Annotated in this window: 55 protein-coding genes (1 of these 55 cut by a window edge); 30 read left to right on the top strand and 25 right to left on the bottom strand. The window is 69.0% G+C overall.

Annotated features, from left to right (window positions below; translation table 11 throughout):
* A protein-coding gene (locus OZ671_RS16545) for an ABC transporter ATP-binding protein (protein WP_268861770.1) crosses the window boundary here: on the bottom strand, positions 1 to 128 show its 5' end (the start). The gene continues 949 nt to the left of window position 1, outside the view; 128 of the gene's 1077 nt are visible here — the first part of the coding sequence; the start codon lies at positions 126 to 128; its stop codon lies beyond the left edge, outside the window.
* Positions 129 to 306: 178 nt separating this feature from the next.
* Here OZ671_RS16545 and OZ671_RS16540 point away from each other — a divergent pair, with 178 nt between their 5' ends.
* On the top strand, positions 307 to 1194 hold the full coding sequence (locus tag OZ671_RS16540; RefSeq protein WP_268861769.1) for a LysR substrate-binding domain-containing protein: 888 nt from the start codon (positions 307 to 309) through the stop codon (positions 1192 to 1194).
* Between the two features lie 7 nt (positions 1195 to 1201).
* Here OZ671_RS16540 and OZ671_RS16535 read toward each other — a convergent pair whose 3' ends face one another.
* Entirely contained in the window at positions 1202 to 1369 is a 168-nt protein-coding gene (locus tag OZ671_RS16535; RefSeq protein WP_268861768.1) for a hypothetical protein, read from the bottom strand.
* Between the two features lie 25 nt (positions 1370 to 1394).
* A complete protein-coding gene (locus OZ671_RS16530) occupies positions 1395 to 2531 on the bottom strand; it encodes a M20/M25/M40 family metallo-hydrolase (protein WP_268861767.1) in 1137 nt (378 codons plus the stop codon).
* 140 nt (positions 2532 to 2671) lie between these two features.
* On the opposite strand from OZ671_RS16530, the gene OZ671_RS16525 reads away from it, so the two are divergent.
* A complete protein-coding gene (locus tag OZ671_RS16525; RefSeq protein WP_268861766.1) occupies positions 2672 to 3478 on the top strand; it encodes an IclR family transcriptional regulator in 807 nt (268 codons plus the stop codon).
* A 131-nt stretch (positions 3479 to 3609) separates the two neighbouring features.
* Positions 3610 to 4365, top strand: a complete 756-nt coding sequence (locus tag OZ671_RS16520; protein ID WP_268861765.1) for a class I SAM-dependent methyltransferase — start codon at positions 3610 to 3612, stop codon at positions 4363 to 4365.
* Between the two features lie 8 nt (positions 4366 to 4373).
* On the opposite strand, the gene OZ671_RS16515 is transcribed toward OZ671_RS16520, so the two are convergent.
* Positions 4374 to 6941 carry an EAL domain-containing protein gene (locus tag OZ671_RS16515; protein WP_268861764.1) on the bottom strand — a complete coding sequence of 856 codons (2568 nt, stop codon included), beginning with the start codon at positions 6939 to 6941 and terminating at the stop codon, positions 4374 to 4376.
* A gap of 324 nt (positions 6942 to 7265) precedes the next feature.
* On the opposite strand from OZ671_RS16515, the gene OZ671_RS16510 reads away from it, so the two are divergent.
* The 3 genes from OZ671_RS16510 to OZ671_RS16500 are packed head-to-tail and all read left to right on the top strand — an operon-like array spanning position 7266 to position 12827.
* On the top strand, positions 7266 to 8099 hold the full coding sequence (locus OZ671_RS16510; protein ID WP_268861763.1) for an ImuA family protein: 834 nt from the start codon (positions 7266 to 7268) through the stop codon (positions 8097 to 8099).
* Positions 7993 to 9549: a Y-family DNA polymerase gene (locus OZ671_RS16505; protein WP_268861762.1), complete on the top strand. Its 1557-nt coding sequence runs from the start codon at positions 7993 to 7995 to the stop codon at positions 9547 to 9549. Before OZ671_RS16510 ends, OZ671_RS16505 begins: the two co-directional genes overlap by 107 nt.
* Positions 9546 to 12827 (top strand): error-prone DNA polymerase, encoded by a 3282-nt coding sequence (locus OZ671_RS16500; RefSeq protein ID WP_268861761.1) that lies wholly within the window; start codon positions 9546 to 9548, stop codon positions 12825 to 12827. Before OZ671_RS16505 ends, OZ671_RS16500 begins: the two co-directional genes overlap by 4 nt.
* A 265-nt stretch (positions 12828 to 13092) precedes the next feature.
* On the opposite strand, the gene OZ671_RS16495 is transcribed toward OZ671_RS16500, so the two are convergent.
* Positions 13093 to 13938, bottom strand: a complete 846-nt coding sequence (locus OZ671_RS16495; protein ID WP_268861760.1) for an acyl-CoA thioesterase — start codon at positions 13936 to 13938, stop codon at positions 13093 to 13095.
* A gap of 197 nt (positions 13939 to 14135) precedes the next feature.
* Between OZ671_RS16495 and OZ671_RS16490 the strand changes: the two genes are divergently transcribed.
* Complete coding sequence (locus OZ671_RS16490) at positions 14136 to 15512, top strand: MFS transporter (RefSeq protein WP_268861759.1); 1377 nt, start codon at positions 14136 to 14138, stop codon at positions 15510 to 15512.
* Here the strand turns inward: OZ671_RS16490 and OZ671_RS16485 are convergent.
* Positions 15491 to 15856 carry an ArsR/SmtB family transcription factor gene (locus tag OZ671_RS16485; RefSeq protein ID WP_268861758.1) on the bottom strand — a complete coding sequence of 122 codons (366 nt, stop codon included), beginning with the start codon at positions 15854 to 15856 and terminating at the stop codon, positions 15491 to 15493. The two genes, OZ671_RS16490 and OZ671_RS16485, sit on opposite strands and share 22 nt — an antisense overlap.
* A 9-nt stretch (positions 15857 to 15865) precedes the next feature.
* The gene (locus OZ671_RS16480; protein WP_268861757.1) at positions 15866 to 16312 is read right to left on the bottom strand and encodes an SRPBCC family protein; all 447 of its coding nucleotides are present in this window, start codon (positions 16310 to 16312) and stop codon (positions 15866 to 15868) included.
* Between the two features lie 141 nt (positions 16313 to 16453).
* On the opposite strand from OZ671_RS16480, the gene OZ671_RS16475 reads away from it, so the two are divergent.
* The 3 genes from OZ671_RS16475 (at position 16454) to OZ671_RS16465 (ending at position 19077) form a co-directional block, all read left to right on the top strand.
* Positions 16454 to 17428: an alpha/beta fold hydrolase gene (locus tag OZ671_RS16475; RefSeq protein ID WP_268861756.1), complete on the top strand. Its 975-nt coding sequence runs from the start codon at positions 16454 to 16456 to the stop codon at positions 17426 to 17428.
* An 81-nt stretch (positions 17429 to 17509) separates the two neighbouring features.
* A complete protein-coding gene (locus OZ671_RS16470; RefSeq protein ID WP_268861755.1) occupies positions 17510 to 18244 on the top strand; it encodes a helix-turn-helix domain-containing protein in 735 nt (244 codons plus the stop codon).
* Positions 18245 to 18318: 74 nt separating this feature from the next.
* Positions 18319 to 19077, top strand: a complete 759-nt coding sequence (locus OZ671_RS16465; RefSeq protein WP_268861754.1) for a sulfite exporter TauE/SafE family protein — start codon at positions 18319 to 18321, stop codon at positions 19075 to 19077.
* A 6-nt stretch (positions 19078 to 19083) separates the two neighbouring features.
* On the opposite strand, the gene OZ671_RS16460 is transcribed toward OZ671_RS16465, so the two are convergent.
* Together OZ671_RS16460 and OZ671_RS16455 are read right to left on the bottom strand one after the other, a co-directional pair.
* Entirely contained in the window at positions 19084 to 20358 is a 1275-nt protein-coding gene (locus tag OZ671_RS16460) for an alpha-hydroxy-acid oxidizing protein (protein WP_268861753.1), read from the bottom strand.
* A gap of 55 nt (positions 20359 to 20413) precedes the next feature.
* Entirely contained in the window at positions 20414 to 20854 is a 441-nt protein-coding gene (locus OZ671_RS16455; RefSeq protein WP_268861752.1) for a hypothetical protein, read from the bottom strand.
* A 178-nt stretch (positions 20855 to 21032) separates the two neighbouring features.
* Between OZ671_RS16455 and ettA the strand changes: the two genes are divergently transcribed.
* Positions 21033 to 22685, top strand: a complete 1653-nt coding sequence (ettA, locus tag OZ671_RS16450) for an energy-dependent translational throttle protein EttA (protein WP_268861751.1) — start codon at positions 21033 to 21035, stop codon at positions 22683 to 22685.
* 12 nt (positions 22686 to 22697) lie between these two features.
* Entirely contained in the window at positions 22698 to 23201 is a 504-nt protein-coding gene (locus OZ671_RS16445) for a GNAT family N-acetyltransferase (protein ID WP_268861750.1), read from the top strand.
* A 242-nt stretch (positions 23202 to 23443) separates the two neighbouring features.
* Here the strand turns inward: OZ671_RS16445 and prmB are convergent, their stop codons facing one another.
* A complete protein-coding gene (gene prmB, locus OZ671_RS16440) occupies positions 23444 to 24370 on the bottom strand; it encodes a 50S ribosomal protein L3 N(5)-glutamine methyltransferase (protein ID WP_268861749.1) in 927 nt (308 codons plus the stop codon).
* 256 nt (positions 24371 to 24626) lie between these two features.
* Between prmB and OZ671_RS16435 the strand changes: the two genes are divergently transcribed.
* From OZ671_RS16435 to OZ671_RS16425, 3 genes are all read left to right on the top strand, one after another.
* Positions 24627 to 26420, top strand: a complete 1794-nt coding sequence (locus OZ671_RS16435; protein ID WP_268861748.1) for a tetratricopeptide repeat protein — start codon at positions 24627 to 24629, stop codon at positions 26418 to 26420.
* A 51-nt stretch (positions 26421 to 26471) separates the two neighbouring features.
* Positions 26472 to 27365 (top strand): 4-(cytidine 5'-diphospho)-2-C-methyl-D-erythritol kinase, encoded by an 894-nt coding sequence (locus OZ671_RS16430; protein WP_268861747.1) that lies wholly within the window; start codon positions 26472 to 26474, stop codon positions 27363 to 27365.
* Positions 27366 to 27588: 223 nt separating this feature from the next.
* The gene (locus OZ671_RS16425) at positions 27589 to 28764 is read left to right on the top strand and encodes a 4-hydroxybenzoate 3-monooxygenase (RefSeq protein WP_268861746.1); all 1176 of its coding nucleotides are present in this window, start codon (positions 27589 to 27591) and stop codon (positions 28762 to 28764) included.
* Positions 28765 to 28766: 2 nt separating this feature from the next.
* Here OZ671_RS16425 and OZ671_RS16420 read toward each other — a convergent pair whose 3' ends face one another.
* Entirely contained in the window at positions 28767 to 30020 is a 1254-nt protein-coding gene (locus OZ671_RS16420) for a LysR family transcriptional regulator (protein WP_268861745.1), read from the bottom strand.
* A gap of 122 nt (positions 30021 to 30142) precedes the next feature.
* Between OZ671_RS16420 and OZ671_RS16415 the strand changes: the two genes are divergently transcribed.
* From OZ671_RS16415 to OZ671_RS16375, 9 genes are all read left to right on the top strand, one after another.
* Positions 30143 to 30841 carry a cysteine hydrolase gene (locus OZ671_RS16415; protein WP_268861744.1) on the top strand — a complete coding sequence of 233 codons (699 nt, stop codon included), beginning with the start codon at positions 30143 to 30145 and terminating at the stop codon, positions 30839 to 30841.
* 10 nt (positions 30842 to 30851) lie between these two features.
* A complete protein-coding gene (locus OZ671_RS16410) occupies positions 30852 to 31277 on the top strand; it encodes a nuclear transport factor 2 family protein (RefSeq protein ID WP_268861743.1) in 426 nt (141 codons plus the stop codon).
* Positions 31278 to 31466: 189 nt separating this feature from the next.
* A complete protein-coding gene (locus OZ671_RS16405; protein WP_268861742.1) occupies positions 31467 to 32696 on the top strand; it encodes a gallate dioxygenase in 1230 nt (409 codons plus the stop codon).
* A gap of 78 nt (positions 32697 to 32774) precedes the next feature.
* On the top strand, positions 32775 to 33974 hold the full coding sequence (locus tag OZ671_RS16400) for an ABC transporter substrate-binding protein (protein WP_268861741.1): 1200 nt from the start codon (positions 32775 to 32777) through the stop codon (positions 33972 to 33974).
* A gap of 2 nt (positions 33975 to 33976) precedes the next feature.
* Complete coding sequence (locus OZ671_RS16395; RefSeq protein WP_268861816.1) at positions 33977 to 34837, top strand: branched-chain amino acid ABC transporter permease; 861 nt, start codon at positions 33977 to 33979, stop codon at positions 34835 to 34837.
* A complete protein-coding gene (locus OZ671_RS16390; protein WP_268861740.1) occupies positions 34834 to 35787 on the top strand; it encodes a branched-chain amino acid ABC transporter permease in 954 nt (317 codons plus the stop codon). The genes OZ671_RS16395 and OZ671_RS16390 overlap by 4 nt, the downstream gene beginning before the upstream one ends.
* Positions 35784 to 36545, top strand: coding sequence for an ABC transporter ATP-binding protein (locus tag OZ671_RS16385; RefSeq protein WP_268861739.1), 762 nt, complete (start codon positions 35784 to 35786; stop codon positions 36543 to 36545). The genes OZ671_RS16390 and OZ671_RS16385 overlap by 4 nt, the downstream gene beginning before the upstream one ends.
* On the top strand, positions 36532 to 37227 hold the full coding sequence (locus OZ671_RS16380; RefSeq protein ID WP_328286373.1) for an ABC transporter ATP-binding protein: 696 nt from the start codon (positions 36532 to 36534) through the stop codon (positions 37225 to 37227). The genes OZ671_RS16385 and OZ671_RS16380 overlap by 14 nt, the downstream gene beginning before the upstream one ends.
* Before the next feature lie 19 nt (positions 37228 to 37246).
* Entirely contained in the window at positions 37247 to 38086 is an 840-nt protein-coding gene (locus OZ671_RS16375) for a creatininase family protein (RefSeq protein ID WP_268861738.1), read from the top strand.
* A gap of 2 nt (positions 38087 to 38088) precedes the next feature.
* Here the strand turns inward: OZ671_RS16375 and queC are convergent, their stop codons facing one another.
* Positions 38089 to 38814: a 7-cyano-7-deazaguanine synthase QueC gene (gene queC, locus OZ671_RS16370; RefSeq protein WP_268861737.1), complete on the bottom strand. Its 726-nt coding sequence runs from the start codon at positions 38812 to 38814 to the stop codon at positions 38089 to 38091.
* Between the two features lies 1 nt (position 38815).
* On the bottom strand, positions 38816 to 39823 hold the full coding sequence (locus OZ671_RS16365; protein WP_268861736.1) for a polyprenyl synthetase family protein: 1008 nt from the start codon (positions 39821 to 39823) through the stop codon (positions 38816 to 38818).
* A 116-nt stretch (positions 39824 to 39939) separates the two neighbouring features.
* Here OZ671_RS16365 and OZ671_RS16360 point away from each other — a divergent pair, with 116 nt between their 5' ends.
* Positions 39940 to 40170 (top strand): putative signal transducing protein, encoded by a 231-nt coding sequence (locus OZ671_RS16360; RefSeq protein WP_268861735.1) that lies wholly within the window; start codon positions 39940 to 39942, stop codon positions 40168 to 40170.
* A gap of 115 nt (positions 40171 to 40285) precedes the next feature.
* On the top strand, positions 40286 to 41056 hold the full coding sequence (locus OZ671_RS16355; protein ID WP_268861734.1) for a tRNA1(Val) (adenine(37)-N6)-methyltransferase: 771 nt from the start codon (positions 40286 to 40288) through the stop codon (positions 41054 to 41056).
* Between the two features lie 65 nt (positions 41057 to 41121).
* On the opposite strand, the gene OZ671_RS16350 is transcribed toward OZ671_RS16355, so the two are convergent.
* The 10 genes from OZ671_RS16350 to OZ671_RS16305 form a co-directional block, all read right to left on the bottom strand.
* The gene (locus tag OZ671_RS16350; RefSeq protein ID WP_268861733.1) at positions 41122 to 41445 is read right to left on the bottom strand and encodes a hypothetical protein; all 324 of its coding nucleotides are present in this window, start codon (positions 41443 to 41445) and stop codon (positions 41122 to 41124) included.
* Between the two features lie 17 nt (positions 41446 to 41462).
* Positions 41463 to 41807 carry a hypothetical protein gene (locus tag OZ671_RS16345; RefSeq protein WP_038306745.1) on the bottom strand — a complete coding sequence of 115 codons (345 nt, stop codon included), beginning with the start codon at positions 41805 to 41807 and terminating at the stop codon, positions 41463 to 41465.
* Between the two features lie 140 nt (positions 41808 to 41947).
* Positions 41948 to 42667: an IclR family transcriptional regulator gene (locus OZ671_RS16340; protein WP_268861732.1), complete on the bottom strand. Its 720-nt coding sequence runs from the start codon at positions 42665 to 42667 to the stop codon at positions 41948 to 41950.
* Between the two features lie 31 nt (positions 42668 to 42698).
* The gene (gene glyS / locus OZ671_RS16335) at positions 42699 to 44801 is read right to left on the bottom strand and encodes a glycine--tRNA ligase subunit beta (protein ID WP_268861731.1); all 2103 of its coding nucleotides are present in this window, start codon (positions 44799 to 44801) and stop codon (positions 42699 to 42701) included.
* 175 nt (positions 44802 to 44976) lie between these two features.
* Positions 44977 to 45459, bottom strand: coding sequence for a DUF3828 domain-containing protein (locus OZ671_RS16330; protein ID WP_268861730.1), 483 nt, complete (start codon positions 45457 to 45459; stop codon positions 44977 to 44979).
* A complete protein-coding gene (locus OZ671_RS16325; protein ID WP_038306740.1) occupies positions 45456 to 46403 on the bottom strand; it encodes a glycine--tRNA ligase subunit alpha in 948 nt (315 codons plus the stop codon). Before OZ671_RS16325 ends, OZ671_RS16330 begins: the two co-directional genes overlap by 4 nt.
* Positions 46404 to 46512: 109 nt before the next feature.
* Complete coding sequence (locus OZ671_RS16320) at positions 46513 to 46677, bottom strand: hypothetical protein (protein WP_268861729.1); 165 nt, start codon at positions 46675 to 46677, stop codon at positions 46513 to 46515.
* A 63-nt stretch (positions 46678 to 46740) separates the two neighbouring features.
* Positions 46741 to 47493 (bottom strand): hypothetical protein, encoded by a 753-nt coding sequence (locus OZ671_RS16315; protein WP_268861728.1) that lies wholly within the window; start codon positions 47491 to 47493, stop codon positions 46741 to 46743.
* Positions 47494 to 47621: 128 nt separating this feature from the next.
* Entirely contained in the window at positions 47622 to 48047 is a 426-nt protein-coding gene (locus tag OZ671_RS16310) for an OsmC family protein (protein WP_038306736.1), read from the bottom strand.
* 277 nt (positions 48048 to 48324) lie between these two features.
* Positions 48325 to 48750: a nuclear transport factor 2 family protein gene (locus OZ671_RS16305; protein ID WP_038306734.1), complete on the bottom strand. Its 426-nt coding sequence runs from the start codon at positions 48748 to 48750 to the stop codon at positions 48325 to 48327.
* Between the two features lie 134 nt (positions 48751 to 48884).
* On the opposite strand from OZ671_RS16305, the gene OZ671_RS16300 reads away from it, so the two are divergent.
* The gene (locus tag OZ671_RS16300; RefSeq protein ID WP_268861727.1) at positions 48885 to 49592 is read left to right on the top strand and encodes an ArsR/SmtB family transcription factor; all 708 of its coding nucleotides are present in this window, start codon (positions 48885 to 48887) and stop codon (positions 49590 to 49592) included.
* Between the two features lie 30 nt (positions 49593 to 49622).
* Here the strand turns inward: OZ671_RS16300 and OZ671_RS16295 are convergent, their stop codons facing one another.
* Entirely contained in the window at positions 49623 to 50348 is a 726-nt protein-coding gene (locus OZ671_RS16295; RefSeq protein WP_268861726.1) for a B3/B4 domain-containing protein, read from the bottom strand.
* Positions 50349 to 50494: 146 nt separating this feature from the next.
* Between OZ671_RS16295 and OZ671_RS16290 the strand changes: the two genes are divergently transcribed.
* Positions 50495 to 50887 carry a hypothetical protein gene (locus OZ671_RS16290; RefSeq protein WP_268861725.1) on the top strand — a complete coding sequence of 131 codons (393 nt, stop codon included), beginning with the start codon at positions 50495 to 50497 and terminating at the stop codon, positions 50885 to 50887.
* Between the two features lie 307 nt (positions 50888 to 51194).
* Here OZ671_RS16290 and OZ671_RS16285 read toward each other — a convergent pair whose 3' ends face one another.
* Complete coding sequence (locus OZ671_RS16285; protein ID WP_268861724.1) at positions 51195 to 52886, bottom strand: electron transfer flavoprotein-ubiquinone oxidoreductase; 1692 nt, start codon at positions 52884 to 52886, stop codon at positions 51195 to 51197.
* 333 nt (positions 52887 to 53219) lie between these two features.
* On the opposite strand from OZ671_RS16285, the gene OZ671_RS16280 reads away from it, so the two are divergent.
* Both OZ671_RS16280 and OZ671_RS16275 read left to right on the top strand, forming a co-directional pair.
* Positions 53220 to 53807, top strand: coding sequence for an HAD-IA family hydrolase (locus OZ671_RS16280; protein ID WP_268861723.1), 588 nt, complete (start codon positions 53220 to 53222; stop codon positions 53805 to 53807).
* Between the two features lie 385 nt (positions 53808 to 54192).
* The gene (locus OZ671_RS16275; protein ID WP_103168756.1) at positions 54193 to 54834 is read left to right on the top strand and encodes a transglutaminase-like cysteine peptidase; all 642 of its coding nucleotides are present in this window, start codon (positions 54193 to 54195) and stop codon (positions 54832 to 54834) included.
* The last annotated feature ends 226 nt before the right edge of the window (positions 54835 to 55060 follow it).

The following is a 55060-nucleotide window of genomic DNA, read 5'->3' as shown; positions in this document are numbered from 1 at the left end:
CTCATCAGGATCGTCGTCTTGCCGGACCCCGACGGGCCGAGCAGCGTGACGAACTCGCCGGCCTTGATGTCGAGATGGGTCTCGTGCAGCGCGACGAAGTCGCCATAGCGCTTGGCAAGACCGGACAAGACCAGATTGTTTTTCACCGCCTCGACGCCCCGTTCGTCCCAGCGCCCCCGGGCGCCCCAAAAACGACAAAAGTGTTGGTCCAGCCCGACTTGGAGGTCAAAACGAATTATGTGCAAAACATATAATCTCAAATTATAACCACCTGGCGACTATGCCGTCCCCGGGCGAGGAAACGCCATGGATACCCGTCATCTGGAAGCCTTTCGCGCGGTGATCGAAACCGGTTCGATGACGGCGGCCGCCGCGCTCACCGGCAAGTCGCAGCCGGCGGTGAGCAATCTCATCACCCGCCTCGAGGACGAGCTCGGGCTCGCCCTGTTCAAGCGGCGCAAGGGCAAGCTGGAAGCCACCCCCGAGGCGGCGCTGTTCTACGAGGAGGCGCGCCGCTCGCTCGGCGCGCTGGAGCGCACCATGGAGGTGGCGCGCGATCTGAAGCGCGTGAAATCGGGCACGCTGGCGCTGGCGAGCCAGCCGGGCCTTGCGACCTATGTGCTGCCGCCGATCATTGCCGAACTCCTGAAGCGCTGGCCCGACGGCACCGTGCGCTTCATCACCCGCTCGTCGCCGACGGTGCGCGATCTCGGCCGCATCGATGCCTTCGATATCGGCTTTGCTGAACTGCCGATCGACAGTCCGGCGGCCATCATCGAGGTCTTCCAGATCGGCTGCGTCGCGGTGCTGCCGGCCCGTCATCCGCTCGGCCGGCATCCGGTGATCACGCCGGCCCTGCTCGAAGGCGTGCCGGTCATCTCGCTCTATGCCGATCACTTCCTGCACGAGGCGATCGAGCGGGCCTTCGCCGAGGCCGGCGTGCCGCTGAAGATGGCGGCCCATGTCGAGTTCTTCGGCTCGGCCTGCGCGCTGGTCATGGAAAATCTCGGCGTCACCATCGTCGATGCCGCGACCGGCGCGCATTTCGACAAGCTCGGCCTGGTGATCCGGCCGTTCGAGCCGGAGCTCTTCTACAAATTCGCCATGTTCCGCCCGACCAACCGGCCGCTGTCGCGGATCGCCACCGACTTCGTCGCGGAGTTCCGCAGGATGTCGACGGCGCGGCCGGGCTGAGGCGGCATCAGGGCGCGACCGGTTCGAGCCCGCACCATTCGGTGATGGACGGTGCGATCGCGCCGGTGATCCGGCGGATCGCGCTGATCCGGACGCGCTCGTCGAAGCCATGGATGTTGTCGGCGAGCGGGCCGTAGGTCAGCAGCGAATGCGGGTCACGGCGACATCCGGACATCGGGGAGGAAGCTTCGGGCGGCGGATCAGTCGAGATCGCGCAGCAGGCCGGCGAGGATCGCGCAGCGGCGCGCCAGCGTGGAGCGGATCATGTATTCGCCCGGCGTGTGCAGGCCGGCGCCGTCGACGCCGAGGCCGTCGAGCGTCGGAATGCCGAGGGCGCCGGTAAAGTTGCCGTCGCTGCCGCCGCCGAACTGGCCGTGGCCGAGCTTGAGGCCGGCTTCGGCCGCGATCGCCCGGGCCCGCTCGAACAGGGCGAGCGTGCCGCGTCCGCACTGGAAGAGCGGGCGGACCGGGCCGGGCTCGACCTCCACGGTGATGCCCTGGCCGCGCGCGCCGGCAAGACCGAGCATGGCGGCGCGGACACGGGCGACGCTCGCTTCCGTCGGCGAGACGCAGAGCACCTCGGCCTCGCAGGCCGTCGGGATGACATTAACGAACTTGCCGCCCCTGACGACGCCGACGCTGAAGGTCTCGCCGGCGTCGAAATCAGACCGCGTCTCGATCTCGCCGATCAGCTCGGCCATGGCGGCGATGGCGCTCTTGCCGTGGCGGTTGTCGACGCCGGCATGGGCCGGTCGGCCGCGCGTCCGGATGACGAAGCGCTGGAAGGCATGCCGGCCGGTGACCAGCCGCCCGTCATGGGAAGGTTCCGGCACCAGCACGTAGCGCTGGCGCAGCGCCTCCCGTTCGATCAGGTCGCGGCTGGTCGGGCTGCCGATTTCTTCGTCGGGAATGAACAGGAAGGTGACGGGAAGCTTCGGTTTCAGGTTCAGCCGCCCGATGAGCTCCAGGGCGTGGAGCGCCATGCGCATGCCGCCCTTCATGTCATAGATGCCGGGGCCATAGATCCGGTCACCCTCGATCGAGACGGCGAGGTCGCGGCCGACGGAATCGGCGCCATGCACGGTGTCGAGATGGCCGAGTACCAGGATGCCGCCTTCGACCTCGCCGCCAGGGCCGGCGAGCCGCGCGATCACCGTGTCGCCATAGACCTCGCCAGGCTTGCGCTCGACCGCCAGGCCGAGGCGCGCCGTCTCGGCCGCCGCCAGATCCATCATCCTGTCGACGCCGGCCTTGTCGAAGGTCGGGCTGTGGATGCGCGCCCAGGCCATGATGGCCTCGGCAAGCTCGGTGTCATGGACAGCGGCGACGAGCGACATCAATGGGTTCCTCCCGGGGAGCAGTTTCGGCGCAGCCTTGTTTATAATGATACGAGTGTCAACAGATGATACTTTGCCTGCGAGGCTGAGCCATGCGTTGCCGACTCTGGCCGTCGGCTCTACCGGTGAGGAGGGATCATTTGCCGCCGAAAGCCGCGACCATGCCTGAGCCGCCGAGAAAGGTGCCGACCCGTGCCGGGGTGCCGATCGTGCGGGCGGTCGAGCGCTCGATCGCGCTATTGCGGGTGTTTCAGCCCGGCCGGCCGCGACAGACGCTGACCGAGCTGGCCGGCGCCACCGCGCTGGACAAGAACACCGCGCGGCGGCTGCTGCACACGCTGGAGGCAGGCGGGCTGGTCGATCACAAGGACGGGCTCTATGCGCTGAGCCACGGCCTGCTCGAACTGTTCGCCGCCGTCGATATCGGCGGGTCGCTGCGCGAGGTGGCGGCGCCGGTGCTGCGCGCGATCGCCGAGGAGACGTCGGCGACGGCCTTTCTCTGGGTGCACAGGGACGGCATGGCGGTCTGCATCGAGCGCGTGCGGCCGACCGCGCCACGCGTCGAGGTCACCTGGTCGGCGGTGGGAAGCCGCACCACGCTGAACAGCGGCGGCGGGCCGCTCGCGCTGCTCGGCCATCTCGCGCCGGTCGACCGCGCACGCGCCCTCGCCCAGGTCATGGTGCGGCGGACGCCGTTCAGCCTGGTCGACAGGGACGAGCTCATGGCCAAGGCTGCCGAGATCGCCCGCGACGGCGCGGTCCTGGCGGCGGACGATTATGTTGTCGGGCTGACGGCGCTCGGCGTGCCGGTTTTCGACCGGCACGGGCAATTGCTTGGCGCGCTCAGCATCTCGACGCTCGGCGATCACGCGCGCGAGCTGGTGGCAGCGGGCTATTTCGCGACATTGAAGGCCCATGCTGCCGCGCTCGGGCGGCGGGCGCTCTGACCGCCGGCATGCGGACGGCGCCTCGGGCGCGGCCGGCGCCGCATGGCTCGGTTGTGCCTGCGCCGCTTGCCGGTGAGGACCTGCCCATCTAAGCCGCCGCCGGATCGCGGCCGAGCAACAGGAGGCGGACAATGAGCCGCGACGTGCCTGCGGAGCCACAGAACATCTATGACGACCCGACCTTCTTCGCCGGTTACCGGGCCTTGCGCCAGAACGACAGCGGCCTCAACGGCGCGCTGGAGACCCCGGCGCTGCGCGCGCTCCTGCCGGCGCTTGCCGGTCTCCGGGTGCTCGATCTCGGTTGCGGTTTCGGCGATTTCGTGCGGTTCGCCCGGGGGCAGGGCGCCGTGGCGGTGACCGGGCTCGATATTTCCGAACGCATGCTGGAGGAGGCGGCACGGCTCACCGACGATCCGGCTGTCGGCTATGTCAGGGGCGCGATCGAGGATTTCGGGCCGATCTCGGGCGCCTTCGACCTCGCCGTCTCTTCGCTCGCCCTGCATTACGTCGCCGACTACCGGTCGGCCGTTTCGCGCATCTTCGACGCGCTAGCGCCCGCAGGCCGCTTCGTCTTCTCGGTGGAACATCCGATGTGCACGGCCGATCCCTCAGGCTGGACCTGCGATGCGGCGGGCCGGCCGCTGCATTGGCCGGTCGACCGCTATCGCGAGGAGGGCAGGCGCGACACCCGCTGGTTCGTCGACGGCGTCGTCAAATATCACCGCACCGTCGAGACCTATGTCACGGGACTGATCGCTGCCGGTTTCCGGATCGAGGCGCTGGGCGAGCCGGCGCCCACCGCCGCTGCGCTGGCGGCACGGCCGGAGCTGGCGCTGCATGCGCGGAGGCCGCCGTTCCTCCTGCTGTCGGCGCTGCGGCCAGCCTGACGCTCCGGTCAGGCCATCTGCGCGTCGAGATGGGCCGTGCCGCGCCGGCGGACCCAGGCTTCGAGGTCCCGGGGCGGCAGCGCCTTGGCATAAAGGAAGCCCTGCAGCACATGGCAGCGCAGCGCCTGCAGGAAGCGCCGCTGCGCCTCGCTCTCCACGCCCTCGGCGACGACGTTCAGCGCCAGGCTGTGGCCGATGCGGATGACCGCAGAGGCGACGGCGCGGGCGTTCTGGTCGGTTTCGAGATCGCGCATGAAGCTGCGGTCGATCTTCAACTCCTCGATCGGCAGGCGGGTGATCGACGACAGGCTGGAATAGCCGATGCCGAAATCATCGAGCGACAGGCGGACGCCGAGCGCGTGGACCGCCTGCACGGTGGCGGTGGTGTCCGCGCGCTGATCCATCATGACGCCCTCGGTGATTTCGAGGGTGAGCGCCCTGGCGTCGAGCCCGTGGCGTTGCAGCGCCGCGGCGACGATGTCAGGCAGGCGGCGGCTGCGGAAGTTGAGCGGCGACAGATTGACCGAGACGGTGGGGATGAGGATGCCGCGCTGGCGCCATTCCGCCATCTGGCGGCAGGCTTCGCCCAGCACCCATTCGCCGACCTGCTCGATCAGGCCGGTTTCCTCCGCAACGGCGATGAACTTGTCGGGCGGGATGTTGCCGAGCACCGGATGGTGCCAGCGGGCCAGCGCCTCGACGCCCTGCAGGGCGTCGTCCTCGGCACGCACCTGCGGCTGGTAGTGCAGTTGCAGGCCGCCCTGGCCGAGCGCGTCGCCGAGCGCCGCGCCCAGGACGAGCCGCTCCTGGGACAGCTGATTCATGTCCTGGCTGAAGAAACGATGCGTGCCGCGGCCGGAGGCCTTGGCCTCGTACATGGCGGTGTCGGCATGTTTCAGCAGGGCCTCCTTGTTCAGCCCGTCGCGCGGATAGAGGCTGATGCCGATGCTGGCGGAGACCGGCAGGGCCATGGTCTCGACCTGGACCGGATCGGCGAGCGCGCCGAGGATGCGGTCGGCCACCTGGGCGGCATCGCCGATGCCGCAGTCGTTCAGCATGACTACGAATTCGTCGCCGCCGAGCCGGCTGACGATGTCGCCGGCCCTCAGCTCGGCCTGCAGGCGGCGGGCGATCTCGACGAGCAGGGCGTCGCCGGCGGAATGGCCGAGCGAGTCGTTCACGTCCTTGAAATTGTCGATGTCGAGGAACAGCAGGGCGAGCTGCCTGCCGCCGGCAGCGGCCGTGGCGATCGTCTGGTCGATCCTGGCGCCGAGCATGAGACGGTTCGGCAGGCCGGTCAGCGTGTCGTAATAGGCGAGCTGGTCGATATAGGCCTTGGCATCGTGGCGCTCGATGGCGAGCGCGCAGAGATGCACGCAGGCCTCGACCAGACGCTCGTGCCAGGCACTCGGCCCGCGCTTCTCGCGGAAATAGAAGGCGAAGGTGCCGGCGACGCGGCCATCCTTGAGCTTGATCGGGCTCGACCAGCAGGCGAGCAGGCCGAGCGGCAGCGGCAGTTCCTTGTACGGCGCCCAGAGCGGGCTCGTGTCGATGTCGTCGACCAGGACGGGAATGCCGAGATAGGCGGCCGTGCCGCAGGAGCCGACATTGGGACCGATCGGCACGCCGTCGAGCGCCCGGCTGTAGTGGTCGGGCAGGCTGGGGCCGGCGAGCGGGCGGATGCAGCCGGCGCCGTCGATGCGCAGGATCGAGCAGACGACGCCGGGGGTGATCGCCTCGACCTGACGGCAGATGAGATCGGTCACCTCGCCCAGCGGCCGGTCGTTGGCAAGCGCCTCGAGCACGCGCTGCTGCAGCATCTGGGTCTGCTTGGCTTCGGTGATGTCGGCGATGACGGAGACGGCATGGCGGAACCGGCCGGCCTGGTCGCGGATCGGGTTGATCGAGGCCGAGAGCCAGATTTCACGACCGGATTTGGTATAGCCGAGGATCTCCTCGCGCAGCCCGCGCTCGCGGCCGGCAAGGCCGTTGAGATGGGCGAGGGTCTTCGGATCGGTGTGGCGGCCGCGCAGGAGCGCGGTGGGCGAGCGGCCCATCACCTCGGACCGTTCATAGCCGAACATGGCCGTGAAGGCCCGGTTGCAATAGACGATGCGGCGCCTGATGTCGGTGATGATCACGGCCCGGTCGGTCTCGTCGGCGACCAGCGAGGGAAGATAGATCTCCTCGCGCCGCTGCATGTCGGCGGTGATGTCCCTGGCGAAGGCCGCGCGGAAGCGGAACTCGCCGGAGCGGATGTCGGACAGCGAAAGCGTGATCCAGGCGATGCTGCCGTCCTTGCGTGCGACCGGCAGCTCCGTGCTGGTGCCGGGACGGGGCGGGGAGGCGCCCGCCTGTCTGATTGAGGGCGATCGCCTGGGCGTCGGCAGCGACAGAAGCAGGCTGCTCTCGCGGCCGATCACCTCGTCGCGGCTATAGCCCCACAGGCGCTCCGCCGCCTGGTTGAAGAATGTCACAGTATCGTCGGGGCCGAACATGACGACAGCGTCGATGGCCTGCTCCAGCACCGGGCCAAAGAGTGTAGTCGCACTATCGGCTTGCTGGCTTTCGCTCATTGCCTGACCCGCAGACCCTGCCTCCCGCAGCGAGGCGGATAGCATGCAGAAATGGGCGGCTCTGTCCAGCAAAGCTAAAAGAGGTGTCTCGTTCTTGGTGTATATGATCGATACGCGCCAGATTTTTTCCCGCGTGACTTCGCCTTATTGCGTGGGTTGCGGATTTTCCAGCGCGCGAAGCTGGCGGTGTCTGCGGTGGGCCCGGCCATTCCGTTCCGGAATGGAAGTGTATCGCCCCGGACGGGCGGGCGCAGCACTGGCGCCAGCGGAGCCTTGACTCCGGCCCGGCAAAGCTGTTTGATGAGAACAAAATAGGAACAAGACATGGGCGCGACACCGGATACCCTCCGCGCGCTGAAATTGCAGCTGGCGGCTCTGGAGCGGCCGGCGGCCTTTGATGCGTCGCAAATCTTCTCTTTCGGCCTGCCGATGGTGGATGATCCGCTGGGCGGCGGGCTCGATCGCGCGGCGCTGCACGAAGTGTTCGCGCGTGCGCCGGCCGATGCCGCGGCGGCGGCCGGTTTTGCCCTGGGCCTTGCGCTCAGGGCGGCGGGCGAGGGGCGGATCGTCTGGATCCGGCAGGACTTCGCCGATCTGGAAGCGGGCCGGCTCGATGCCCTCGGGCTGGCCGAGTTCGGCCTCGATCCCGGTCGCCTGGTGCTGGTCCGGGCCAAGGATGGCACCGACGTGCTCAAGGCCGGCGCGGAGGCCGCCCGCTGCACGGCGCTCGGCGCCGTGCTGATCGAGCCGTGGGGCGCTCCGAAAGTGCTGGATCTGAACGCGTCCCGCCGGCTGTCGCTGATCGCCGTCGCCTCGCGAGTGACCACCTTGATGGTGCGTGTCGCCGCCGCCCCCATGCCGAGCGCCGCCGCCTCCCGCTGGGCGGTCGCGGCGCTCGCCTCCCGGCCGCTGGAGGCCAATGCCCCCGGTTTTCCCGCCTTCGCCATCAGTTTGTTGCGTCACCGGGCCGGCGTGCCGCCCCGGCAATGGCGCGTGGAGTGGGATCGTGACGAAACTCGTTTCAAGGACGGAACCTTCCGAAACAGGGCCCTTGCCGGCGCATGGCAGCCTGTCGCCGCGCCGCTACCTGGCCGTCTGGCTGCCCTTCCTGCCGGCGGACCGGTGGAGGAGGCTTTGCCCCTCCGGCGGGCCGGATGACCCGCCGCTGGTCTTCACCGAGAAGGTCCGCAGCGCCCTGAGGCTTGTCGCCGTCGACCGGCGGGCGCTGGCGCTCGGGCTCAATCCCGGCCTGACTCTGGCCGATGCCCGGGCGCGGGTGCCCGATCTCCTGGCGGTGGATGCCGAGCCGGCCAGGGACGCGGCCCTGCTCATGCGGCTCGCCGAGGCCTGCGATCGCTATACGCCGCTGGTGGCCATGGACGGGACCGACGGGCTGGTGCTCGACATGACCGGCTGTTCCCACCTGTTTGGCGGCGAGGCCTCCCTGCGGGCCGATCTCATCGGGCGCTTCGCCGGCGCCGGGGTCGAAGCGCGCGCCACGATCGCCGGCACGCCGGAGGCCGCGCGGGCGCTTGCCCGCTTCGGCCGGCTCGCCGTCGTCGCTCCGGGCGGCGAGGCGCAGGCCGTGGCGCCGCTGCCGGTCCTGGCGCTCGGCCTCGACGCGGAAACCGTGCTGGCGCTGTCGCGGGCCGGCCTGAAGACCATCGGCGATCTCGCCGCGCGGCCGTCGACGCCGCTCGCCGCCCGTTTCGGTGCCCGGCTCGTCGCGCTGCTGCAGCGCGCGCTGGGGCGGGAGGACATCCGCATCACGCCGCGCCGGCCGGTTCCGGCCTGCATCGTCGAACGGCGGTTCGCCGAGCCGATCGGCCGGGCAGACGATATCGAGGCGGCGCTTGCCATGCTGATGCGGCGGGCGGCGGCACTGCTCGAACGGCGCGGCGAGGGCGGGCGGGCCTTCGAGGCAAGCTTCTTCCGGACCGACGGCGCCGTCAGGCGCATCATGGTGGAGACCGGCCGGCCGGTGCGTGACGCCGCCACCGTGATGCGGCTGATCAACGAGCGCATCGAGGCGCTCGCCGATCCGATCGACCCCGGTTTCGGCTTCGACCTGATCCGTCTCTCCGTGCCGGCGACCGAACCTTTCACGATCGCCCAGGCCAGCCTCGACGGCCGCCAGGTGGCAGCCGACGAACTGGCCGCGCTGGTCGACAGGCTGACCGCCCGTTTCGGCGCCGACCGCGTGCTGCGGTTTGCCGCGCGCGACAGCCACGATCCCGAACGGGCGGCCCGGCTGGTTCCGGCTGGACGGGCGGCAGAGGCAGGGGAGGCGGCCTGGCCGCAGGCCGAAGCCGAGGCGCCGCCTACCCGTCCGCTGCATGTCTTCGACCCGCCGCAGCCGGTCGAGGCCATTGCCGAGGTGCCCGACGGGCCGCCCCTGAGCTTCCTGTGGCGGCGCTGCCGGCACGATGTCGCAAGGTCCGAGGGACCGGAGCGGATCGCCGCGGAATGGTGGCGCGAGCCTGACCGGCCGGCGCGCGACTATTACCGGGTGGAGGATGCCGAAGGGCGCCGGTTCTGGCTGTTCCGCAGCGGCGCCTATGGCGCGGACACGCCACCGCGCTGGTTCCTGCACGGGCTGTTCGCATGAGCCAAGACCCCATCTATGCCGAGCTTGCGACCGCCACCAATTTTTCCTTCCTGCGCGGCGCCTCGCACGCCAGAGACCTGGTCCTGACGGCCTTCGGGCTCGGCCATGCCGGCATCGGCATCGCCGATCGCAACACCGTGGCCGGCGTGGTCAGGGCCTATGCGGCGCTGAACCAGATCCGCGAGCAGCTTGCCGCCGCGGGTGGACCGGCGGCCAAGGCGGCCGCCTGCTTCAAGCTTGCGGTCGGGGCACGCCTCGTCTTCACCGACGGCGCACCCGACATCATCGCCTATCCCGCGAACAGGGCCGGCTGGGGCCGGCTCTGCCGGCTGCTGACCATGGGCAACCGCAAGGCGAAAAAAGGCGAATGCCTGCTCACCCTGGACGATCTCCTCGCCGACACCGGCGGTCTCCTGCTCATCGTCATGCCCGGCCGATCCCTCGACGGCCTTGCCGGCGTGCTCGCGCGCGTCGCCGAGGCCGCGCCCGGTGCCACCTGGCTCGCCGCGGCCATGCATCGGCAGGGCGACGACCGCCGCCGGCTCGCCCGCCTGGCGCGGCTCGGCGCCACCGCCGGCGTTGCGCTCGTCGCCGTCAACGACGTGCTCTATCACGTGCCCGGCCAGCGCGACCTGCAGGATGTCATGACCTGCATCCGCGAGGGCACGACGATCGAGGCGGCCGGCCGTCTCCTGGAGATCAATGCCGACCGGCACCTGAAGGATCCGCGCGAGATGGCGCGGCTGTTCCGCGACTGTCCCCAGGCGCTCGACGAGATCCAGCACGTTCTGGCGCGGGTCGAATTTTCGCTTTCCCAGCTCGAATACGAATATCCCGAAGAGCCGGTGCCACCTGGCTGGAATGCTCAGAGTTGGCTTGAGGAGTTGACTTGGCTGAACGCTGCGATCCGCTACCCGGCAGGTGTTCCCGATAAGGTGATAAACCTTCTCAAAGAGGAACTGCAGCTCATCCGCGACCTCGACTATGCCCGTTATTTCCTGACCATTCGCGATATCGTCCGAGTCGCCGATGATAAGGGCATTCTCTGCCAGGGCCGGGGGTCGGCGGCGAATTCAGCCGTCTGCTACGTGCTTGGCATTACCGCAGTCGATCCGAACGACCATGACGTCCTGTTCGCCCGTTTCCTGTCGAGCGAACGGCGCGAACCGCCCGACATCGACGTCGATTTCGAGCATGAGCGGCGCGAGGAGGTGATCCAGCACATCTACGAGCGTTACGGCCGCGAGCGGGCCGGCATCGCCGCGACCGTCATCAGCTACCGCCCGCGCAGCGCCATCCGGGAGGTCGGCAAGGTGATGGGCCTCACCGAGGATGTCACCGCAAGGCTCGCCGGCATGGTCTGGGGCAGCTGGGGCGAGGGGATCAGCGACGAACAGATCCGCCAGGCCGGGCTCGATCCGGCCAATGCCACGGTGCGCCGGGCGGTCGACCTCGCCGTCCGCCTGCTCGGCTTTCCGCGCCACCTCTCCCAGCATGTCGGGGGCTTCGTGCTGACGCGCGACCGGCTCGACGAAATGGTGCCGATCGGCAATGCCGCCATGGATGATCGCACCTTCATCGAATGGGACAAGGACGATATCGACGAGCTGAGGCTGATGAAGGTCGACGTGCTGGCGCTCGGCATGCTCACCTGCATCCGCAAGGCTTTCGACCTTCTGCGGGAGCATAACGGCCTGGATTACGGGCTCGCCGATGTGCCGCCCGAAGATCCCGATGTCTACGCCATGCTGCAGAAGGGCGATTCCATCGGCGTGTTCCAGGTGGAGAGCCGGGCGCAGATCAACATGCTGCCGCGGTTGAAGCCGAAGAGCCTCTATGACCTCGTCATCCAGGTAGCCATCGTCCGGCCGGGCCCGATCCAGGGCAATATGGTCCATCCCTATCTGCGTCGCCGGAACGGCCAGGAACCGGTGACTTTTCCTGCACCTGCGCCGGACTATGGTCCGGCGGACGAACTGCACAAAGTCCTCGGCAAGACCATGGGCGTGCCGCTGTTCCAGGAACAGGCGATGCGGCTCGCCATGGAAGCGGCGAAATTTACCGCGGACGAGGCGAACGGCCTGCGCAAGGCGATGGCGACCTTCCGCAATGCCGGCACGATCGGGACCTTCGAGGAGATGATGGTCGGGCGCATGGTGGCGCGCGGCTATCCGCCCGATTTCGCCAGGAACTGCTTCGAGCAGATCAAGGGTTTCGGCAGCTACGGCTTTCCGGAAAGCCATGCCGCTTCCTTCGCCAAGCTCGTCTACATCTCCTCCTGGATCAAACGCCACCATCCGGCGGCCTTCGCCTGTGCCCTGCTCAACGCCCAGCCCATGGGCTTCTACGCACCGGCGCAGATCGTCCGTGACGCCCGCGAGCATGGCGTGGAGGTGCGGCCGGTCGATCTCAACGAAAGCCTCTGGGACAACCACCTGCAGCGCAACGCCGAGGGCGAGCTCGCGCTGAGGCTCGGTTTCCGCCAGGTCGACGGTTTCCAGAAAGCCTGGGCCGAGGTGCTGAAGGATAGGCGCGGCAAGGGGTTCGCCAGTATCGAGGAGCTTGCCGTCCGCACCGGCCTGCCGCACCGGGCGCTGCAGATCCTCGCCGATGCCGATGCCTGCCGCTCGATCGGGCTCGACCGGCGCGAGGCGCTCTGGGCGGTGCGCCGCCTGCCGGACGACCAGCCGCTGCCGCTCTTCGCCGCGGCCGCGGCGCGCGAGCTCGGTGCGGATGCGGATGCGCACCTGCCGGTCATGCCGCTCGCGGAACATGTGGCGGCCGACTACCAGACGGTCCGGCTGTCGCTGAAGGCCCATCCGATGGAGATCCTGCGCCCGCGTTTCGCCGGCGAGGGAGTGACCACCTGCCGCGGCACCAACGACAAGCCGGATGGCGCCTTCGCCAAGGTTGCCGGCGTCGTCCTGGTGCGCCAGCGGCCGGGCAACGGCACGGCGATCTTCATCACGCTGGAGGACGAGACCGGCATCACCAATGTCGTGCTCTGGGCCCGCAAGTTCGAGCGTTTCCGCCGCGAGGTGATGGGCGCGCGCCTGCTGCTGATCGAGGGCCTGATCCAGAAGAGCCCGGAAAATGTCGTGCACCTGATGGCCGAGCGGGTGATCGACCGCACGGCGGAGCTCGGCCATCTCTCGGACACGCACCGGACCGAGCCGCTCGTCGGCCGCGCCGACGAGGCCGCCCATCCGCAATATCCGCGCCAGTCCGGCCATCCGCGCAATGTCCGGATCCTGCCGAAATCACGCGACTTTCACTAATGAGGCGGCCGGCAAGTGGCTCCTTTGTATCTGCTGTTCTGCGCCCAGCCCGGCCATCCTTCGAGGTTCACTACGCTCGCACCTCAGGACGGGGCGTATAGAATGGCATATCGCGTGCTGGCTCAAGTCATGCTGCTCTACTGCAGCGGATAGGTACTGCTGCGATACTCTCCAGCCTTCATCCTGAGGCACCCGCACCACTAGGCGCGGGTCTCGAAGGACGGCTCACCCTCGTGCAAATCATTTTCCAGGGAATGACTAAACGTTAAGCCTTGAAATAGGTGATCTGCTGGCTGGTCGCGACGAGCCGTCCCGACGGCGTCCAGAGCTGAGCCGTCTGGTCGCCGTAGGAGCGGCTGAAGACCTGGGCGTCGGCGACCCCGAGCAGCTCGGTGGTGTTCTCTGCCGCCAGCTCGGCCGCGTCGATATGGAAATAGGTGGTCATCGACACCGTTCCGAACGGCACCATGCCGCCGCGGACATGGAAGATGCGGCCGAAAAAGGCATCCGCCATGGCGGCGAGCGACAGCATGTCGATCCGCCGCGGCCGATGGTCCGACAGCCACAGTTCCGAGCGGGGATCGGCGAGCGCGGCATCCGTCGGGTCGCGGAACCGGGGCAAGCCGGAGACGAAGCGGAAGTCATATTGCCGCGTCCAGCCCGAGAACCCGTCCATCACCAGCGGCTTCACCTCCGATGAGGGCACCACGTCCGGCATGGTCGCGACCTGATGCGCAAAGGAGGGCCGGCGCTCGGCGGTGATCGCGGTCGCGGTTGCGACCACCTCCTGACCCGACCCGTCCTCGGCCTCCTGGACGAGATCCACGGACCAGTGTTGCGAGGAACGGTTGGCGCGGACGAGACGCACGTCGATGCCAAAACGGCCGCGCCGCACGGGCGCGCAATAGTTGACGGTGAGTGCCAGCGCCTCGCCGCTGCGCTCGCCATGGGTCAGCACGGCCTGCAGGATGGTGGCGGCGGTCGCGCCGCCGAACGGGCCGACAAAGGCCCAGTAGTGGTCGCTGGTGGCGCCGAAACGGTTGCCGTTCTCGACGACGACCCGGGTTGCCTGGTCGAAGGGATGCAGGTCTTGGTCGGATGCGGACGGCACGGCAGGCTCCTGGTGATGGTCTCAAGGCGCCATGGTCGGCTGCCCGGCGCCCGGATTCAATGACATGGCAGGTCATCACGGCCGGCCGTTCGGCCGATGCCGCCGGCGGCACGGCGGCACGTTTCGACACTGCCCGAAACAACCGCTCGTCCCGGCGGTTAGGCTGAAGGTGTCCCTCAAGGAGGCACCCCGATCCCATGGTTGCGCCATCACAGGCCGCGCGGCCGGCCGTGCGCCCCGGCCTCTGCCTCGTCACGCTCTGCCTTGCGGTGCTGCTCGCCCAGCTCGACACGGCCGTGGTCAATCTCGCCACCCGGCCGATCGGCGATCATTTCGGAGCCGGCGTCGCGGCGCTGCAATGGGTGCTCGACAGCTACAATCTGACCTATGCCGTGCTGCTGATGACCGGCGGCCTCCTCGCCGACCTCTATGGCCGCCGGCGCGGCTTCATGACCGGCGTCGGCATTTTCACCGCCGCTTCGCTCATTTGCGCGCTCGCGCCGTCCGTGGCGCTGCTCATCGCCGGCCGGGCGCTGGCCGGCCTTGGCGCCGCGCTCATGCTGCCGGCTTCGCTGGCCATCGTCCGCGTCGTCTTCACCAACCCGGCTGAACGCGGCCGCGCGCTCGGCATCTGGGCTGCCTGCAACGGCCTCGCCCTCGCGCTGGGCCCGACCGTCGGGGGCCTGCTCGTCGACCGTCTCGGCTGGCGCAGCATCTTCCTCGTCGTGGTTCCCCTCGGCCTGGCCGCGCTCGCCGCGGCACCGGCCTATATTCCGGAAAGCGCCGATCCCGGCGGCCGCAGTTTCGATCTGACCGGGCAGGTGCTGGGCGCCGGCGCGCTCGGGCTGCTGGCCGGCGGAGCGATCGCGCTGCACGGCGCATCGCACCTCGCTCTCCTCCTGTTCGCCGCAAGCCTCGCCCTGTTCATCCTGTTCGCCATGGCCGAAGCCCGGCGCGGCGGCGCCGCCCTGGTGCCGGCGGACCTGTTCGCCGCGCCCCGCTTTTGCGGCGCGGTCATCGCGACGGCGGGCATGACCTTCGGCATGTATGGCGTGCTGTTCCTGCTGCCCTTTACCTGGCAGGCGACGGGCCGGTTCGAGGCGACTGGCGCCGGCCTCGCCCTGATGCCGATGGCGCTGATCTTCGTGCTGGTCTCGCCGTTTTCCGGTCGGGCCGAAGCGGCGGCCGGCACGCGCGCGGTGGTCGCCGGCGGCCTTGGCCTCATCAGCCTCGGCCTCGGCGTCATCGGCGCCGGTTCCGGCTGCCTCATCGCCGCGGAAGCCGGCCTCGGCCTCACCGGGCTCGGCATGGGCCTTGCCACCGGCCCGCTGATGGGAGCAGCGGTCGGCGCGGTCCCGGCGGCCCGTTCGGGGACGGCCAGCGCGCTGATCAATGTGGCGCGCATGGCCGGCGCCACGATCGGCGTCGCGCTGCTCGGCGCGCTGCACGTGGTCGCGGGGGAGGGCGCGGCCGGCCTCCGCCTCGCCATGGTGGCCGGCGGCGCGGTGCAGCTCGCCTGCGCCGCGCTCGCCTTCGTCCTGATGGCGGAGGATCAGTCTTCGACGAAGGCCTGAAGCCGGCCGATCGCATCGTCCCACTGGCGCGACACGTCGTCGAGATAGGCCCGCAAGGCGTCGATCGGCGCCGGCCGGAACTCGAACAGGCTCTCGCGGCCCGCGCGCGTGCTGGCGACCAGGCCGGCCTCCTCCAGCACGCGCAGGTGCTTGGTGACGGCCTGCCGGGTCAGGCTGGTGTGGGCCGACAGGGCCGCGATCGACTGCCGGCGGCCGCCGCTGAGGCGGGCCAGCAGCGACAGCCGCGTCGGATCGCCGAGCGCGGCAAAGATCGGCGCCGTGACGGCGGGCGCGGCGAGGGCCGGTGCAGCGCCGGTCCCGCCGGCCGAATTGAAGGCGGCCATCAGGGCGTCTCAGCTTTCGACATGCGCCTTGATGTTCCCGGTCTGCTCGGCCCAGCCGCCGTCGTTCATGCGCATGGCTTCGGCCCGGCGCTGCGCCGGCACCTTGTCGAAACCGGATTCGACGATGTCGAGCCGCGTGCCGCCGGCCTCGGGCACGAGGCGGAACTCGACGAGGGTCGGCGTCTCGCCGGAATAGTCGACGGCGGGATCGACGGCATAGGGATGCCAGGTGAAGGCGAACAGCCGCGGCTCGTCCATCGTCACGACCTTGGCCTGCCACTGCACATGTTCGTAGCCCGGATAGGTGATGTGTCCGGTCGAGGTCTCGCCGGTCACGAAGGGGCCATCCAGCTTCACCCGGAACCACGTCCCGAATTCATTGTGGTCGGTCAGTGCCCGCCAGACGCGCGCCACCGGCGCCTTCAGAAGCACGGATTTCTCGATGCGATCGGTCATATCTGCAACCTCCTGGTTGCCTGTTCATAATTCGCCTCGGGTCGACATGCAACCAGAAAGTTGCGTTTTATGCCCCTGCCGCTCTCGTGCGGTTCGTGCGAGTAATCGACCGCCCGGATGGCGGCGGCGCGAGGAGAGGCGATGACCAGTGAAGCGGCAGCGGCGATCACCCTTCGGACCGTCAAGGCGAATGGCATCGTCATGCGTTATGCCGAGGCGGGCGAGGGGCCGCTGGTGCTGTTCTGCCATGGCTGGCCCGAGGGCTGGGCGTCCTGGCGGCATCAGCTGGAGGCGCTCGCCGCGCGCGGCTACCGGGCCGTAGCGCCCGACATGCGCGGCTATGGCGGCACCGATGCGCCCGCCGAGATCGCCCGCTACACCATTCTCGATCTCGTCGCCGACCAGGTCGCTCTGGTGAAGGCGCTGGGGGCGAGCGAAGCGGTCATCGTCGGCCACGACTGGGGTGCGCCGGTCGCCTGGCATGCGGCGCTTCTGCGTCCCGACATCTTCCGCGCGGTCGTCGGCATGAGCGTGCCCTGGACGCCGCCAGGCCATACCGACCTCCTGTCGTCGCTCGAGAAGCTTGGCATTCACGACTTCTACATCCAGTATTTCCAGGCGCCGGGCATCGCCGAGGCCGAACTCGACCGCGACCCCGAGGCGAGCCTGCGCCGGATCTATTTCACCGCCTCGGGCAATCAGCGCGACCGCACCAAGGGCTTCACCCATCTCGGCCCCGGCGGCCTGCTCGCCAATACCGTCGATCCGGAGGAACTGCCGGACTGGCTGCCGGCCGAACATCTCGCCTGCATGGCCGCCGAGTTCCGCCGCGTCGGCTTCCGCGGCGGGCTCAACTGGTACCGCAACCTGACGCGCAACTTCCACATCATGGCGCCCTGGCGCGGCGAGCCGATCCGCCAGCCGGCCCTGTTCATCGTCGGCGCCAAGGACGGCGTGATGCGGTTTCCCGCCGCCAAGGCGCAGCTCGAAGCCTATCCGCAAACCCTGCCGGGCCTGCGCGGCCTGCATGTCATCGACATGGCCGGCCACTGGATCCAGCAGGAACGGCCCGAGGAGGTCAGCAGCCTGATCCTTGCGTTTCTCGACGGGCTATGAGCCCGGCGCAGGGCAGCCAAGGCTGGCCAAGCGGGCCGGCCGACGATAGGTGAGGGGCCAAAGCCAGCCTGCCACCCCACCATGTCCAACAATCTGCGCTACGACTATGCCGGTGACGACGCCCTGCTCGAAGGGGCCGACTGGCACGGCCGCAGGCCCGGCGGCCTCGATCTGCATTATCACGAGGAAGTGCAGGTCTCGGTCATCTGGAACGGCGCGCGCGACTATCTCATCGGCCGCCGGGCGGTGACGCTCCGGCCCGGCGAGATCCTGGTCGTGCCAGCCGGTCGGCCGCATCATGCGCAGCCGACGCTCGGCGAGCATATCCGTTCGGTCGAATTCTATCTGGCGCCTGCGGCGCTGCCCGCGGCCCTGCGGCTGCATCTCGCCGCATCCGACTATCTCTTCGCCGACGCGCCGGAATTGCGCGAGATGCGGCCGGCCGATGTTGCCGCCAGGCTCGTCGCCTTCCTCGCAAAGCCCAGTTGGCACCGGCAGCCGGCGCAGCCGGCAGCGGCCGGCCGGCTGATCGGCGCGGTCGCGGGCCACAGGCGGATCAGCGAGGCCGCGGAGACGGCGGGGCTCAGCCGCGAAGGGTTCATTCGGGCCTTTTCGCGCGAAATCGGCATGACGCCGCATGCCTGGCGCATCAACGACCGGCTCAATCTCGGGCGCCGGCTCCTGCGCGCGGGAGAGCCGGTCAGCGATGTCGCCTATGCCGCTGGCTTCAGCGACCAGAGCCATTTCGGCCGCAGCTTCCTGAAGCTGTTCGGCGCGACGCCCGGCCAGTTCCGCGCCGCGCATGGCGGCTTCTGACCAGTCCGCAAGAGGTCACTTTCGTTCTATCGGCCGAGCCGTCCGGGGTGGTTGATCGCCGCCCGGAGCCGACCATGACGCCTTTTGACATCACCCTTCTCGCCTTTGCCGGTTTTGCCGCCGGCACCCTCAACGCCATTGCCGGCGGCGGCACCATCTTCACCTTCTCGGCCCTGATGGCCGTGGGCGTGCCGCCGGTCGCGGCCAATGCGACCAGTGCCGCGGCGGTCGTTGTCGGCTCGGTCGCCTCGACGGTCGCCTATCGGCGCGAGGTCCTGGCTGCGCTGCGGCGGCTCCTGCCGCTCTGCGCCATTTCGGCGCTCGGCGGCGCGGCCGGCGCCTTCCTGCTGCTCCGCTCGGGCGACCAGGCGTTCCGCGCCCTGGTGCCCTGGCTGCTGCTTGCGGCCACCATGCTGTTCGCGGCCGCGCCCCTGATCCAGAAGGCCGTGCAGCGCATGGCCGCGGCGGGCCAGCGCCGGGGCGGCTTCGGGCTCGCCGTGCCGGTTCAGGGCCTCGTCTCGGTCTATGGCGGCTATTTCGGCGCGGGCATGGGCGTGATGATGCTCGCCTCGCTGTCGCTGACCGAGGATTCCGACTATCACGCGATCAATGCCGCCAAGAACCTGATGTCGATCGTCCTGCAGCTGATCGCCGTCGTGGTGTTCATCGCCTCCGGCATCGTGCGCTACGAGATCAGCCTGCTGATTGCCGCGGCCAGCATTGCCGGCGGCTGGATCGGCGTGGTGGCGGCGCGGCGGGTGGCCGAAAGCCATGTCCGGGCCTTGGTCATCGGCAGCGGACTTGCCCTCTCGGCCTGGTATTTCCTGACCTGACCGCGGTCAGCGGCCGGTCATTTCCGCGCCGGCGATGTCGGCGATGGTCCGGCAGCCGGTCAGCGCCATGGTGATGTCGAGCTCGGCTTCCATGTTGCGGATCACCTCGGCGACCCCCTGCTGGCCCGCCACCGCCAGGCCGTAGACATAGGGCCGGCCGAGCAGGACGGCGCGCGCGCCGAGCGCCAGCGCCTTGAACATGTCGGCGCCCGACCTGACGCCGGAATCGAACAGGACCGGCGTGGTTCCGGCAGCCGCGACCACGGCGGGCAGGGCATCGAGCGAGCCGATGGCGCCGTCGACCTGCCGGCCGCCGTGATTGGAGACGACGATGCCGTCGACCCCGCGACGGACCGCTTCGCTCGCGTCGGCGGCGCTCTGAATGCCCTTCAGGACCACCGGCAGGCGCGTCATCTTCTTCAGCCGGGACACGTCGTCCCAGACGAGATCCGGCCGCGAATAGATCGCGGTGAAGCGGGCGACCGCCGCGCGGGCCGCAGACAGGCCGAGACCGAAGCGGCGCGCCGCGGAGCTGAGGTCGATCAGGGCGGTGACGAGGTCGAGGCCGGAGGGCTTGACCGGCGATGCCGGCGGCTTGGCCGGGAGGGCCTTCAGGAACACCGGGTCGGTCAGATATTGGGCAAGCCCCTGGCCGCGCAGGAAAGGCAGGGAGGCGAGATCGAGGTCGCGCGGACGCCAGCCGAGAATGGTGGTGTCGAGGGTCAGCACGATGGCCTCGCAGCCGGCGGCCTCGGCACGCCCAACCAGCGAGCGGGTCAGCTCGTCGTCGGTGCTCCAGTAGAGCTGGAACCAGCGCGGCGTGTCGCCGAGCAGGCCGGCGACCTCCTCCATGGCCACCGAGGCCTGGTTGGAAAAGACCATGCCGACGCCTTCGGCCCGCGCGGCCCGGGCCACCGCCCGCTCGGCCTCGCGGTGAGCCATTTCCAGCACCCCGATCGGCGCGAGCAGGAAGGGCAGCTTGTGCATTCGGCCGAACAGCGTGACGGAAAGGTCGCGCCGCGAGGCGTCGGTCAGCATGCGCGGCACGATGGCGTGCCGGTCGAAGGCGGCGCGGTTGGCCGCCATGGTCCGCTCCATGCCGGCGCCACCGGCGACATAGCCGAAGGCGTTGCGGGTCATGGCGCGCCCGGCCGCCTCCTCGAGCGCCGCCGGCGCGACCGGCACTTTCGGCAGCCCGCCGCCGAGCCCGCGCAGATAGATCTCGGTCTGCCGCGTCCGGCCGGGGCCGATGGCGGGCGGGGTTTCGTCCGGGTGGGCCATGGCGCGGTTCCGATCGCGAAAGGGGATGCGGTGCCCCGAAGGGGCGGCTGCCGCGCTAGGGGGTCTGGCGCATCGGCACGAGGCGTTCCCGGCCGACCCGTTCCTGACCGGCGATGCTCCAGGTGCCGTCGAGCACGCCGCCGCGATCGACCCGATAGACGGTCAGGCCCAGCTGGTTGTTCAGGCGGTAGGCCGCCGCAAAGACCTCGCCCTGGCGCATGCAGAAGCCCTGGCTCGCCGGCGTGTCGACGATGGCCCAGCGGATGACGCAGTTGCCGCCCGCGGTGCCCGAGATCTCGGCGACGCCGGAATAGGTCGAGCCGTCGGCATTGCGGCCCTCGACGCGATAGCGGCCGCCGATCGGCGGCGGCGCGGGAGCCCGCTGCTCCTGGCGCTCGGCGCCGGAACGCTTCTGGGCATGCGCATCGGGAACTGCGATGCCCAGCAGGGCGAATTGGGCTGCAAGAGCCATCAGGACGAGGCGAATGGGGCGCATGGCGCATCTCCTGGCTGCTGAATCACCTAGTTCGGTCATATTCCTGCTTATTGTTGCCTTGTCGTTTCGTCACGTCATATCGGGAAATTTCCGGTCGCGGCTTGCACCCTGGCGGGTGGTGACGTTATCTGCCCCCAAACTCCCCGAACCGCTCGAGCCCGACAGGACCTCAGATCCCATGGCCCGCCAATTCGCCTATCACATGTCCGGCCTGACCAAGGCTTATCCGAACGGCAAGAAGGTGCTCGAAAACGTGCATCTGTCGTTCTATCCGGACGCCAAGATCGGCGTGCTCGGCGTCAACGGCGCCGGCAAGTCGACCCTGCTGCGCATCATGGCCGGCATCGACAAGGAATATACCGGCGAAGCCTGGGCTGCCGACGGCGTGCGCGTGGGCTATTTGCCGCAGGAGCCGCATCTCGACCCCGCCCTGACCGTTCGCGAGAACGTCATGCTGGGCGTGGCCGCGAAGAAGGCGATCCTCGACCGCTACAACGAACTCGCCATGAACTATTCCGACGAGACGGCCGATGAAATGGCCAAGCTCCAGGACGAGATCGAGGCGAAGGGCCTGTGGGACCTGGACAGCCAGGTCGACCAGGCGATGGATGCGCTGATCTGCCCGCCCGACGACTGGGCGGTGGACAAGCTGTCCGGCGGTGAGAAGCGCCGCGTCGCGCTGTGCCGCCTGCTGCTGGAGCAGCCGGAAGTGCTGCTGCTCGACGAGCCGACCAACCACCTGGACGCGGAAACGACCAACTGGCTCGAGGGACACCTGCGGACCTATCCGGGCGCCATCCTGATCGTCACCCACGACCGCTACTTCCTGGACAACGTCACCGGCTGGATCCTCGAGCTCGATCGCGGCCGCGGCATTCCGTACGAGGGCAACTATTCCTCCTGGCTCGCCCAGAAGCAGAAGCGCCTGATCCAGGAGGGCCGCGAGGAGGAGACGCGCCTGAAGACGCTCGCCCGCGAGCAGGAATGGATGGCCGCCTCGCCGAAGGCCCGCCAGGCCAAGAACAAGGCGCGCATCCAGCGCTACGACGACCTCGTCAAGCAGGCCGCCGAGAAGGGCCCGACCACCGCCCAGATCATCATTCCGATTGCCGAGCGGCTCGGCAACAACGTCATCGAGTTCAACGAGCTCTCGAAGGCCTTCGGCGACAAGCTCCTCATCGAGGGCCTGTCGTTCAAGCTGCCGCCGGGCGGCATCGTCGGCGTCATCGGCCCGAACGGCGCCGGCAAGACCACGCTGTTCCGCATGATCACCGGATCGGAAAAGCCTGATTCCGGCGAGATCTTCATCGGCGAGACGGTCAAGCTCGGCTATGTCGACCAGTCGCGCGACGCGCTCGCCGACAACAAGACGGTCTACGAGGAGATTTCCGGCGGCAACGAGATCCTCTATCTCGGCAAGCGTGAGATCAATGCGCGTGCCTATTGCGGCGCCTTCAACTTCAAGGGCGGCGACCAGCAGAAGAAGGTCGGGCAGCTCTCCGGCGGTGAGCGCAACCGCGTGCATCTCGCCAAGATCCTGCAGCGTGGCGCCAATGTCCTGCTGCTCGACGAGCCGACCAACGATCTCGACGTCGACACGCTCCGCGCGCTCGAGGAGGCGCTGGAGGATTACGCCGGCTGCGCCGTCATCATCAGCCACGACCGCATGTTCCTCGACCGCATCGCGACCCACATCCTGGCCTTCGAAGGCGACAGCCACGTCGAATGGTTCGAGGGCAATTTCCAGGACTACGAGGAAGACAAGAAGCGCCGCCTCGGCATCGATTCGACCATTCCGAAGCGCATCCAGTACAAGAAGTTCTCGCGCTAGGAAGGGGCGGCCATGACCGGTGCGGCTTTCGACATTCGCCTCGCCGGTCCCGAGGACCATGCCGATATCGCCTTCGTCAACCAGGCGATGGACCGGCACTACAACCCGGCGCTCGCGCCGAACACGGTGGAGGAGGTCACCGACCTTCTCCGCCGCATCGAGCGCGACCGCCGCTTCGGTACCCAATTCGCGCTGGCGCGCCGCGACGGCCAGCCCATGGGGTTTGCCGTCTTCGCCGTGATCCATCCCGGCCGACGGCTCAATGGCTTGATTTTCTTGAAAGATCTGTTCGTCGTGCCGGAGGCGCGCAATCTTGGCCTGGGCGACGCCCTGATGCGCTTTCTCGCCCGCTTCGCCCGCGACAACGGCATCGGCCGCATCGACCTGACGGCCGAGCCGCACAATGCCGGTGCCATGCGGCTCTACGAGCGGCTCGGCATGACAGTGCGCCCGGCCGTCTATTATCGTCTGGACGGGGAGGGCCTTGCCAGGCTCGCCGGCTCGCCGCCGGCCTGACGCGGCGCGTGCCAGCCGCCCTCGCTTCGCGGCGGCCGACGAGACCATGGAGGCGACTTCCTTCCGCCGGGGACCGGCGGTTTCGCGAGGACCAGTCCGGGCTGGCGCGAGCGGCGCGGCCTCGCTCTCCGGCCGCCGCCGATCGTGAGGTCCGCCATGTCCGACCCGGTTTCGCCCGAGGACGCCCGGCGCCGGCTCGCGGCGCACTCCTGGCCGGACCGCGGATCCGGCCGGCGGCCCCCTCAGCCCCGCTGCGCCAAGGCCTCGGCGTTCAGCCAGAACACCTCGCTTTCGCTCGCCGCGGTGTCGAGCCAGAAGAACGGCAGGTGCGGGAACTCCGCTTCCAGGATCTCGTGGCCGGTGCCGATCTCGCAGAGGAGGCCGCCGTCGGCGGTGAGGTGGTCGCCCGCCCCGGCCAGGATGCGCCGGACGATGTCGAGGCCGTCGGCGCCGCCGAGATGCGCCATTTCCGGCTCGCGCGCATATTCCGGCGGGAAGGCCGCGACCTCGGCGGCCGCGACATAGGGCGGATTGGTGATGATCAGGTCGTAGCGGCGGTTGCCGAGCGGGGCGAACAGGTCGCCCTGGACGAGCCGCACATGGTCGTCCGCCTGATGGTCGGCGACATTGAGCCGTGCCACCTCCAGGGCGGCGGCGGAGAGGTCCACCGCATCGACTGCCGCCGCCGGAAAGGCCATGGCCGCGAGAATGGCGAGGCAGCCGGAGCCGGTGCAGAGGTCGAGCGCCGTCTCGACCGCCATGGGATCGGCGATCAGGCCGAGGCCGTCGGGTCCGAGCGCGCCGGTCGCCAGGATCTCGCCGAGATAGGAGCGGGGCACGATCACGCGCTCGTCGACGCGAAAGCCGATGCCCTGGATGTAGGCCTTGCCGACGAGATAGGGCGCAGGCTTGCGGGTCGTGATGCGCGCCTCGATGAGCGCGATCAGCTTTTCGCGCTCGGCGCGCGTCAGGCGCGCTTCCAGCCATGGGCCGAGATCGTCGATCGGCAGCGACAGGCTCTCCAGGATCAGGAAGGCGGCCTCGTCGAGGGCGTTTTCGGTGCCGTGCCCATAGGTCAGCCTGGCCGCCGCGAATCGGCTGACCGCATAGCGCAGGAGGTCTCGGACGGTCAGAAGCTCGTCGGCGGGCGAGGCGGGGGATGGGGCCATGGCGTTCGGGATCCGGAGGAACCCGGCCGTGCTAGCGACTTGTCGCGCGGGGTTCAAGCGCCCCAAGCCCAGGGCATCACGTCATTTTGCCGTCGCGATCGGTCGCTTTCGCCTTGGCCTCGCCGCAGTCCGGCACCATGGTCGCCTTGCGGATCGGTGCCTAACTAAGGCATTGTGGTGCGATCAACGGCTGCGCCGGCTGCCCTGTCTTCCACTGCCGTGCGGCCCTCCCGGTCGGGACGACGAGAGAGCGATAGTGACCTTGAGAACTGTGTTTCGAGCGCTCGTGCTCGCCGCGGGCGTGGCAGCGGTTTCAGCATCGGTTGGCGAGGCGCGCAGCGCCAACAATATCATGCAGCCGCTCGGCGCGACCCCGTCGTTCCGCGACGCCCTGCGGGTGACCGTCTACGGCAACGTTCTCGCCGCGCGGCTCGCCGCGACCGTGCGCGACACCTCCGCCGCCTCGGTCTACTGGCGCGCCGCGCTGCGCCAGGATCCGCGCAATGCCGAGATCCTCGAACGGGCCTTCATCACCACGCTCGCCGACGGCAATGTCGAGGAGGCGATGCCGCTCGCCGAGCGGCTGATCCAGGTCGACCGCACCCACCGGCTGGCGCGCCTGGCGCTGGCCGTGCGCGCCATGAAGGCCCGCCAGTTCCAGACCGCCCGCTCGCATCTGAGCGCGCCGCCCCGCGCCAGTGCCGACCTGACCTCGGCCCTGCTGACTGGCTGGGCCTATCTCGGCTCGGGCGACGTCTCGGCCGGCGTCGCCGCGGTCGACCGCCTGTCGGGCGCCGACTGGTTCCAGCTCTTCAAGCAGTTCCATGCCGGTCTGATCCTCGACGTTGCCGGCCGCCGCGCCGATGCGGGCAAGCGCCTGGAGGAGGCCTACAAGCAGGATCCGACCATTCTGCGCATCGCCGACGCCTATGGCCGCTGGTCGGCGCGGGCGCGCGGCGCCGATGCGGCGCGCCAGGTCTATTCCGCCTTCGACAAGGTGGTGCCGAACCATCCCTTGATCGTCGATGCCGAGCGCCGGCTGCGCGACAACCAGCCGCTGCAGCCGCTGGTGCGCAATGCCCAGGGCGGCGCCGCGGAGCTGCTCTACGGCCTCGGCTCTGCGCTGTCGCGCCAGGGCGGCGAGGACCTCGCGCTCATCTATCTGCAGCTCGCCCGCTGGCTCGATCCCGATCACGAGCTGGCGATCCTGTCGCTGGCCGATCTCTACGAGTTCCTGAAGCTGCCGCAGCGCGCCATCGCGGTCTACGACCAGATGCCGCAGGCCTCGCCGCTCTATCGCAACGCCCAGATCCAGCGCGCCCTGAACCTCGACCTGATGGACAAGAGCGAGGATGCCCGCAAGGTCCTGCAGGAACTGATCACCCGCAAGCCCGACGACCTGGAGGCGCTGCAGGCGCTCGGCAATATCCAGCGCTCGCGTAAGATGTTCGCCGAGGCGGCGGAGACCTACAGCAAGGCGATCGCGCTCATCGCCAATCCGGATCGCCAGCACTGGATCTATTTCTACTTCCGCGGCATTTCCTACGAGCGGTCGCAGCAATGGGCCAAGGCCGAGGCCGACCTGAAGCGGGCGCTGGAGCTGGTGCCCGAGGGCAATGCCCGCGGCCGCGCGCAGGTGCTCAACTATCTCGGCTATTCCTGGGTCGACCAGGGCATCAATCTCGATGAGGGCCTGCGCCTGGTGCGCCGCGCCGTCGAACTGACGCCGGAAGACGGCTATATCGTCGACAGCCTGGGCTGGGCCTATTACCGCATGGGCAAGTTCGAGGAGGCAGTGACCGAACTCGAGCGCGCCATCGAGCTGAAGCCCGAGGATCCGGTCATCAACGACCATCTGGGTGATGCCTATTGGCGCGTCGGCCGGCAGATCGAGGCGCATTTCCAGTGGAACCATGCGCGCGACCTGCAGCCTGAAAAGGACGACCTGCCGCGCATCCTCAACAAGATCGCCAATGGCCTGACCGACGATGCCGCAGCGGCACCGCGCACCACCGGCCAGGCGGCGCAGACCCAGCCCTCGCAGAACTGACCGGCGCCCGCCCGGCCCGTTCGCGCGGGCCGGGCTGCGCATCCTGCCGCCATGGCCCTCGTCGAGCATGCTCCCGCCAAGGTGAACCTGACGCTCGCCGTGCGGCGCCGGCGGGCCGATGGCTATCACGACCTCGAAAGCCTCGTTGTCTTTGCCCGCACCGGCGACGCGCTGAGCTTCGTGCCCGGTGACGCCGGCCATGGACTGGTGGTGCGCGGCCGCAGCGCCGCGGCCGCCGGGCCCGCCGCCGACAATCTCGTTCTGAAGGCTGCGGCGCTGCTCGCCGCGCGCGTGCCCGGCCTGCCGGGAGGCATCTTCACCTTGATCAAGCGCCTGCCGGTGGCCGCCGGCCTCGGCGGCGGGTCCTCGGATGCGGCGGCGGCGCTCCGGCTGCTCGCCCGCGCCGCCGGGCTCGGCCTCGACGACCCGCGTGTCGTCGAGGCAGCCCGGCTGACGGGCTCGGATGTTCCGGTCTGTGTTGCCGCGACGGCCCGCATGATGCGCGGCACCGGCGCCGAACTCGGCCCGGCGCTCGCCCTGCCGCGCCTGCCGGCCCTGCTCGTCAATCCCGGCGTCGCGGTCGCGACCCCGGCCGTTTTCGGCAAGCTCGGCCTTGCCCCCGGCAGCGAGCAGGATGCCGATCCGGCGGGGCTGCTCGTCGAAGCGGCGTCTTTCGGCCCGGAGCGCAGCGCGCGCGACAGGCTGGTCGCCGCCGTGAACGCCTCGCGCAACGACCTCGAACCGCCAGCCCTCGCGCTCGCGCCCATCGTCGGCCACGCGCTCGAGCGGCTTCGCGCCACGGCGGGCTGCCGGCTTGCCCGCATGTCCGGGTCGGGCGCGACCGTCTTCGGCCTCTACGACAGCTGCCGGGCGGCCGCGGCGGCGGCCAGGGTGATCCGCACCGCGGCGCCGGACTGGTGGGTCAAGCCGACCATGCTCGGCTGAGCCGGCCCCGGCCGATAAGCGAATTGGAAGGAGGTCGCGCGGTTTTGCGTTGGCCCGACCGGTTTCCACCGCGCTATCAGGCCGGCTCGCATCGGTCGCCAGCGCCGATGGCCGCTGTTCCATCCCGCATCGTGCCGCTTACGTCCGGCACCGTGCAGGGGCTTGGGCGGTCTGGCGGCGCCGACCGTTGGTGTCATCGCACGTCGCAGGCAGGAACAGGATCATGCGGACTCAGGTCGGGATCGTCGGAGCGGGGCCCGCGGGCTTGTTTCTCGCCCATCTCCTGGCGCGGCGCGGCATCGAGGCGGTGGTTCTCGAGGCGCGCAGCCGCGCCCATGTCGAGGCGCGCGTGCGCGCCGGCGTGCTGGAGGCGGGCACGGTCGACACGCTCGCCAATCTCGGCCTGGACGGACGCATGCGCCGCGAAGGCATGGTCGACAACGGGCTCGACATGCGCTTCCGCGGCCGCACCATCCATCTCGACCTGCCGGCTCTGACCGGCCGCAGCGTGATGATCTACGGTCAGCTCGAAGTGGTGAAGGACCTGATCGCCGCCCGGCTGGAAGCCGGCGCCCCGCTGGTCTTCGAGGCCGAGGTGACACGCCTCGAGGGCCTCGACGGTGCCCGGCCGCGCATCCACTACCGGCAGGGCGGCATCGACAGGGTGCTCGAATGCGATCTCGTCGCGGGCTGCGACGGCTTCCACGGCGTCAGCCGCGCGGCCGTGCCCGAGGGCGTCATCGAAACCTATAGCCGTGCCTACGACTTTTCCTGGCTCGGCGTGCTCGCCCATGCGGCGCCGATCACCGACATGACCTACAGCAATCACGACCGCGGCTTTGCCCTGTGCAGCCGGCGCTCGATGACCATTTCGCGGCTCTACCTGCAGGTGCCAGCCTCCGACGAGCCGGCCAACTGGTCGGATGCCCGCTTCTGGGACGAGTTGCACACCCGCATGTTCGACGCCGACCGGAGCGAGATCCAGGAAGGCGAGATCTTCCAGCGCGACGTGGCGCGGCTGCGCGCCTATATCGCCCAGCCGATGCAGTATGGCAGCCTGTTCCTGGCGGGCGATGCCGTGCACATCGTGCCGCCGGCCGGCGCCAAGGGCCTCAACATGGCGGTCGCCGACGTGCGCGTGCTCGCCCGCGCCATGGGCGATTTCTTTTCCACCGGCTCGCGCAAGGGTCTCGAACGCTACACGGCCGACTGCATCGACCGGGTCTGGAAGACCATCCGCTTCTCGATCTCGCTGACCGATCTCCTGCACGTCTTCGACCACCACACGCCGTTCCAGCGCGGCCTGCAGATGGCCGAGCTCGAACATGTCGCGAGCTCCGTCACCGCGCAGAAGATGATCGCCGAGCAATATGTCGGCCTGAGCAGCGTCAGCGACTGAGCCTAGAGGCCATGCACCTGGCGGATGCCCTCCATGAGGAGGCGGGCCGCCAGCGACGGCTTGGCGTCGGCGCGCTGGACGATGCCGATGCCGCGCCGGCTCGCCGGCAGGGCGAGCGGCAGCACTTCCAGCTCGCCGGCATCGATCTCGTGCTGGAACAGGTGTGGCGAGGCGGCGGTGACGAGGTCGCTGCCGATCAGGAGGCCGCGCGTTATGGCGATATCGGCGGTCTCGACCACGACATCCGGGCTCGGAATGTTGCTGTCGCCGAGCGCGGCCTCCAGCGCGACGCGGGTCGAGGTGCCGCGCGGTGGCAGGATCCAGCGCGCCCCGGCTATGTCGCAGAAGCCGACGGCCGGGTCGCCCGCCAGCGGATGGCCACGGCGCAGGATGATCGCCAGCATGTCCTCGACCACGACCTCCGCGGTCAGGCCCGCCATGTTGTCGGGAGGGCGCAGGCCGCCGAGCAGGAAGTCGATGTCGCCGGCACGCAGCAGGGTCGCAAGGTGCTCGAACGTGCCCTCGACCGTGCCGACCCTGATATTGGGATAGGTGCCGGTCAGGGCGATGATGGCGCGCGGCAGCAGCCGGTTGCGCCCGAGCGACAGGGTACCGACCACCACGCGGCCGGAAACGCCGCTCTTCAGCGAGGCGACCTCGGCCTCGGCATGGCGCAGCTCGGCGAGCGCGCGCCGCACCTGCGTCGACAGCATCAGGCCGAGCGGATTGGGCGCGATGCCGGTCGGCGTGCGCGACACGAGGGGCAGGCCGATGCCTTGCTCGACCTCGCGCAGCACCTGGCTGACCGCCGGCTGGGAAATGCCGAAACGTTCGGCGACCGCTCCCATGTGGCGCTGTGCGACCAGATCGACGAAGACCGACAGTCGCTGCCGGCCGAGCGCCAGCGAGAAGACCGGGGCATGGTCGTTCCAGCGCCCCGCGCCGGTGGCCCGGATCTGCGCGCGGAACTGGTCGCGGGCGATCTCCATGGCGGCGAAGGCGGCCTCCACCCGTTCCATCAGGGCGCGGCCGAACTCGGTCAGCAGCATGCCATGGGCGCGGCGCTCGAACAGCGGCACTTCGAGCGCGCCTTCGAGTTCCTTGACCGAGCGGGTGATGGCGGACTGGGCCCGATGCAATTCCTCGCTCGCCCTGATCACGCTGCCGGCGCGGGCAACGGCCAGGAAGGCGCGCAGATATTTGGGATTGATGACAAGCGGGTCATGGCCGAGGGGCGGCCTGCGTTCCTGGGCCATATAAGCATTTTAGGCGTCGCTATGAGGAGTTTCAACTGTCGCCGCCGCGAGCCCCAAGGGCACTATTCCGGTAACGCCAAGGTCGGTGCGGAAACACCGGCCAAGCTCGACAGGAACACGCCATGAAGTCTCCCGCGCCGTTCGAAATGCCGGCCTATGTGATCGACCGGGTCATGAAGAAGAGGGGACGGATCCGGGTGTTCGAGCGGTTCGAGCCGAGCGAAACCGCGCTGGTCGTCATCGACATGCAGGAATTCTACGTGCGCGACGTGCCCGAGGCCATCGCGATCATTCCGAACATCAACCGGCTCGCGGCCGCCATGCGCGCGCGGGGCGGCGCGGTCGCCTGGGTCAAGATGGTGGCGGGCAAGGACGGCGAGAGCCTCTGGCCGATCTATCACGACTATTTCTTCACCGCTGAGAACGGCGCCCGCCACCGGGACAATCTCACCGAGGGCGCGCCGGGCCAGGCCTTGCGCGCCGATCTGGATGCGCAGCCCGAGGACATCTATGCCAGCAAGTCGCGGTTCAGCGCCTTCGTGCCGGGCAAGTCGGACCTCATGGAAAAGCTTGGCGAGCGCGGCATCCGCAACGTGGTGATCGTCGGCATGCTGACCAATTTCTGCTGCGAGACCTCGGCGCGGGACGCCATGATGCTGGACTATCGCGTCGCCATGGTCTCGGACGCCAACGCGGCGCGCTATGCCGAGGATCACAATATCGGCTTTTCCACGGTCTTCCAGAGCTTTGGCGATGTCGTGACGGTCGAGGAACTGCTGGGCGAGATGCTTGTCGCGGCGGCTCCGGACAAGGCCGGCTGAGGGGCTCACCATGAGCGGTGACGACGAAAGGGCGATCGAAACGGTCATCCGGCGCTTCGCCCGGCTGAACGACGAGGGGCAGTGGACGGCGCTCGCCGAGCTCTTCACCGAGGACGCGGTCTTCGCGCGGCCCTCGGCTCCGGACCAGCCGATCGCCGGCCGCGCGGCGATCCTCGCGGCCTTCCGGGCCCGGCCGTCGCGGCTTGTCCGTCATCTCGTCTGCAATACGATGGTCACCATGGCGGGAGCGGATGCGGCGGAGGCCTTCAGCTACTCGCTCCTGGTCAGCACGGGCCCGGCTGGCGCGAGCCTTGCGGTCGGCGAGTTCAGGGACCGGCTGATGCGCGACGGGCGCGCCTGGAAATTTGCCGCGCGCTTCGGCCGCACGACGATCGACGGGCTTGCCTTCGCGTCCCAGGGCCGCGTTTCAGCATAAGCGTTTTCGATAGCGTTGAGCAGATTTGCGGCTTTTCGGCCTCACGCCGGCAGCGGAAGCTGGCAAACAACTGAGGACGGACGCTTTCGACGTCGACCGGGCCGCGTCCAGCCGGCCCGCAACGAAGACATGCCGGAACGTTGGACCGCCCGACCGCGGCCGCGCGCCGGGACTATCGGGGAGACGAATATGGCGAGAATTATCGGCGGCATCGGGATGTCGCATGTCCCGACGATCGGCGTCGCCTATGACAAGCAGAAATGGGACAATCCGGCCTGGGCGCCGCTGTTCGAGGGCGCCAGGCCGGCCTTCGACTGGCTGGCCGACAAGAAGCCCGATGTCCTGATCTTCCTCTACAACGATCACCTCAATGCCTTCTTCTACGATCTCTATCCGACCTTCGCGATCGGCGTCGCGCCCGAACACGACGTGGCGGACGAGGGGGCCGGACGCCGCCCGCTGCCGATGCTGCCGGGGCACACGCGCCTTGCCACGCATCTCGCCGAGCAGGTGATCAACGACGAATTCGATCTTGCGGTGTTCCACGACCGGCCGCTCGACCACGGCGTCTTCTCGCCGCTGCCGCTGCTCTGGCCGCACGAGGGCGGCTGGCCGGGCGCGGTCGTGCCGATCATGGTCAATGTCGTGCGCTACCCGCTGCCGACCGCCATGCGCTGCTTCAAGCTCGGTCAGGCGCTGCGCCGCGCCATCCACTCCTATCCCGAGGACATTTCGGTGGCGATCGTGGGCACCGGCGGCCTGTCGCATCAGATCCATGGCGAGCGCACCGGCCACAACGACACCGACTGGGACATGCGCTTCCTCGACCTGATCGAACACAATCCGATCGAGCTCGCCCGCATGCGCCACGTCGACTATGTGCGTCTCGGCGGCGCCGAAAGCGCCGAAGTCATCATGTGGCTGACCATGCGCGGCGCGCTCAGCGACGACATCACCAAGGTGCACCAGAGCTACTATCTCGCCACCACCACGGCGATGACCACCCTCGTCTTCGAGGAGAACAGGGTGCATCGCCCCGCGGCCTCCGAGATCCGGCTCGGCAACGAGCAGATCGCCGGCATCGAGGACATCGAGGGCACCTATCCCTTCACCATCGGCATCGGCGTCGAGAAGGCGCGGCTCAACCGCTTCTTCTGGAACATGCGCATGCCGCAGGCACGGGCGGCCTTCAATGCCGACGAGGCCGCGGCCTGCCGCGAGGCCGGCCTGACCGCGGAGGAGACCGCGCTGGTCGCCCGGCGCGACTGGCTCGGGCTGATCCGGGCCGGCGCCAATTTCTTCGTGCTGGAGAAATTCGCCCGGCTCGTCGGCGAAACCAATCTCGAAGTCTATGCCGAGATGCGCGGCGAGACCTTCGAGGAGTTTCTGGCGACGCGCCAGGTGCCCGACGCCCGCTAGGCGGCGGACCGGGCCAACAAGACCATCCACTGGGGGAATACGACCATGGCCGGATACCGCGCCGGGCATCGCAGCCGCTTGCCCGCTTCTCCCGCCGATGCCGGGCGGCGGGCCTTCCTGAAACTGGCGCCCGCCGCGGCGCTCGCCGGCGCGGCGTGGCCGGGCCGGCTGGCCGCGGCGGCGCCCGTCACGGTCGGCGTCATCCTGCCGCTCTCCGGCCCCTTCGCCGACCAGGGCGGTCACTACGAAACCGGCATGCGGCTCTACCACGAACTGCATGGCACTGAGGCCGGCGGCCGCGAGGTCAGGCTGGTCGTCCGTGACGATCAGGGCGCCGGGTCCGGCGATCTCGCCCGCAGGCTGACGCAGGAACTGATCCTGCGCGAAAAGGCGAGCGTCATTCTCGGCTACAGCTTCACGCCCAATGCCATGGCCGCGGCAAGCCTTCTGAGTGAAGCCAGGGTGCCGGGCATCATCGTCAACGCGGCGACCTCCTCGCTCACCCAGCGTTCGGATTATTTCACCCGCATCTCCGTGACCATGTCGCAGGTGACCCATACGCTCGGCAAATGGGCCGCGGGCAATGGCATCGGCACGGCCTATTCGATCGTTTCGGACTATGCTCCCGGCGTCGATGCCGAGACCTGGTTCGGGCGCGGCTTCGCCGAGGGCGGCGGCCGCATGCTGCGCAGCGACCGCACGCCGGTCGCAGCGATGGAATACGGCCCGTTCCTGCAGCGGGCGATCGAAGCGAAACCCGACGCGGTCTTCGCCTTCAACCCGGGCGGCGACGTGTCGATCGCCTTCGTCCGGCAGGCCGGCCAGCGGCTGAAGGGGACGGGCATCAAGCTGCTGGTCACCGGCGACGTGGTCGACGACAACCTGCTGCCGGCGATCGGCGAGGCGGCGCGGGACGTCATCTCGGCCTGGCACTACCAGATCGACGTGGACAATGCCGCCAACCGGCGCTTCCTCGCCGCCTTCCGCGCCAAGTTCGGAGCGGCCGCGATACCGAGCTATCGGGTCGTGCAAGGCTATGACGGCATGGCGCTGATCCATCAGACGCTGGGGAAGACCGGCGGGCGCACCGAGGGCGAAGTGTTCATGGCCGCGGTGAAGGGCGCGCGCCTCGACAGTCCGCGCGGCCCGGTGCTGATCGATCCGGCGACGCGCGACATCGTCGAGAACATCTATATCCGCCGCGGTACGCTCGGCGAGGGCGGCGTCGCCAACCGCACCTTCGCGACCATCGAAGCGGTCAAAGATCCCGCCAAATGAACATGTCGGGCCTCCTGACGGTCATCGCCGACGGCATCGCCTTCGGCATGGTCCTGTTCCTGTTCTCCATCGGCCTGTCGATCACGCTCGGGCTGATGCGCTTCATCAATCTCGCGCATGGCGCCTTCGCCATGTGCGGGGGCTATGTGCTGGTCGTGCTGGTCGGCGGCGGGGTGCCGTTCCTGGCCGCGCTGCCGGCCGCCTTCGTGGTCACCGGGCTTCTCGGCGCCGCCCTGGAAACGACCGTCATCCGGCACGTCTATGGCAAGTCCGATCTGCAGCAGGTGCTGTTCTCGATCGGCCTCGCCTTTGCCGCCGGCGCGCTCGCCAACATCCTGTTCGGGCCGCAGCAGCAGCCGGTGCCGCTGCCGGCCTGGGCCAATGCGCCGGTCGCGCTGCCCGGCCTTGCCCTGTCGGGCTATCGGCTGTTCGTCATCGTCTGCGGCCTCGCCGCGCTCGGACTGCTCGTCGCCCTCTTCAATCACACGCTGTTCGGCGCGCGCATCCGCGCCGCCGTCGACCGGCGCGTGACCGCCGAGGGGATCGGCATCCATGTCGGCCGGCTGTTCGCGCTCGCCTTCACGCTCGGTGCCGGGTTCGCTGGTCTCGGCGGCGCGCTGGCCGTTGGGTTTCTCGGGCTCGATCCGAGCTTTCCGCTGAAATATCTCGTCATCGTGCTGATGGTGGTCGCGATCGGCGGGCCGGGCTCGATCGGCGGCTCGTTCGGCGCGGCGCTGTTCCTCGGCATTGCCGACGCCCTGTTCAAATACTGGCTGCCGGCGCTCGGCGGCTTCGTCATCTACGCCATCCTGGTCGCGGTCATGATCGCCATGCCCCGGGGCCTCGCCGGAAGACCGACATGACCGCGTCCTGCCCCCTGCATCTGGCGTTGCCGTCGCTCGTCGGCGCCGCGCTCGCCGCCTATCTCCTGTTTCCCGATCATCTCGGCCTTATCGCCAGTATCCTGATCGTCGCGACCTTCGCCCTGTCCTACGACCTCCTGCAGGGCCATGCCGGCATCGTCTCGCTCGGCCATGCGGTCTTTTTCGGCATCGGCGCCTATACGGTGGCGGTGCTCGGCGGTGCCGGCATCACCGAGCCGCTGGCGACGCTGCTCGCCGCGCTCGCCGTCAGCGGCGCGCTCGCCGGCCTGGTCGCGCGCATCGTGGTGGTCGGCAACGATTTCACGCGGCTGCTCGTCACCCTCGGCGTCTGCTTCCTGTTCCACGAGATCGCCAACCAGATGCACTGGCTGACCGGCGGCGCCGATGGTCTCTCCGCCTTCACGGTCGGGCCGATCGCAGGGCTGTTCGCCTTCGATTTCCGGGGTCGGACCGCCTTCTTCTACGCGCTGGCCGTGCTGGTCCTCGTCTATCTCGCGGTCTGGCGCATCACCACCTCACCCTTCGGGCTCGCCTTGCGCGGCATCCGGGAAAACACCCGGCGCATGCATGCGGTGGGCGCCCCGGTCGCCCGGCACATGGCCGCGACCTACGTGCTGGCGGGCGGCATGGCCGGCATGGCTGGCGCCGTGCTCGCCCAGACCAGCAATTTCGCCTCGCTCGACATGCTCGGTTTCGAACGGTCCGCCGAGGTGGTCATGATGACCGCGATCGGCGGCACGGGCAGCATTCCCGGCGTCATCCTCGGCGCGTCGCTGTTCACCTGGCTGAAGGATGCGCTGTCGGCGTTCAGCCCGAAATACTGGCATCTCGGCATCGGCCTCGTGCTGATGGCCTCGGTCTTCGTCCTGCCCGATGGTCTTGCCGGCCTCCCGGCGCGGCTTGGCCGCCTCATGCGGAGGGCGTCGTGAACCTTGCCCTCGACGTCGAAAACCTGACGCTGCGCTTCAACAGCTTCGTCGCCGTCAACAAGGTCTCGATGGCGGTCGAGGCGGGCAGCCGCCGCGCCATCATCGGACCGAACGGCGCGGGCAAGACCTCCTTCGTCCATGCACTGACGGGAGCCATCGCCGCGAGCGCCGGCACGGTGCGCCTCTGCGGCGCTGACGCGACCGGCCTGTCGCAGGCGGCCCGGGTCCATCGCGGCCTTGCGCGGACCTTCCAGATCAACCAGCTCTTCGCCGGGCTGACGGTTCTGGAGAACGTGCTCATCGCGGTCACCGAGCGGGCCGGGCGGGCCGGCGTCTTCTGGCGTGCGCTGGCGGCCGAGCGGCAGGCGATCGACGAGGCGCGCAGCCTTGTCGAGCTCGTCGGCCTCGGCGCCCGGGCCGGCGACGAGGTCAGCGCCTTGCCCTATGGCATGCGCCGGCTCGTCGAGATCGCCATCGCGCTCGCGACGCGGCCGAAGGTCCTGATCCTCGACGAGCCGGCCGCCGGCGTGCCGACCACCCAGAGCGAGGCCATCTTCGAACGGATCGCGGCGCTGCCGCGCGACCTGACCGTGCTGTTCATCGAGCACGACATGAATCTGGTCTTCCGCTTCGCCGAGCGGATCACCGTGCTGGTGGCGGGCGAGGTCTTGACCGAAGGCACACCGGGCGAGATCTCGCGCGACGAGCGGGTGAGGGAAGTCTATCTGGGACGGCGGGGGCATCATGCCGCTGCTTGAGATCGAAGGGCTGGCCGCAGGCTATGGCGAGGCGCTGGTGCTCGACGACATCAGCTTCAGCCTCGACGAGCGGGAGGGACTTGCCGTGCTCGGCCGCAACGGCGTCGGCAAGACGACCCTCATGCTCGCCATCATGGGGCATGCGACCCGCCGGAGCGGCGCGCTGCGTTGGGCCGGCGGCGATTTCTCGTCCCTGCCGGGCCATGCCCGCGCCCGGCTCGGGCTCGGCTGGGTGCCGCAGGAGCGCGACATCTTCCCCTCGCTGACGGTGGAGGAAAACCTCAAGGTTGCCGGCCGGCCGGGGCGCTTCGGCCTCGCCGACATCTATCGTCTGTTCCCGCGGCTGAAGGAGCGGCGCGGCAATGGCGGCGACAAGCTGTCGGGCGGCGAACAGCAGATGCTCGCCATCGGCCGCACGCTCATGACCAACCCGAAGCTGCTGCTGCTCGACGAGCCGTTCGAAGGCCTCGCGCCGGTCATCGTCGACGAGCTCGAGCAGACCCTCGCGCGACTGCGCGGCGAGGAGGGCTTTGCCACCATCATCGTCGAGCAGCGCGCCGAGGATGCCTTGCGACTCAGCGACCGGGCGATCGTGCTCGACCGGGGCCGCATCGTGCTGGCCGGGCGCTCGACCGAGTTGCTGGCCGATTTTGGTCGGGTCCAGCAATGGATCGCGGTCTGAAACGAGAGGATCCGCCCCCATGGACCAGGACAGCCTGATGGCGCGCACGATGGTGGAAATGACAGCGACCGCGGTCGCGGCGGCGGCCGCCCGCGGCGCGCTCGCCATTCTGCCGGTCGGCGTTATCGAATGCCACGGCCCACACCTGCCGGTCGGCACCGACGCCTTCATCGCTCTCGCCCTGTCGCGGCTGACATCGGCCTATGCGGGGCGGCATGGCGTCGAAGCGCTGGTCGCGCCGCCCTGTTATTGGGGCATCAACACCGTGCTCGCGGATTTTCCCGGCAGCTTCCGCATCCGCCCGGAGACCGCGGCCATGCTGCTCGACGACGTCATCGGCTCGCTGATCGCCAACGGCTTCCGTCAGGTACTGGTGGTCAGCCACCACGGCGACCTCGCGCATAACGAGATGATCCGCGACGTGCTGCTGGCCCGCCACCACGGCGGCGACACCGGGGCGCGCTGGCTCTACACGCCGTTCCGCTGGCGCATGTTCGCCCGGCTCGGCATGACCGGAGCCGAGCCGATCTGGGTGCCCTGGCAGCCGGTGCCGGCGCTCGAGGCGTTCCGGTTGACGGGCGTGTTCGGCGTCCATGCCGACGAATACGAGACGGCGGCGATGGTGCGCTATTTCCCGCAGACCGTCGATTACGACGCGCTGCGCGGCCTGCCGCCGACCACACTGACGAGCAACGACCTGCTGGCCTGGCGAAAGGGTGGGGCCGAAGCGCGTGCCCTGACGCCCCAGGGCTATTTCGGCGCGCCCAACCCGGTCGATCCGGATCTCTGGCGCCATTTCGACGAGACGGCGAAGATCATGGCCGAGGCGCTTGCCGCGGGGCGGGCCGGCGCCGGATGACGTCAGGCCGCCGCCGCGACGAAGCGGCGATAGCCGTCGGCCCGCAGTTGGCAGGCCGGGCAGGTGCCGCAGCCGAAACCCCAGTCATGGTGGTGGCTGCGGTCGCCGAGATAGCAGGAATGGGATTGCTCGCGGATCAGGGCCACCAGCGGCGCGCCGCCGAGCCTCTCGGTCAGCGCCCAGGTCTCGGCCTTGTCGATCCACATCAGCGGCGTATGCAGGACGAAGCGTTTGTCCATGCCGAGATTGAGCGCCACCTGCAGCGCCTTGATCGTATCGTCGCGGCAGTCGGGATAGCCGGAATAGTCGGTCTCGCACACGCCGGTGACGATGTGCTTCAGCCCGCGCCGATAGGCGAGGGCGGCAGCGAAGGTCAGGAAGATCAGGTTGCGGCCGGGAACGAAGGTGTTCGGCAGGCCACCTTCGGTCATGGCGATGGCGACGTCATCGGTCAGCGCGGTATCGGAGATCTCGCCGAGCGCCTTCAGTCCGATGGTATGGTCGGGCCCGAGCCGGCCGGCCCAGGCCGGGTCGATGCGGGCGAGGCCGTCGCGGATCGCCGCGCGGCATTCCAGCTCGACGTGATGGCGCTGGCCGTAGTCGAAGCCGAGCGTCTCGACGCTGCCGAACCGGTCGAGCGCCCAGGCGAGACAGGTGGAGGAATCCTGGCCGCCGGAAAACAGGACCAGCGCGCCCGCGTTCCCGTCCGCCGCGCCGCCGCCGGCCATGTCAGTAGGCCCGGGCGATGCAGAAGGCGACCGCTTCCATCAGGGCGTGCTTCATCGCGCCGTCGGGGAAGAGCGCGAGCGCGTCATTGGCCTTGTCGCCATAGTGACGGGCCCGCTCGACGGTGTCGGCGAGGGCGCCGTGCTTGGTCATGAGGCCGATGGCGGTCTCGAGGTCGCCGTCGGCGATCTCGCCTTCGACCAGGGTGCGCCTCCAGAAGGCGCGCTCGTCCTCGGGCCCGCGGCGGAAGGCCAGCACCACCGGCAGGGTGATCTTGCCCTCGCGGAAATCGTCGCCGACATTCTTGCCGAGCTTCTGCGACTTGCCGCCGTAATCGAGTGCATCATCGACGAGCTGGAAGGCGATGCCGAGATTCATGCCATAGGCGCGGGCGGCGGCCTGCTCGGCCTTCGGCCGCTCGGCGATGACCGGGCCGACCTCGCAGGCGGCGGCGAACAGTTCCGCCGTCTTGGCACTGACCACGGCGAGATATTCGTCTTCCGTCGTCGCGGTGTTCTTGGCGGCGGCGAGTTGCATGACCTCGCCTTCGGCGATGACCGCGGCGGCCGTCGAGAGAATGTCGAGCGCGCGCAGCGAGCCGACCTCGACCATCATCTTGAAGGCCTGGCCGAGCAGGAAGTCGCCGACCAGGACGGAGGCTTCGTTGCCCCAGACCATGCGCGCCGCCGGCTTGCCGCGGCGCATGTCGCTCTCGTCGACCACGTCGTCGTGCAGGAGCGTTGCGGTATGCATGAACTCGACCGACGCGGCGAGCCGGATATGGCCGTCGCCGCGATAGCCCGACAGGGCTGCCGTCGCCAGCGTCAGCATCGGCCGCAGGCGCTTGCCGCCCGAGGAGATCAGATGATTCGCCACTTCCGGGATCATGGTGACGTCCGATCCGGTCCGCGACAGGATCATCGCGTTGACGCGCTCCATGTCGGCCTTGGTCGCGCGGACCATGGCCTCGATCGAGGCATTGACCTTCTCGAAGGGGACGACGACTGCCACGCCATGCTCCGGGTTCGATTGCATTTCGGCGGACCATAGAAAGAAGGTGCTAGCATCACAAGCCGTCCCATCGCCGCGAAAAGTCGCATTGAGGGCGTCGCAAAGGGGAATATCGCTTGGAAGAGATCATCCGCACGCCCGATCCCGTCCTGGTCTCGGCCATCGAGAGCCTGCTCGGCAGCGCCGGCATTGCCGTTATTGTCGCAGACAGACACATTTCCGCGATCGAAGCCCGCATCGTGGCCTTTCCGATGCGCATCCTGGTGCCGGCGGCGGCGGCCGTCCGCGCCCGCAGGCTGATCGCCGAGGCGGGGCTCGGCGACGAATTGCGGCCCGAGAAGACCTGAAGCCGCGGCTTGTGGCCGCGCGGCCTTCGCGGCGTCCGGCTTTTGTGGCATCGATGGCCGCCCGCCCGTGCTCCTGGCGCGGGACGCGCATGCGATCGGTGGAGACGGTTCAAAGGTGCAGGACGCAGCTGTCGATATCGCGGTGACGACCGACAGCGTGCTCGGCGGTCGCGTGAAGCTCACCCAGCCGCGGCGCGGCCATCGGGCCGGTCATGATGCCGTGCTGCTTGCCGCTGCGGTGCCGGCCCTGCCGGGTGAGAGCGTGCTGGACCTCGGTGCCGGCGTCGGCACTGCCGGTCTCTGTCTGGCCGCCCGGGTGGCGGTCGGCGCGCTGACGCTGGTCGAGGTGGATCCCCTGCTCGCAAGCCTTGCCGCCGGCAATGCCGTGGCCAACGGCCTTGGCGAGCGGACGAAGGTGATCGTCGTCGATGCAGCCGCGCGCGGCGCCGTTCGCGAAAAGGCTGGGCTCGCCAGGGGCAACATCGACCGGGTGATGAGCAATCCGCCGTTTCACGATGCTGCGCGCCATCGGGGCTCGCCCGATGAGGCCCGGCGCCGGGCCCATCAGGCTGATGACGACCTGCTCGGCGCCTTCGTGCGCGCCGCCGTCGCGGTTCTACGGCCCGGCGGCACCCTGACGATGATCCATCGGGCCGACCAGCCGGCCGCCTTGCTCGCTGCGCTGGCCGGTCGGTTCGGCGGCATCAGCGTCAGGCCTGTTCACCCTCGCCCGGGCGCTGCCGCCAACCGCCTCATCGTGACCGGCGTCAAGGGCTCGCGCGCGCCGGTCGCAATCCTGCCCGGTCTGGTTCTGGCCGATGCCGACGGCCGGTCTTCGTCGGAAGCGGATGCCATTCTGCGCGACGGCGCGGGCCTCGGCGTCTGAGACCGGCAGCGCACCCACCTCGGGCGCCGCGTGACATCGGCGCCGCAACGGAGAGCGGGGCTGCCCTAGCGCTCCGATGATCGGTCAGGGCGATGCGCGTCCATGCCGCCGGCCGCCCGGCGGTGCAGCGACCGGCGTATGGCGACGGCGACGAACCACGCGAAGCCGGCGGCGCAGGTCCAGCCGCCGACGGCATAGATCGCCGCGGCGCGCGCGCCGGCCTGCCGATAGCGCTCGGCGACGGCCGGCGGCATGTCCTGTGCCGGCCAGAGCGGGTCGAAGGCGATGAAGCCGACGATCAGGATGGTCAGCCCGAGCGCCAGCGGAAGGAGATGCACCCACAAGGGCCGGCGCCGGTAGGCGTGCGGCGCCGGATTGCCAGGCGTCACGGTCGTGGCGTCCCGGATCACTCGTTCAGAGTGTAGCGGCCGAGCCGGCAGACATTGATGCGGCGCTTCTCGACGATGTCGCCGTCGGCGAATTTGAACTTGAAGTCGTAGATGCAGTCCGGGCGGCCATCGGACATGTCGATGGTCATGGTGCGGCCGGCGGCGAGGGTGCGGTCGCCGAGAATGTCGTTCTCCCAGTTGTCGACGCTCGGCGGCGAGGCCCAGAACGATTCCAGCTCGACGCTGGTATTGTTGAACAGCTGGAACGAGCAGACTTCGCTGCCCCGGTCGCAGGCCTGTGCCGCGCCGGCGCCGATCATCATGGCGAGGCCGGTCGCAAGGGCCAGGATGGTCTTTTTCATGAAGGTATCTCCGGAGGCAGCGCCGCTTCGCGGCATCGACGAGGGGCTTATCATCAGCCCGTGTTTCCGGATGATGTCGAGGGGCATCATTCTCTCGTTCTGCGTGTTTTTGCGTGCTGTCTCAATCTGGTAAGGTGCGCTCAGCCGCGCCCGAGCAGGGCGGTGAGGCGGCTTGCCGCATCGGCGACGAGCCGGGGGTCGGCGGCCTGGAACCGGTCTCGCGGCATGGTCAGCGCCACCGCGCCGACCAGTTCGCCGGCAACCCCGAAAACCGGTGCGGCGATGCCGGCGACGTCGGCCACCCGGTCGCCGGCGAGGGCGACGATGCGCTCGCGCCGGATCTGATCATAGAGCGGGCCGGGCTCGCCCGAAAAGGCGAGCAGGACACGCCCGCTCGAACCGCGGTCGAGCGGGCGCAGGGCGCCTGCGGCGAGCTGGTCAGTCTCCTCTCCCGGCAGGCCGACCCGGCAGAGGCAGAGCCGCTTGTTGCCCTGGCGGATGTAGAAGGTCGCGCTTTCGCGGGCCGCGTCCGCGAGCGCGCGCAGCACCGGCATGACCAGGGCCTCCAGCGCCGAGCCCGACGTGCGGACATGGTTGAGGCGGGCAATCTCGGACCCGAGCGCATAGCGGCCGCCATCGAGCCGGCGCACCAGGCCGGCCTGCTCGAACGAGGCCATCACGCGCTGGACGGTCGCCCGGTAGACCCGGTTTTCGGCGGCGAGCTCGGTGAGGCTGGGCGTCGGTCGGTCGACGGTAAAGGCGGCAAGGAGCGACAGGGCCCGGTCGAGCGCCGGGAGGCCCTCCCGATGGAGGCCGGCATCTGGGCTGCTCTTGTGGTCCGGCACTTTCGGCACGCTCATCCCCTTCCCATCGGGGAGGCGAGGCCCCGCCTTACCCCTCGATGCGCGAGAAATCCGCCACGGCGGCCGTGGCCGTTCGCAATTCGCCGAGCAATCTCAAACGGTTCGCCCGCACGGCAGGATCCTCGGCATTGACCGTCACCTTGTCGAAGAAAGCGTCGACGGCCGGCCGAAGTTCCCCGAGCACCTTCATGGCGCCGGCGAAATCCTCCCGTGCGACATGGTCGCGGGCATGGCCCGCCGCCGATTGCAGCAGCCCGAACAGCGCGCGCTCCTCGGGCAGGCCGGCGGCGTGGATCAGCGCCGCATCCGGCGCGCCGTCATAGCTGACCCCGTCCTTCTTCTCCTCGATGCGCAGGATATTGGCCGCGCGCTTGGTGCCGGCGAGCAGGTTCTTGCCGTCTTCGGTCGCCAGCAGCTCGGCGAGCGCCTCGATCCGCCGGACGACGGCCAGAAGGTCGTCATTTCGGTCCCCGGAGGCGAGCACGGCATCGACCAGGTCGTGCCGCTGGCCCTTTTCGCGCAGCGACACTTTCAGCCGGTCGTGGAAGAAGGCGAGCAGGTCGGCGGTGAAGCCGGGAATGCTGCTCAACGGCAGTTTCAGACCGTTCTCGACGATCAGCCTGATGACGCCGAGCGCGGCCCGGCGCAGTGCGAAGGGGTCCTTCGAGCCCGTCGGCTTTTCGTCGATGCGCCAGAAGCCGGTCAGCGTGTCGAGCTTGTCGGCGAGCGCCACGGCGATGGCTGTCGGTTCGGTCGGCACGCGGTCATTGGGCCCCTGCGGGCGATAGTGGTCCTCGATGGCGATCGCGACGCTTTCCGCCTCGCCCTGCAGCAGCGCATATTTGCGCCCCATCAGGCCCTGAACCTCGGGAAACTCGCCGACCACCTCGGTCATCAGGTCGGCCTTGGCAAGTTCGGCTGCGCGTTCGGCAAGGCCGGCATCCGCGCCGACCCGCGGCGCGATCTCGCGCGCCAGGGCCTTGATGCGGTCGACGCGCTCGCCCTGCGTGCCGAGCTTTTCGTGGAACACGACATTGAGGGCGCGCAGCTTGGCCATGCGCTGGTCGAGCGGCTTGCCCTTGTCCTCGAAATCAGGGAGGGGGCGCTGGTCGGTCTGGTAGAAATAGAGCGCGTCGGCAAGCCGGGCGCGGATCACCTTCTCGTTGCCGGCAACGATCGCCTTGCCGCCGTCGCGCGCCTCCAGATTGGCGGTCAGCACGAAGCGGCTGGCGAGCCGGCCGGTCTTCGGATCGCGGACGACGAAACATTTCTGGTTGGCCCGGATGGTGGCGCGGATGACCTCGTCGGGAATGGCGAGGAAGGCCTCCTCGAAATCGCCCATCAGCACGACCGGCCATTCGACAAGGCCGGCGACCTCGTTGAGCAGACCCTCGTCCTCGACCAGCTCGTAGCCCTGGGCGAAGCAGAGGTTCTGGGCATCGGCGAGAATCCGGCTCTTGCGCGCTTCCGGATCGGCGACGACGTTGGCCGCCTCGAGCTTGGCGACATAGTCGTCGAGCCGTTTCACCTTGATCGGGCCAGAGGCCATGAAGCGGTGGCCCTGGGTGACGTCGCCGGAAGCGATGCCGTCGATATCGAAGCGGATGACCTCCGGGTCCTCGGTTTCCGGGCCGAAGGTGCAGACGATCGAATGCAGCGGCCTGACCCAGCGCAGTGAGGCGGTGGATGTGGAGGCCGCACCCCAGCGCATCGATTTCGGCCAGGGGAAGCTGCGCACGATGGCCGGCAGGATCTCGGCGATCACCTCGGCAGTCGGCCGGCCCGGCTTCTCGATGACCGCGACATAGAACTCGCCCTTCTTCGGGTCGCTTTCAATCTTGGCCTGGTCGATCGAGGCGAGGCCCGAGGCCTTCAAGAATCCCTGGATCGCGCCATCGGGCGAGCCGACCCGCGGCCCCTTGCGCTCTTCCGTGATGTCGGGCGTCGCGACCGGCAGGCCGTGAACGGAGAGGGCAAGCCGGCGCGGCGTCACCAGCGCCCGGGCGCCTTCGTAGAGGCAGCCGCGTTCGACCAGGGCATTGGTGACCGCCTTCTGCAGATGACCTGCGGCGTCGGCCTGCATGCGGGCCGGGATCTCTTCGCCGAAGAGTTCGATGAGAAGGTCGGGCATTGGCAGTGGCCTGGGCTGTCTTCTGATGGCGCGCGGGTGGGCGCGGCGGATCGATCATCGTCTGGCTGGCGTGATAAAGCCTTGAGAACGGTCCGTCGAGAGCTTGCCGGCGCAGGCTCGCGTCGATATCCGAAACCAGATGGCGGCCGGCGGCGCGCCGGCCCCGGCCTCCTTCTCAGCGCGTGCGGAGGAGGCGCGACATCCGCCAGTCGGCGCCCGGTCCGGCGCTGCCGGCAATGTCGTCGATCAGCCAGCGGCCGTTCTCCTTCACCAGGCTGTAGACGATCGCGCGCGACGCGCCGAACAGGCCGAAATGCGCGGTCACCTGGGCGGTGCGGGCGGTCAGGCCGGCGAGATCGTAGCGCAAAGTCTGCCGGAAGGCCTCGTCATAGTCCTGGCAGCCGCAGGAATAGTCGAAGTCGAGGCCGGCGAGTACGTCCGAGGTGCGCCGCGCCCGGGCACGCTGGGCGGCGAACAGCCGCTTCAGCCGCCGTGACAGGAAAGGCGCGTCGGACGCGCCAACGGGCTTCGCATAGAGTGCCTTGACCGTATCGACGGGGCTCTCGGCGCTCGCCGCGGACCAGGCCGGGCCCGCCGTCAGCGCGAGGCCGGCCGCGCCACCGAAAACGAAGTCGCGCCGGGAGAGCTGAAGCGTCATGCCGCGAGCCCGCCGCCTTCGGTCTGCAGCCAGGCCTCGCCGCAGGCCTTGGCGAGGTCGCGCACGCGCAGGATGTAGCTCTGCCGCTCGGTGACCGAGATCACGCCGCGGGCATCGAGCAGGTTGAAGGCATGGCTCGCCTTGATGCACTGGTCATAGGCGGGCAGCACCATCTTGTGGCGCGGATCGTTGTCCTCGGCTCCCGGCGCGCCCGCCTTGAGGTAGCGCTGGCAGGCGCTTTCGGCCATGCGGAACTGCTCGAACAGCATGGCGGTGTCGGCATGCTCGAAATTGTGCCGGGAATATTCCTGCTCGGCCTGCAGGAAAATGTCGCCATAGGTCACCTTCTCGGCGCCCTCGCGGCCGTTGAAATTGAGGTCGTAGACGCGGTCGACGCCCTGCACATAGGTGGCGAGGCGCTCGAGGCCATAGGTCAATTCGCCCGAGACCGGCGCGCATTCGAAGCCGGCCACCTGCTGGAAGTAGGTGAACTGGGAAACCTCCATGCCGTCGCACCAGCATTCCCAGCCGAGCCCCCAGGCGCCGAGCGTCGGGCTCTCCCAGTCGTCCTCGACGAAGCGCACGTCATGCACGCCGGGATCGAGCCCGATCGCCTTCAACGAATCCAGGTAGAGCTCCTGCAGGTTCGGCGGGTTCGGCTTCAGGATCACCTGAAACTGGTAATAATGCTGCATCCGGTTGGGATTTTCGCCGTACCGGCCGTCCTTGGGCCGGCGCGACGGCTGCACATAGGCCGCCTTCCAGGGCTTGGGGCCGAGCGCGCGCAGCGTCGTCGCGGGATGGAAGGTGCCGGCGCCCACTTCCATGTCGTAGGGCTGGAGGATGGCGCAGCCCTTGTCCGCCCAGAAGCTCTGCAGCGTCAGGATCAGCCCCTGAAACGAGCGTTCGGGCCGCATATGGTCGGGAAGCTGGGAAAGGGACATCGGTCAACGGCTTTGCTGGAATGCTGGCCGAGCAATAAGGACCGATGCCGGGAGGGTCAACAGGCGTGCGGGCGACGCGGCGCCTCGGCCGGCGAAGCCCTGGACCGGATCAGAACGGGCGGTACTCGCCGGTCACCGGATCGCGCCGCAGGCGGCGGATCGGCGCCTCGGCCCGAACCGGCCGCGGCTGCAGCTCGGCAAGGCTCCGGCGGAGCAGCGAATAGGCCGCGATCGCAATCGCTGCAAGGGCGGCCCCGGTCAGAAGCGACGACATGTGTGTCTCCATTGCATGCTTTATCAAGTCTTAACAATCCGGCGAAAACGGGGCGAGCGCGGCTCAAGCACAGGAGGGCAGCGCCTGGCGCACGCCGAGGAACAGCCCCTTGATCTCGGGGGAGCGGTCGCGGCCGAAATCGGCCGGGCCGAGGGCTCCGCGCTCGATGAGAGCCGCCGCGGCCCGACGCACCATGCTGGTTTCGGCGCGGATCCAGAAGGCGGCATTGGCGTCGGCGGCGGTCCTGATCGGCGTCATGGGAGAAAAATAGGCGGCGACGAACAGATTGATATTGGCCGCGGCGAGATAGCGCAGGTGGCGGTCGCACGGCGTCTCGGCGAGCCGGTTCAGGGCATTGGCGAGAGCGGTCGCGTGGTCGAGCATGCCGCGTGCGGTGCGGGCACGCCCCGCCGGCGGCACGAGCAGGCTCGGGCCGTCGACCTCGACGATGCTGGCCTCGGTCCGGATGATGACGGGCCCGGCGGCCGTGTAGGTCAGGTCCAGCGGCTGGTCGGCCCGGCTGAGAATGCCGATCGGTTTCTCGACGGGTGTTTCGCGAATGCCGGGAATGCTGGTGATGATGCGGGGGCCGGCATGGCGCGAAGCGCCTGCGTCCGGCGGGCGACTTGGCGCCGGTTCGGCCCGGACGAGCCGGGCCGCGTCGCGGAGGGCCGGCCAATGGTGCATGCCGGCGAAACCGATGCCGGCGGCGAGCATGGCCACGAGCCAGAGCGGCCACCCGACGCGCGCCGGCAGCGGGTTTGCCGCCGACGCCACGTGCGTCTTGCGAAAGCTGATCGCGAAATCGTCGGCCATGGGATCCGGGCGCGGGCGGGTCGCTTGAGCCTTGGATGATCGCCCGCACCATGTAAGGGTGACCTTAGGGAATTTCCGCGTTTGCTATCGAATTTGGTCAGCGGACGTTAACCGTTTCGGCGCCGCGATCAGCCCGCGAGCGTCCAGTCCAGGCTGATCTCGGCGGTCAGGAGCTTGGAGATCGGGCAGCCTGCCTTGGCGCCGGCGGCGATCTCGCCGAACTTTTCCTGGGTCACGCCCGGCACGGTCGCGGTCAGCGTCAGCGCCGATTTCGATATTTTGAAGCCGGCTCCGTCCTTGTCGAGCGTCACCGCGCAGGTCGTCTTCAGCTCGGTCGGCGTCAGATTGGCGGATTGCAGCGCGAAGGCGAGCGCCATGGTGAAGCAGCCGGCATGGGCTGCCGCCACCAGTTCTTCCGGGTTGGTTCCCTTGCCGTCCTCGAAGCGGGTGTGGAAGGAGTAGGCGGTGTTGTCGAGCACACCGGATTGGGTGGAGAGCGTGCCGCGGCCATCGCGGCCGGTGCCGTTCCAGACGGCGGTTGCGCTGCGGATCATGGGCTTGGCTCCTTGTCGTCGGGACGAACGGTGCGCTGCCGGCAGTCGCTCGCCATGCTCGATCCTGGGAGCAGGCGAATGTCTCGGTTCGCGCCGCCCGACCACGATAGGCGCCTCGGGCTCGCGAGGCGAGGGGGCGCGCCTTCACCGCCCCGTGAGCGGAGACGGGGAATGGCGAGTAGCGCGTGGCGAATGACGGTCGGCCGGGCCAGCCGGGGGCCGGGCTCCCGCCATCCGCTTGATCATCCCCACTCCCCACTCGCCCTTGGCCCATTCGCTATTCCCGGCGCGCCGCCGCGGTCAGCGCCTGGAAGCCGACCCAGCCCCAATAGACCCGATGATGGGCGATCAGGCCGCCGGCGAGGTCGATCACCTCGACGAGGTCGGTCTGGTCGCCGTCGGGCGTGTCGCGCGGATATTCCCAGACGAGCTGGCGGCCATTGGTGAAATACACGCCCGTGCGCCACCAGCGGCCGAGATTGGCGCCGAGGCGCTTGAGGCCGGCTTCGAAGAAGGCACGGATCTCATGCTTGCCGGTCAGAATTCCCCTGCTTCGACCGGGCAGGGTCACGAGAATGAGCGGCGTTTCGAGGACCGCATCCTCGGCATAGAGAGCCATCAGGCCGTCGAGGTCGCGGGCGCGGATGGTGTCGTGCCAGCGTTCGAAGACGTGGCGGGGCGCATCGTTGATCGGATCGGTCATCGGTCCTGCCCTTGAGAGCGGTGGTCGGAGATCCGACCTTTAGAGGCATTGTTGCGCGCAACGGTTCGATGCGTGTCGAAACATGGCGTTGCGCGCCGCGCTACCATGGTGCCGTTCCATCCTGGAGATGTCAGATGCAACCGCAGCCATCCGTTGCCGCAGTCGCCTTCCTGATCGCCGATCCGGCGCGCGCGGCGATGCTGACGGCCCTGGTCGACGGCCGGGCCCGGCCGGCCGGCGAGCTGGCCTATGCCGCCGGCGTCACCGCCCAGACGGCGAGCTCGCATCTCGCCAAGCTGCTCGACGGCGGCCTCCTCGCGGTCGAGACCGAAGGGCGGCACCGCTACTACCGGCTGGCCGGTCCGCAGGTCGCCGAGGCGCTGGAAAGCCTGGCGGCGATCGGCCCCGGCGAGGTGCGCCGCCGGCCGCTGAGCCCGCTGGCCCGCCGGCTGAAATTCGCGCGCTGCTGCTACGATCACCTTGCCGGCCAGGTGGGCGTTGCCGTCGCGGAGGGCCTGAAACGCCGCGGCTACCTCGCGGCCGCGCCGGACAAGCGCTTCGAGGTGACGCCGGCGGGTGCCGCGTGGTTCGCCGCCCAGGGGCTGGCGGTCGACCGGCTCAAGGCAACGCGCAAGGGTCTGGCACGGCAATGCCTCGACTGGACCGAGCGCGAGCATCATCTCGCCGGTCCGCTCGGGGTTGCGCTGCTCAGCCACGGCTGCGCCCGCGGCTGGTTCCGCCGCTCGCCCTCGTCGCGGGCGGTGGAGATCACGCCCGCCGGCTGGGCGGTGCTGCGGCAGGAACTGGGCGTCGACACCTGGTCGCTGCCGACGGCGGCCTGAGCCTGACCCGCCGTCTCGCGTCCGGCATCGTCAGGCGGCCCGGCCCTCGACCGTGACGACCGGCCGCCCGGCCTCGGCGATGGCGCTTGCGACGCGCCCCCCGCAGGACCTGCCGATCAGGTCGATCGCATCGGCCACCGCCGCCTCGAGGTCGCCCGCGCCATTGGTCTGGATGGTCAGCACGGCGCGGCGCGTCGCCGGGGTGATGATCGAACGGGCATCCTGGCGCCAGTTCCAGCGCCGGCAGAGCACGTGGCGCTGGTCGGCATAGACAACCTCGCCGTCCTTCGGCGGGTCGTTCGGATCCTCGCCCGGTTCGGCGCCCATGTCGATGAACGTGTCGCCGGTACGGGCGAAACGGAAGGCGAGCGGGGCTTCGATCCGGTCATGGTCGTCGGCGCCGATACAGGCGACCGCCTTGAGCGAAACGGCGTTGTAGGCGTCGACGAAACTGTTGATGCGCGGCAGCGGCCGTTCGGCGAGGGCATTCTTCATCAGCCGCTCGACCGAGCAGCGGTAGCTGGTCTTCTTGATGCCGAAGCCGCGATAGGCGGCGCGCCAGGCGGCGATGCCGGGGATTTCGGACAGTTCCTGGCCCGCGAAGATCCGCCGTGCCGCCTGTTCGCGCTCCGCGATCTCGGCGTCGAGCGCCGGCGGCCGCCCGGCCGAGATGGTCAGGTCGTCGCAAACGAGGAGGGCGACACGAAAGGCGGGAAAAGGTTCGACGAGGTCTTCGATCGACAGGCTGACGGACATGAACGGGCTCTGTGTGACAAGCGGCCGGGCGCGCCCAACCGATTAGTCCGGGCCGGCCCCGCGCCGCAAGCCAATGCCTCGGTGCCGGATTCGCGCTAGGCTCGGGTCACCACGGATTCGCCGCAAGGCCAAGCCAGGTTGCAGCCATGATCATTCGCCCCGCCTTGCTCGCTCTCGTCTTCGCCCTCGGGCTCGCCGCCGCCCCTGCCGTCGCGCAGCAGGCCGGCGCGCCCCGCACCGCCGATTTCGCCGGTCAATGGGCGGCAAGGCCGGGGGCCGCTGCCGGCGTCGAGATGCGCGTGCGCGGCAATCGCGTCGAGGCGCGCGAACTGTTCACGACGCCGGGCCAGGACCGCTGCGGCACACAGGGGCGGGGACAGGCGCGCGGGGCCAGCGCCCAGATGCAGTTCCAGGGCCGTTGCGCCAACGGCCGGACGACACCGGCGACGCAGTGCACGGTGACGCTGGAGACGCGCGACCGGGTGCGGACCCAGTGCCGCAACGGTCATCAGGCGGTGCTGTTCCGCGTCGGGCGTTGAGCGGCCGACATAGCGGGCGGGGAACCCGGCCGCAGCGGGAGTGTCGTCGGCTCGGGCGCATGCGACGCGATGCCGCGATACGGCAAGGTTGTGGGACATGCCGCGCAACTGAATTTCGGCGATTGCTTCGCCCATGCGCTCGCCAGCGACCACCGCCTGCCCCTGATCGACAAGGGCGTCGATTGCTCGAGAACCGACCTCGGATCATGGCGGCATGCCGGCGACTGAGTGCTGGATCCGGACATCGGAGGCTCCGCGGCGGAGCCCCCGCCTTTTCGGACGGGCCTGTCTTCGATGCCTATAGCCGTCACATGCCGGGATAGTTCGGCCCGCCGCCGCCTTCCGGCGTCACCCAGTTGATGTTCTGGGCGGGGTCCTTGATGTCGCAGGTTTTGCAGTGGACGCAGTTCTGCGCGTTGATGACGAATTTCGGGTCGGTCTTGGCCGCCGCATCGGCATAGGTGACCTCATAGACCCCGGCCGGGCAGTAGAGCCGCGCCGGCTCGCCATAGACCGGCAGGTTCTTGGCGATCGGCACCGAGGGGTCCTTGAGGGTGAGGTGGACCGGCTGGTCCTCCTCGTGATTGGTGTTCGAGATGAACACGCTCGACAGCTTGTCGAAGGAAATGACGCCGTCGGGCTTGGGATAGGTGATGGGCGTCACCTCGGAGAGCGGCTTCAGCGTCGCATAGTCGGGCTTGCCGTGCTTCAGCGTGCCGAACAGCGAGAACTTGAACAGCTCGTTGGTCCACATGTCGATGCCGCCGAGCAGCACGCCGCCGATCGTACCGAACTTCGACCAGAGCGGCTTGACGTTGCGCACCTTATAGAGGTCCTGGCCGATGGCGCTCGACCGCCAGGCCAGCTCGTAGGCCCGCGGCTCGTCGTTGGCGCGGGCATCCGCGATCGCCTCGGCGACATGCTCGGCGGCGAGCATGCCGGAGAGGATCGCGTTGTGCGACCCCTTGATGCGCGGCACGTTGACGAAGCCGGCCGCGCAGCCGATCAGCGCGCCGCCCGGGAAGGTGAGCTTCGGCACCGACTGGTAGCCGCCTTCGGTGATGGCACGGGCGCCGTAGCTCAGACGCTTGCCGCCCTCAAGCACCGGGCGGACCAGCGGGTGCTGCTTGAAGCGCTGGAACTCGTCGAAGGGCGACAGCGTCGGATTGCTGTAGTTCAGGTGCACGACGAAGCCGACATAAACCAGCCCGCCATCGGCGTGATAGAGGAACGAGCCGCCGCCGGTGTCCATCTTCAGCGGCCAGCCGAAGGAGTGCTGGACGAGGCCGGGCTTGTGGTTTTCCGGCTTGACCTGCCAGATCTCCTTCAGGCCGATGCCGAATTTCGGCGGCTCCTTGCCCTCGTCGAGCTTGAAGCGCGCGATGAGCTGCTTGGTCAGGCTGCCGCGGGCGCCTTCCGCAAAGAGCGTATATTTGCCGCGCAGCTCCATGCCGCGGGTGAAGCGGTCGGTGATCGTGCCGTCGCGGGCAATGCCCATGTCGCCGGTGGCGATGCCGAGGACCTCGCCCTTCTCGCCATAGAGCACCTCGGCCGCGGCGAAGCCCGGATAGATCTCGACGCCGAGCGCCTCGGCCTGGGCGGCCATCCATTTGGCCACATTGCCCAGCGAGCCGATGAAGTTGCCGTGGTTGTTCATCAGCTTGGGCATGCCGAAATTGGGCAGCCGGAGCGCGCCGGAATGGCCGAGGAAATAGAAGCGGTCGTCGGTGACCTCCTGCTTCAGCGGCCGGTCCGGATCGTTGCGCCATTCCGGCAGCAGCTTGTCGAGCCCGACGGGATCGATCACCGCGCCCGACAGGATATGGGCGCCGACCTCGGAGCCCTTCTCCACGACCACCACCGACAGGTCCGGATTGATCTGCTTCAGCCGGATCGCCGCCGCCAGGCCGGCCGGGCCGCCGCCGACCACCACCACGTCATAGTCCATGCCCTCGCGGGCCGGCAGTTCCATCGCATCGGCAGTTGCTTCGGCGGCCATCAGTATCCCTTCCGACATCGCTCACGCGTTTCGCGCGCATGTTCGACTTTCATGTGGTTCTAAAGCACGGCCTTCGGTTGATGACAACGCGGCCGGCCGGCGGATGAGCGGGAAAGCGGCGGGAGGCCGGCGGCAGGCGCGCGAAGTGCCTTATCGATAAGACCGTTCGTGCGGCTTCCCGCCGGCTCACGGGGGCGCCGGCCGCGCGGCGACCGTCGGACACTCGGTTGTGACGGCCGCAAGGCGCCAAAATGGCATTTCAGGCCCGTTGCGGCGTCCCTATCGCCGCCGGCCGCCTTTTCCTACGATCCGGCCATGCGCTTCAAGGTTCTGATGGCGGATGTCGACGGCGTCGTGATCGTGCATCCCGACGGGCAGGGATGGGCGGCTCATATCGAGCGGGATCTCGGACTGTCCCGGAAGACATTGCAGGCGGCATTTTTCCAGCCGTACTGGCGAGACATCGTCCTCGGCCACTGCGCGCTCCGGTCGCGCCTGCAGCCGGTGCTCGCCGAGATCGCTCCGCAGATCGACGTCGACGCCTTCATTCGCTACTGGTTCGAGCACGACGCCCATCTCGATCGCGACCTGCTGGCGCAGCTTGCGGACATCAGGGCACGGGGCATGGCGCTGCATCTTGCGACGGTGCAGGAGCACGAGCGTGCACATTACATCTGGCAGACACTCGGCCTGAACCGGTATTTCGACGCGATGCATTATGCGGCGGAGCTCGGCTGCGCCAAGCCGGACGAGGCGTTCTACGCCGCGGTCGAGCGCCAGAGCGGCTTTGGCCCGGCCGACATCTTTTTCATCGACGACTCCGAAGCGAATGTCGCGGCGGCCCGCAAGCGGGGATGGAGTGCCGTCGTCTGGGACGGAACGCGCCGCCTCGTCGATCTTCTGGACGAGGCCGGTCGCTAGCACCGAGGCGCAGGCATCCGCCGCGACGCGTGCCCCGGCCGCCGGCAGGGGGCCGGGGCCGCCATGACGTTCCGCGGCGTGCCGTTCGTCCGTCGCCGATCAAAACGCGCGTGGCCGGCTCCGATCCCCGCGTCAGGCGCCCGGGCCGAAGCCCGCGTCCACGGCGCCACCGCTCCCGTACCCATGTCGGGCAGGACGGACGCCGCCGCGCCCATGCGCGGCGCGGGCGCGATGCGTCTTGTGCCGAAGCTCCGAGGCCGTTAACGATCTGGTAAGGTCCGTTAACGATATCTTAACGTCGCGCTTGAGCGAAATGGTGAACAATGGATTAATGACCCCCGGGTCGCAGGGCAGTCATCGCTAGGGTTACGGGGAATCAATACCCATGAGTCGCGTTGCGTCCTGTTTGTTTTTGCTGGCGTTTTTTCTCGCGCCGGCCGTTCTTGCCGGTGTTTCGCAGGCTCAGGCGCAGTCCCAGCCGTCGCGGCAGACGGCTTCCCTCAGCCCCGGCGGCGGCACCTCCGCCCCGATCGGCTGGGTTCAGTTCTGCAACGACAATGCCGCCGATTGCCGCCAGCGCTCGTCGCAGGCGCGGCGCCTGACGCTGACCTCCACCGCCTTCGCACAACTCGCCCAGGTCAACCTGCAGGTGAACCAGGCGATCGAGCAGGTCGAGGACCGCGACCATTACGGCGTCGAGGAGTTCTGGACCTATCCGGTCGACGGCAAGGGCGATTGCGAGGATCTGGTCCTTGAAAAGAAGCGCCGCCTGATCGCCCTCGGCGTGCCGCGCGAGGCGCTGCTGATCACCGTCGTGCGCGATCTCAACGGCGACGGCCATGCCATCCTGACGGTCGTGACCGACCGCGGCGACTATGTCCTCGACAACAACAACAACGAAGTGAAGCTCTGGCACGAGACCGGCTACCGCTTCATCAAGCGCCAGGCGCAGACCGATCCGAACCAGTGGGTCTCGCTGAACGGCGGCGGCGCCGGTCCGGTCCAGGTGGCAATCCCCCGCCGCTGAGCGGGACGGGAATTCCCTCACCGGGGTCACAAGGGGTGGGGGCAGAAGGGCCGGGGCGAGTCGCAGCGCCCCGGCCTTTCGCTTATGATGGGGCCATGGTCCAGCAACTGACCCCCGACCAAATCGAGGCGCTGCTCGTCTTCTACCGCGATGCCGGCGTCGACGTTGCGCTCGACGAGACGGCGACCGACCGCTTTGCCGAGGGCGAGGCCGAGTTGGCCGCCCG

This window comes from Phreatobacter sp. AB_2022a, from assembly GCF_026847585.1.
Taxonomy (GTDB): Bacteria; Pseudomonadota; Alphaproteobacteria; order Rhizobiales; family Phreatobacteraceae; genus Phreatobacter.
This window is presented reverse-complemented; position numbering and strand designations above follow the sequence as displayed.

Excerpts from the sequence above, each read along its gene's own strand:
- OZ671_RS16405 (WP_268861742.1), top strand. The coding sequence starts at position 31,467 with ATGGCGAGAATTATCGGCGGCATCGGGATGTCGCATGTCCCGACGATC.
- ettA (WP_268861751.1), top strand. The coding sequence starts at position 21,033 with ATGGCCCGCCAATTCGCCTATCACATGTCCGGCCTGACCAAGGCTTAT.
- glyS (WP_268861731.1), bottom strand. The coding sequence starts at position 44,801 with ATGCCCGACCTTCTCATCGAACTCTTCGGCGAAGAGATCCCGGCCCGC.
- OZ671_RS16415 (WP_268861744.1), top strand. The coding sequence starts at position 30,143 with ATGAAGTCTCCCGCGCCGTTCGAAATGCCGGCCTATGTGATCGACCGG.
- OZ671_RS16330 (WP_268861730.1), bottom strand. The coding sequence starts at position 45,459 with ATGACGCTTCAGCTCTCCCGGCGCGACTTCGTTTTCGGTGGCGCGGCC.
- OZ671_RS16480 (WP_268861757.1), bottom strand. The coding sequence starts at position 16,312 with ATGACCGATCGCATCGAGAAATCCGTGCTTCTGAAGGCGCCGGTGGCG.
- OZ671_RS16310 (WP_038306736.1), bottom strand. The coding sequence starts at position 48,047 with ATGATCCGCAGCGCAACCGCCGTCTGGAACGGCACCGGCCGCGATGGC.
- OZ671_RS16300 (WP_268861727.1), top strand. The coding sequence starts at position 48,885 with ATGCAACCGCAGCCATCCGTTGCCGCAGTCGCCTTCCTGATCGCCGAT.
- OZ671_RS16375 (WP_268861738.1), top strand. The coding sequence starts at position 37,247 with ATGGACCAGGACAGCCTGATGGCGCGCACGATGGTGGAAATGACAGCG.
- OZ671_RS16530 (WP_268861767.1), bottom strand. The coding sequence starts at position 2,531 with ATGTCGCTCGTCGCCGCTGTCCATGACACCGAGCTTGCCGAGGCCATC.
- OZ671_RS16475 (WP_268861756.1), top strand. The coding sequence starts at position 16,454 with ATGACCAGTGAAGCGGCAGCGGCGATCACCCTTCGGACCGTCAAGGCG.
- OZ671_RS16280 (WP_268861723.1), top strand. The coding sequence starts at position 53,220 with ATGGCGGATGTCGACGGCGTCGTGATCGTGCATCCCGACGGGCAGGGA.
- OZ671_RS16420 (WP_268861745.1), bottom strand. The coding sequence starts at position 30,020 with ATGGCCCAGGAACGCAGGCCGCCCCTCGGCCATGACCCGCTTGTCATC.
- OZ671_RS16275 (WP_103168756.1), top strand. The coding sequence starts at position 54,193 with ATGAGTCGCGTTGCGTCCTGTTTGTTTTTGCTGGCGTTTTTTCTCGCG.
- OZ671_RS16470 (WP_268861755.1), top strand. The coding sequence starts at position 17,510 with ATGTCCAACAATCTGCGCTACGACTATGCCGGTGACGACGCCCTGCTC.
- OZ671_RS16460 (WP_268861753.1), bottom strand. The coding sequence starts at position 20,358 with ATGGCCCACCCGGACGAAACCCCGCCCGCCATCGGCCCCGGCCGGACG.
- OZ671_RS16320 (WP_268861729.1), bottom strand. The coding sequence starts at position 46,677 with ATGTCGTCGCTTCTGACCGGGGCCGCCCTTGCAGCGATTGCGATCGCG.
- prmB (WP_268861749.1), bottom strand. The coding sequence starts at position 24,370 with ATGGCCCCATCCCCCGCCTCGCCCGCCGACGAGCTTCTGACCGTCCGA.
- OZ671_RS16295 (WP_268861726.1), bottom strand. The coding sequence starts at position 50,348 with ATGTCCGTCAGCCTGTCGATCGAAGACCTCGTCGAACCTTTTCCCGCC.
- OZ671_RS16305 (WP_038306734.1), bottom strand. The coding sequence starts at position 48,750 with ATGACCGATCCGATCAACGATGCGCCCCGCCACGTCTTCGAACGCTGG.
- OZ671_RS16410 (WP_268861743.1), top strand. The coding sequence starts at position 30,852 with ATGAGCGGTGACGACGAAAGGGCGATCGAAACGGTCATCCGGCGCTTC.
- OZ671_RS16345 (WP_038306745.1), bottom strand. The coding sequence starts at position 41,807 with ATGAAAAAGACCATCCTGGCCCTTGCGACCGGCCTCGCCATGATGATC.
- OZ671_RS16285 (WP_268861724.1), bottom strand. The coding sequence starts at position 52,886 with ATGGCCGCCGAAGCAACTGCCGATGCGATGGAACTGCCGGCCCGCGAG.
- OZ671_RS16540 (WP_268861769.1), top strand. The coding sequence starts at position 307 with ATGGATACCCGTCATCTGGAAGCCTTTCGCGCGGTGATCGAAACCGGT.
- OZ671_RS16455 (WP_268861752.1), bottom strand. The coding sequence starts at position 20,854 with ATGCGCCCCATTCGCCTCGTCCTGATGGCTCTTGCAGCCCAATTCGCC.
- OZ671_RS16515 (WP_268861764.1), bottom strand. The coding sequence starts at position 6,941 with ATGAGCGAAAGCCAGCAAGCCGATAGTGCGACTACACTCTTTGGCCCG.
- queC (WP_268861737.1), bottom strand. The coding sequence starts at position 38,814 with ATGGCCGGCGGCGGCGCGGCGGACGGGAACGCGGGCGCGCTGGTCCTG.
- OZ671_RS16485 (WP_268861758.1), bottom strand. The coding sequence starts at position 15,856 with ATGGCCGCCTTCAATTCGGCCGGCGGGACCGGCGCTGCACCGGCCCTC.
- OZ671_RS16395 (WP_268861816.1), top strand. The coding sequence starts at position 33,977 with ATGTCGGGCCTCCTGACGGTCATCGCCGACGGCATCGCCTTCGGCATG.
- OZ671_RS16340 (WP_268861732.1), bottom strand. The coding sequence starts at position 42,667 with ATGAGCGTGCCGAAAGTGCCGGACCACAAGAGCAGCCCAGATGCCGGC.
- OZ671_RS16380 (WP_328286373.1), top strand. The coding sequence starts at position 36,532 with ATGCCGCTGCTTGAGATCGAAGGGCTGGCCGCAGGCTATGGCGAGGCG.
- OZ671_RS16500 (WP_268861761.1), top strand. The coding sequence starts at position 9,546 with ATGAGCCAAGACCCCATCTATGCCGAGCTTGCGACCGCCACCAATTTT.
- OZ671_RS16490 (WP_268861759.1), top strand. The coding sequence starts at position 14,136 with ATGGTTGCGCCATCACAGGCCGCGCGGCCGGCCGTGCGCCCCGGCCTC.
- OZ671_RS16445 (WP_268861750.1), top strand. The coding sequence starts at position 22,698 with ATGACCGGTGCGGCTTTCGACATTCGCCTCGCCGGTCCCGAGGACCAT.
- OZ671_RS16535 (WP_268861768.1), bottom strand. The coding sequence starts at position 1,369 with ATGTCCGGATGTCGCCGTGACCCGCATTCGCTGCTGACCTACGGCCCG.
- OZ671_RS16510 (WP_268861763.1), top strand. The coding sequence starts at position 7,266 with ATGGGCGCGACACCGGATACCCTCCGCGCGCTGAAATTGCAGCTGGCG.
- OZ671_RS16430 (WP_268861747.1), top strand. The coding sequence starts at position 26,472 with ATGGCCCTCGTCGAGCATGCTCCCGCCAAGGTGAACCTGACGCTCGCC.
- OZ671_RS16315 (WP_268861728.1), bottom strand. The coding sequence starts at position 47,493 with ATGGCCGACGATTTCGCGATCAGCTTTCGCAAGACGCACGTGGCGTCG.
- OZ671_RS16290 (WP_268861725.1), top strand. The coding sequence starts at position 50,495 with ATGATCATTCGCCCCGCCTTGCTCGCTCTCGTCTTCGCCCTCGGGCTC.
- OZ671_RS16425 (WP_268861746.1), top strand. The coding sequence starts at position 27,589 with ATGCGGACTCAGGTCGGGATCGTCGGAGCGGGGCCCGCGGGCTTGTTT.
- OZ671_RS16325 (WP_038306740.1), bottom strand. The coding sequence starts at position 46,403 with ATGTCCCTTTCCCAGCTTCCCGACCATATGCGGCCCGAACGCTCGTTT.
- OZ671_RS16520 (WP_268861765.1), top strand. The coding sequence starts at position 3,610 with ATGAGCCGCGACGTGCCTGCGGAGCCACAGAACATCTATGACGACCCG.
- OZ671_RS16390 (WP_268861740.1), top strand. The coding sequence starts at position 34,834 with ATGACCGCGTCCTGCCCCCTGCATCTGGCGTTGCCGTCGCTCGTCGGC.
- OZ671_RS16465 (WP_268861754.1), top strand. The coding sequence starts at position 18,319 with ATGACGCCTTTTGACATCACCCTTCTCGCCTTTGCCGGTTTTGCCGCC.